This window comes from Oxalobacteraceae sp. CFBP 8761 (assembly GCA_014841595.1).
Taxonomy (GTDB): domain Bacteria; phylum Pseudomonadota; class Gammaproteobacteria; order Burkholderiales; family Burkholderiaceae_D; genus Telluria.
Map to the genome: position 1 here is coordinate 1,606,163 of JACYUE010000001.1, position 57,671 is coordinate 1,663,833.

Sequence of the window (57,671 nt, forward strand, 5' to 3'; positions counted from 1 at the left end):
GCAGGCAGCGGCACTGGCCGACCCTGGCCACCCATCGTTGCCGCGCGCGCTGGTCGGGGAGGTAAGCAATGAACTGGCACGCCTGACGGCCAGCCTGGCCACCGCCGAGAAGGATGCCGCAGCGCTGGCTGCCCGTGACGCGGCGCTCACCGCATGGTCGGCGCAGCCGCAAGAAGAATTGACGCCGGATACCCTGCGCCGCGAATGGCAGCGCCTGCCGGCCATGCCCGCCAACGGCGCCGCCACTGAAGCGCTGCAAGCGCGCTTCGACGCCTTGCTCGCGTCGTTCCCGCAAGCGATCCGCAAGCCGAAAGCGGTCCCGGTTGCAGCACAAGCAGGCGCACCAGCCGATAGCGGCGCCGCGCCCGCCAGAGACAAGGGCGCCGACCAGGCCTTCCTCGACCAGTTAGAGGCGCTCGAAGCCGCCCTGCAGCAGGGCTCGCTTGGGACCGCCGCAGAAATCGACAAATCGCTGAAGGACGCCAAGGACAAGGGCATGCGCCTGACGGGCGCCCAGCTCGAGCACCTGACCCATCTGCGTGCCGACCTGAAACGCTTGTCGGACTGGGCGCGCTGGGGCGGCAACGTGTCGCGCGAAGAATTGATCAAGACAGTGGAGACGCTGGCCACGCAGAACCTGGCGATGGGCGAACTGGCCAAGAAGGTCGGCAGCATGCGCGAGCGCTGGAAGGCGCTCGACACCTTGTCCGGCCCGGCGCCGCGCAGCCTGTGGGAGCGTTTCGACGCCGCCTGCAGCGCTGCCTACGCGCCGGCCGCCGCGCATTTCCGTCAGCTGGCTGACGAGCGTCACGCGAATGCCGCGCGCGGCCAGGCGCTGGTCGACGAAGCCCAGGCCGAGATCGCCAACCTGCAGCAGGACAATGCCGACTGGAAGCATGTGTCGGCCACCGTCCAGCGCCTGCGTACGGCCTGGAGCCATCTGGGCGCGGTCGACCGCAAGGAAAAGAAACGTCTCGACGGTTTGTTCTCCGAGGCACTGACCACGCTGCAGCGGCCGCTGGAAAACCAGCGCAAGGTCGAAGTCGCCGTGCGGGAACAACTGATCGAAGAAGTCCACAAGCTCGACCCGAACGAACGGCATGCCGTCGACTTGCTGCGCGAGTTGCAGAGCCGCTGGCAAGAGCATGCGCGCGCGCTGCCGCTCGAACGCAAGGCCGAGCAGGCGCTGTGGCAGCGTTTCCGCGCCGCCTGCGACGCGCTGTTTGCGGCCCGCAAGGAGCATGCACACGCCGCCGACAGCGAGCGCCGCACCCACGAAGCGGCCAAGGAAGCGCTGTGCGCCCGCCTCGAAGCGGCGGCGCTCGATGCCACGCCGTCCAACGTCGCCAGAATGCTGCGCGAAGCGGCCGCCGAATGGCAGGCGATCGGCCCGGTACCGCGTGCCCACGAGGCGCGTATCGAGGGGCGTTACCAGGCTGCCGTGGCCCAGGTGCAGGCGCAGGTGGCCGAGGTACGCCGCGCCGCCGACACGGTCCTGGCCGGCGTCGTGCGCGACAAGCTGCGCCTGATCCAGGCGCTCGAAACAGCAATCGCCGATCCGGACAGCAATGCCGGCACCCACACGCAGGGTGACGACTGGCGTGCCCGCTGGGCGGCACTGGCCCCGGTCGACGGTGGTTACGAGCCGATCCTGCAGAAGCGCTTCGACGCGGCGCTGGCGGCGCTCGAAGGCGACCGCGCCGCGTATGCGCGCCAGCTCCAGGAGAATCGGCCACGCCTGTTGAACGATCTGCTGCGCCTGGAGATCGCTGCTGGCATCGACAGCGGCGCCGAATTCGCCCGGGACCGCCTGCGCTTGCAGGTCGAGGTGCTGCAAAGCTCCCTCAAGTCGGGCCAGAAGCCGGGTGGCAATACGGCCGAGCTGCGCGCGCTGCTGGCGCTGCCGGCCCTGGCCGACGTGCGCACCGAAACACGCATCGAATGCCTGATGCTGCGTCAGCCGAAGGAGGCGTCATGAACAATGTCCGTGTGCAAACCGGCGACTTCGACCTCGGCCTCGAGGTCGCGCGCCTGCGCGAGGGCGACGCCCGGGTCGGCGCTGTCGTGGCATTCGTCGGCACTGTGCGCGACCTGAACGACGGCGCGCAGGTCGCTGCGATGGAACTCGAGCACTATCCCGGCATGACCGAGAAGGCGCTCGACGACATCGCCGCCCAGGCCGCGGCGCGCTGGCCGCTGTTCGCTACCCTGGTCATCCACCGCGTGGGGCCGCTGCTGCCGCTGGATCAGATTGTGCTCGTGGCCGTCACCGCCGCGCACCGGGGCGATGCGTTCGCGGCTTGCGAATTCATCATGGATTACCTGAAGACGGAAGCGCCGTTCTGGAAGAAGGAAGACACGCCGGACGGCGCGCGCTGGGTCGATGCGCGCGTGACGGACGATACAGCGCGGGCGCGGTGGCAAGCCCGCTGAATTTTCTCGCTGTCGGGCTCGGCGCCGCCATCGGCGCCTGGCTGCGCTGGGGCCTGGGCCTGTGGCTGGGCAGCCTGCACGGCTTTGTCCAGATCGGCACGCTGGCGGCCAACCTGCTCGGTGGCTTCCTGATCGGCTGCGCGCTCGCGTTCTTTGCCGATCAGCCCGGACTGGCGCCGCACTGGCGCCTGTTCATCATTACCGGCTTCCTCGGTGGCTTGACGACCTTCTCCAGTTTTAGTGGCGAATCGATGACGCTGCTGCAGCGCGGCGATATTGGCTGGGCGCTGGCCCACACGGCCTTGCACCTGATCGGCTCGCTGCTGTGCTGCATGGCCGGTTTTGCCCTGCTGCGTACCCTGCGCGGGTAAAGTCGGCGAAGCAGGGCGGGTTTGCCTGACAACGCACAATTTGCCCGGTTGAAGCATGCTAGAGTTTCCGTCCAGTAAATACATACGGGGCTCGATCATGCATACTCATTACCGGCCGACCGCGGCCTTCGTCGGCGCCTCCTGGGGCGCACTCATCATCGGCATGGCCGCCTATCTGATTGGCCTCTGGAACGCGCAGATGCAGCTGAACGAGAAAGGTTATTACCTCGTGCTGCTGCTGTACGGCCTGTTCGCCGCGATTTCCCTGCAAAAAACAGTGCGTGATCGTGCAGAAGGCTTGCCCGTCACCGGACTGTATGTGTCGCTGTGCTGGTTCTCGCTGATGGCATCGATCGGGCTGCTGGGCATCGGACTTATCAACGCCACGCTGGCGCTGAGCGAAAAAGGCTTTTATGCGATGTCGTTTGCGCTGTCATTGTTTGCCGTGGTTGCCGTGCAAAAGAACGTGCGCGAGTTGCAAGCGGCCGGGCCGGCACCCGAATCCAGGTTGTCTGACAGCTAACTGCTTTTCTCTTTGTAGGTGTTTTTCTTACGCGCGGCCAGACGGGGTGCTTGAAAAGCATCCCGTCATCCCAATCTTGTATCGCAACCAAGAACAAACTCAGGAGTCACACCATGCGACAAGATAAATTGACGACCAAGCTTCAGGAAGCGCTGGCGGATGCCCAGAGCCTGGCAGTCGGCAACGACAACCAATACATTGAAACAGTCCACCTGCTGGTGGCGCTGCTGAACCAGGACGACGGCAGTGCGCGCTCGCTGCTGCAGCGCGCCGGCGTGAACGTCGGCGCGCTGTCCAATGCGCTGAAAGCCTCGCTCGAGCGCCAGCCGAAGGTCACCGGTACCGGCGGCAACGTCCAGGTCGGGCGCGACCTGATGGGCCTGCTGAACCTGGCGGACCGTGAAGCGCAGAAGCGCGGCGACGGCTTCGTCTCGTCCGAAATGATCCTGCTGGCGCTGCTCGAAGACAAGTCCGACGCCGGCCGCCTGGCCCGTGAAAACGGCCTGGCGAAGAAGTCGCTCGAGTCGGCGATCCAGGCCGTGCGCGGTGGCGAAAGCGTCAATTCGCCCGAAGCCGAAGGCCAGCGCGAATCGCTCAAAAAATACACGCTCGACCTGACCGAGCGCGCCCGCGCCGGCAAGCTCGATCCGGTGATCGGCCGCGACGACGAAATCCGCCGCGCGATCCAGGTGCTGCAGCGTCGCAGCAAGAACAATCCCGTGCTGATCGGTGAACCGGGCGTGGGCAAGACCGCCATCGTCGAAGGCCTGGCGCAGCGCATCGTCAATGGCGAAGTGCCCGATTCGCTCAAGGGCAAGCGCGTGCTGTCGCTCGACATGGCCTCGCTCCTGGCCGGCGCGAAGTTCCGCGGTGAATTCGAAGAGCGCCTGAAAAGCGTGCTGAAAGAGCTGGCGCAGGACGAAGGCCAGACGATCGTCTTCATCGACGAGCTGCACACGATGGTTGGCGCGGGCAAGGCCGAAGGCGCGATGGACGCCGGCAATATGCTCAAGCCGGCGCTGGCGCGCGGCGAGCTGCACTGCGTGGGCGCGACGACGCTCGACGAATACCGCAAGTACGTCGAAAAGGATGCCGCACTCGAGCGCCGCTTCCAGAAGATCATTGTCGACGAGCCAAGTGTCGAGGCGACGATTGCCATCCTGCGCGGGCTGCAGGAGAAATACGAGCTGCACCACCAGGTCGACATCACCGACGCGGCAATCATCGCGGCGGCGGAGCTGTCGCACCGCTACATCACCGACCGCTTCCTGCCCGACAAGGCGATCGACCTGATCGACGAGGCGGCGGCCAAGATCAAGATCGAGATCGATTCGAAGCCCGAAGTCATGGACCGCCTTGAGCGGCGCATGATCCAGCTGAAGATCGAGCGCGAAGCCGTACGCCGCGAAACTGACGAAGCGTCGCAGCGCCGCCTCGAGCTGCTGGGCGACGAAATCACCCGTCTGGAGCGCGAGTACAACGACTTCGAAGAAATCCTGAAAGCCGAGAAGGCCGCAGTGCAGGGCACCACGCATATCAAGGAAGAAATCGAGCGCATCCGCTACCAGATGGAAGAAGCGCGCCGCCAGAGCAACTGGCAGCAGGCATCCGAGCTGCAGTATGGCCGCCTGCCTGAACTCGAAGCGCAACTGCGTGACGCTGAAGCCAGCACCGCGCGCGCCGAACTCGACGGCCAGAAGCCCAAGCTGCTGCGCACGCAGGTCGGGGCTGAAGAAATTGCCGAAGTGGTTTCGCGCGCGACCGGCATTCCTGTCACGCGCATGCTGCAGGGCGAGCGCGACAAGCTGCTGCACATCGAGGACGAGCTGCACAAACGCGTCGTGGGCCAGGACGAAGCCATCGAAGCGGTGTCGGATGCAATCCGCCGTTCGCGCGCCGGCCTGTCCGATCCGGATCGCCCATATGGTTCGTTCATGTTCCTGGGGCCGACCGGTGTCGGTAAAACCGAACTGTGCAAAGCGCTGGCCGGCTTCCTGTTCGATACGCAGGATGCAATGATCCGCATCGACATGAGCGAATTCATGGAGAAGCATTCGGTTGCCCGCCTGATCGGCGCGCCGCCCGGTTACGTCGGCTACGAAGAGGGCGGTTACCTGACCGAAGCCGTGCGGCGCAAACCGTACAGCGTGATCCTGCTCGACGAGATCGAAAAGGCGCACCCGGACGTGTTCAATGTGTTGCTGCAGGTGCTGGACGATGGCCGCATGACCGATGGCCAGGGCCGCACGGTCGACTTCAAGAACACGGTGATCGTGATGACGTCGAACCTGGGTTCGCACCGGATCCAGGCCATGGAAAGCGATGAGCCGGCAGTGGTCAAGATGGCGGTGATGGCCGAGGTGCGCGGGCACTTCCGCCCCGAGTTCATCAACCGCATCGACGAGATCGTCGTGTTCCATGCACTCGACGAGAAGAACATCGGCGCCATTGCGCGCATCCAGCTGCAGATTCTGGAAGCGCGCCTGGCAAAGATGGACATGACGCTCGATATCGACGAAGAGGCGCTGCAGAAGATTGCCGAAGCAGGATATGACCCGGTGTATGGCGCAAGGCCGCTCAAGCGCGCGATCCAGCAGCAGATCGAAAATCCGCTGTCGAAAGCGATCCTGTCGGGCCGCTTCGGACCGAAGGATGTGATTCCGGTCCGGGTGCGGGGTGGTGAGCTGACCTTTGGTGAGCAGACAGTCGAACTGGCGAAGTAAGCCGGTTCGGTTGACATGAAAAGGGCGCGGCAATTGCCGCGCCCTTTGTCGTTTCTTGACAGAAAATAAGACGCCATATTTCAGGATGCGAAATGATCATCGTGCAATGCGAAATGCGCAGCACGTCAGCGGGCGCTTTCCTTACCATCGTAAGAAATTTCATTCCGCATCATGATATATGGATTGCAAGCCATTGATATTACTGGTAATTATTTTAGTCGTATGTCTTATAGAAGACTGATGGTGCCACGCACAAACGGCTTTATGATTGTCTCAACGGATTCGCAGGCTCGATCAAACGTCTTACCACCCTTCAGGAGAACACACCATGACTACCCGTGAACAGCAAATCGCCGAACTGCAGCAAGACTGGGACACCAATCCACGCTGGAAAGGCGTCGTGCGCAATTACACCGCTGCCGACGTCGTCCGTCTGCGTGGCTCGGTGCGCATCGAGCACACGCTGGCCAAGCGCGGTGCCGAGAAGCTGTGGAACCTGGTCAATGATGAGCCGTATGTGAACGCCCTGGGTGCGCTGACCGGCAACCAGGCCATGCAGCAGGTGAAAGCGGGCCTGAAGGCGATCTACCTGTCGGGCTGGCAAGTGGCGGGCGACGCCAACGCCGCTGGCGAAATGTATCCGGACCAGTCGCTGTATCCTGCCAACTCGGTCCCGCTGGTCGTGCGCCGCATTAACAACACGTTCCAGCGTGCCGACCAGATCCAGTGGTCGGAAGGCAAGGACGATATCGATTACTTCGCGCCGATCGTGGCCGATGCCGAAGCCGGTTTCGGCGGCGTGCTCAATGCCTATGAACTGATGAAGTCGATGATCGAAGCCGGCGCATCGGGCGTGCACTTCGAGGATCAGCTGGCGTCGGTCAAGAAGTGCGGCCACATGGGCGGCAAGGTGCTGGTGCCAACCCGCGAAGCCATCGAAAAACTCAACGCGGCCCGCCTGGCAGCCGACGTGATGGGGACCACGACGCTTGTCATCGCCCGCACCGACGCCGAAGCAGCCGACCTGCTCACGTCCGACGTCGACGCCAATGACAAAGAATTCTGCACCGGCGAGCGCACGGTCGAAGGTTTCTTCCGCGTCCAGCCGGGCGTCGAGCAAGCGATTTCGCGCGGCCTGGCCTACGCACCGTTCGCCGACCTGGTCTGGTGCGAAACCGGCAAGCCCGACCTCGAGTTCGCGCGCCGCTTTGCCGAGGCGATCCACGCCAAGTTCCCGGGCAAGATGCTGGCCTATAACTGCTCGCCATCGTTCAACTGGAAAAAGAACCTGGACGACGCGACCATCGCCAAGTTCCAGCGTGAGCTGGGCGCGATGGGCTACAAGTTCCAGTTCATCACGCTGGCAGGCTTCCACTCGCTCAATTACGGCATGTTCAACCTGGCCCACGGCTATGCACGCACCGGCATGTCGGCCTTCGTCGAGCTGCAAGAAGCCGAATTCGCCGCCGCTGAAAAAGGGTTCACCGCCGTCAAGCATCAGCGCGAAGTGGGCACCGGCTACTTCGACGCCGTGACCCAGGCCATCCAGCAGGGCCAGAGCTCGACCACGGCGCTGCACGGCTCGACTGAGGACGAACAGTTCTTCGAAGAAAAGAAAGTCGCCTGATCGATCCGACGTAGCGTGGACGGCTTCGCCGTCCACGCGGTGATGGTGATCGTTGCCGTCGCCGCGCCGGATGGGCTTTCAAACAACGCCGCTTTCGTTCCGAATGATCTTTCGGATAGCGATCAGCCGACTCCGCTTGCGTCCTCAATGATCTCTCGGATAGCTATCAGCCGACTCCGCTTACCTCCTCAATGATCTCTTGGATAGCGATCACCGCGTGGACGGCGGAGCCGCCTCGCCGGCCGCGTCCACCCTACATTGCCGGAAGTCCGTACCCGCATTCGCGAAGTCCGTACCGCATCTGCGCAAGTCCGTACCCATATTCCCGCAAGTCCGTACCTGCATTCCCAAAAGTTCGTACCCGCATTCCCAGCCGCGGTCGGTTGTAGTGGATAATGGCGCCTAATATCGCCGCCAGTTTCGCGCGGCAACGTCACTTTTAGGAATTCCAGCTTATGTTGAGCTACCGCCACGCCTTCCACGCGGGTAACCACGCCGATGTCCTCAAGCACTTCATTCAGGTGCAACTGCACCAGTACATGAACCAGAAGGATGCCGCCTATACCTATATCGATACCCACTCGGGCGCCGGCGTGTACGCACTCGACAGCTTCCAGTCGACCAAGACCGCCGAATTCGATACCGGCATCGGCCCGCTGTGGGGCCTCACTGACGTTCCGGCACCGCTGAAGGAATACCTCGACCTGATCAAGGGCATGAACCCGAGCGGCAAGATGCGCTATTACCCGGGCTCGCCGTATGTTGCCGAGCAGATGGCGCGCGAGCAGGACCGCCTGCGCCTGTTCGAGCTGCACCCGGCCGATTGCAAGATCCTGGCCGATAACTTCCGCAAGCTCGACGCGCACAAGGCCGAGCAGGGCGAACGCTCGCGCGGCCGCCGCGTGATGATCGACCGGGGCGACGGCTTCGACAGCATGAAGGCCTTGCTGCCGCCACCGTCGCGCCGCGCGCTGGTGCTGATCGACCCGCCGTACGAAGTCAAGGATGACTACAAGCGTGTGAAGGAAGCACTCGACGACGCGCTGCTGCGCTTCCCGAGCGGCATCTACGCCGTCTGGTATCCGGTGCTGCAGCGCATGGAATCGCGCCAGTTTGCCGATCGCCTGAAGCGCGTGCCGGCCAAGGAATGGCTGAACGTCACGCTGACGATCCAGACCCCGACCCCTGACGGCACTGGCCTGCACAGCTCGGGCATGTTCATCCTGAACCCACCGTACACGCTCGAGCCGATCCTGCGCGAAGTGCTGCCGTATCTGGTGCGCGTGCTGGGCAAGGATGCCGGCGCACGCTTCACGATCGAAAAGGGTACCCAGGTCACGGGCACGGCCCTCGGCCGCAGCGCCAGCCGCACCGATGGAGCCGCCGGCATGCCGCGCCAGCCGATCGGCAATGCGCGCCGCGCCAGCCCGCTGTCGGGCAAGGGCAGTCTGCGCCTGCCGGGCCAGGTCATGCCGCGCGAAGGCGACGAGCCGGCAGCGCCGGTCAAGCCATCCCGCACTGGCACGGGCCGTCCGACGCAGGATGCTGGCCGGCCGGGTGCGCCGCCGCGCTCGAGTGCGCCAAAGACTGCTGCACCTCGCGCGCCCCGTGCGCCCGGCGCCTCATCGCGCGCGGCGTCGGATGCTGCCGCGCCGCGTGCACCCCGCACCGCTGGCGATCGCCCGGCAACGCCGGGTGCCCCGCGCACCGGCCGCACCCGACAGGGCGGCGGCCGCAGCTAGCATTCGATTTGATGTCGAAATGCTAAGATTGATGTTTTTGTAGTATAGTCGGTGCAGGTGGTGCGCGGGTGCGTGCTGCCAGCGCGCCGCGATCCGCTGTGACAGTTTCCAGGAGTAATATTTCAATGCATGCTGATGCAACGGCAGCGGTCTTGGTGCCGTCTGACGATTTTTTCCTCGCACGGCAACCCATTCTCGGGCGCGACCAGCAATTGCTGGCGTTCGAACTGCTGTTTCGTGCTGCCGGCGAGGACGAAGACGCCAAGCTGACCGACGGCGCCGCCGCGACGGCGGCCGTCATTTCGCATGCGTCCCAGCTCGGCATGGAGCAGGTGGTGGGCGATCAGCTCGCCTTTGTCAATGTCGACGCCGTCGTCCTGATGAGCGACTTCGTGCGCTTCCTGCAGCCGCATAAAGTCATTCTCGAAATCCTGGAAACCGTCAAGCCCACGCCGGAGTTGCTGGCGCGGGTGGACGAACTGAAAAACCTCGGCTTCAAGTTCGCCGTCGACGACGTCATCGAACATTCGCCCGAACTCGATCAGCTGATTTCGCTGATTGACATCATCAAGGTCGATATCAAGGGCGTGGCCCCGGATGCGCTGGGCGATCTGGTCGCGTCGCTGAAAAAGACCGGCAAGCGCCTGCTGGCTGAAAAGGTCGAGACGATCGAAGAATTCAAGCTGTGCATGGAACTCGGTTTCGAATACTTCCAGGGGTATTACTTTGCGCGGCCCGTGATCCTCAGCGGCCGCAAGATCGCGCCGACCGAAGTCGTGCTACTGCGCTTGCTGGAGCTCGTCAATTCCAATGCCGACAACCAGACCATCGAAACGGCCGTCAAGCGCGATGCGCTGGTCAGCCTGAACCTGCTGCGCCTGGTCAACAGCCGCGCAGTGCCGGGTCCGCGCATCGAATCGCTGTCCCAGGCGCTCGCGGTGCTGGGCCGGCGTCAGCTGGGTCGCTGGCTGCAGATCCTGCTGTACACGGCGGCGGGCGCGCAGGTCTCGCTCGACTCGCCGTTGCTGCAACTGGCCACCACGCGCGGCAAGCTGCTCGAACTGATGACGCTGCGCGTGCGCCCAGGCGACACGGCCAGCGCCGACCGCGCCTTTACGGTCGGCATCATGTCGCTGGCCGAAGCGCTGTTCTCGGTGCGGATGGCCGACATCCTCGTGCATGTCGAGGTCGCGCATGACGTACGCGATGCACTGATCGACCGCGATGGTGACTTCGGCACGATGTTGCGCATCGCCGAGCTGCTCGAAACAGCCGTCGGTGGCCGCAAGCTCAATGCCGAACTCAAGAAGATCGGGTTGACGGTGCCCGAGGTACGCGAGATCGAACTGGCAGCGTTCGACTGGGTCCGCGAGCTGACCCACGACGTGCGCTAAAGTCCGACCGATCCTTTATTGCCCCAGCAGCAGGAACACGGTCGGCTTCTTGTGGAAGTCCGGCCCCTTGTCCGCCCCCAGCGCTGCCTTCCACTTCGCCGCCGTCATGGTGCGCACCGACTCGCTCGGCAACGACAGGTCGGTTGCCACGCACACCAGCGTGCCCGGCTGGCAACCCGCCACCAGTGCTTCGAGCATCGCGCCGTTGCGGTACGGCGTTTCAATGAAGAGCTGTGTCTGGCGCTCGCCCCGTGAACGGGTTTCCAGCTCGCGGATGCGTTTCGTGCGCAGCGCCGCATCGGTCGGCAGATAGCCGTTAAAAGCGAAGCTCTGGCCGTTCAGGCCGCTGGCCATGACGGCCAGCAGCAGCGATGACGGGCCGACCAGCGGCCGCACGGCAATCCCGTGCTGATGCGCCAGGCGCACGAGGTCGGCGCCGGGATCGGCAACTGCTGGCACGCCGGCCTCTGACACCAGGCCCGCATCGCGTCCTGCCAGGAGCGGCGCCAGCAATTGCGTCAGCGCTGCGGCCGGCGTGTTCACGTTCAGTTCGGCGATCTCGATTTCCTGCAGCGGCTTGGCCAATGGATGGTCGATGGCGATCAGTTTCAGGAACGCGCGCGCCGTCTTGGCGTTTTCGGCCACAAAATAATCGAGCGAGCTGGTCAGTGCCTGCACTTGCGTCGGCAGCAGGCCATTCAGGCAGCCGGGCGCGGCGTCGAGTGGGCCGAGGGTATTGGGAATCAGGTACAGGGTGCCGGGCATGGGTTCGTTTCAGATAAGTGGTCAGGTGCCGAAGAAGCGCACGCCGGCGCGCCGCAGCATGCCGGTCAGGGCGATGAGCGGCAAGCCGGTGAGGGCGGTCGGATCAAGCGAGTGAATGTGTTCGATCAGGGCAATGCCCAGGCCTTCGTTCTTGGCGCTGCCGGCGCAGTCATACGGCTGTTCGATGCGCAGATAGGCGTCGAGTTCGGCATCTGGCAGGTCGCGAAAACGCACGCGAACCTGCACATTGTCGACCTGGACAGCGGCGGCAGGGTTGGTCACGCGCCCGTCCCACAGGCACAGGGCCGTATGGAACACGACTTCACGGCCCCGCATCAACTGCAGCTGGGCTAGCGCGCGCGCATGGTCACCCGGCTTGCCGATCTGCAGATCGTCGAGCGTGGCGACCTGGTCGGAGCCGATCACGAGCGCATCCGGATGCAGGCGCGCCACGGCCTCGGCCTTGGCACGCGCCAGGCGCAGCGCGGTTGCCGGCGGCGTTTCGCCTGGCAGCGGGGTTTCATCGAGATCGGGCGCGATGGCCTCGAATGGCAGGCCGAGCCGGCCCAGCAATTCGCGCCGGTAGGCCGAGCTCGAGGCGAGGATCAGGCGGGGCGGGGTAGAGCTTGTTATCATGCGGCCCTCGGGATAAATCGGCAGCGAAGCCACAGTTTCATGGCGCTGCGGTGAAAAGCCTGCTATTATCGCAGGTTTTCCGGGACGACTTTCTAAATGAGCGCTTTCATCATTGATGCCTTCGAGTTTTGCAAGAGCGATGGTTTTCGTGAGGGCAGCACGCCCCTGGTCGAGATGACCCGGCTGGCCGCAGAGAGTTCCGAAAAAGGCGGCGACATCCGCTGGACGATGCAAGGTGGTCAAACCCGTCACGGTTATCCGTCGCTGACTCTCGAGGTCGCCGGTCACGTGAAGCTGGAATGCCAGCGTTGTCTGCAGCCCATGGATTACGACATCGATTCGTCGACCATGCTGGTGCTGGGTAAAGATGACGAAGAAGCCGATGCCATCGAGATCGTTCTCGACGACGACAGCATCGATGTGATCGTCGGCAGTCGCACTTGCGATATTCGCCAGTTGCTCGAAGACGAAGCCCTGCTGGCATTGCCGCAGTCGCCAAAGCACGATGTCTGCCCAGAAACCAAGCTGCTGGACAGCCTGAAGAACGAGAAGCCGTCGCCATTTGCCGGCCTCAAGAATCTCAAGACAGAATGAATTAGCACCAACAAAGAGCAGGATCGGTTTCGCAGTACGGTGGCGGCAGCGTAGAAAGAATGTCGCCCAAAATTTGCAAAGAATGTGTCAGACGCGTGCAGCGCTCGAGTATGGCATTGGTAGTAGAAGTAGACGGAAACGTGTCGGCAATCCCGGGGGACATCCTTGAAGATTGCTGCTGGGATACTCGATGCGCAAATCGTTGCACGTCGAATGTGTTAAAATTTTAGAACTTAGTATTAGGAGTTATCATGGCTGTTCAGCAGAATAAAAAATCCCCATCGAAGCGCGGTATGCACCGTTCGCACGACTTCCTGGTTGCACCAAACCTGGCAGTCGAGCCAACCACCGGCGAAACGCACCTGCGTCACCACATCAGCCCTAACGGTTTCTACCGTGGTCGCAAAGTTCTGAAGACCAAAAACGACGAGTAATCGACGTCCTGGCTTTTAGAACCATGAAAGCGGCGCAACGTATGTTATCTGCGTGGCGCCGCTTTTTCTTTGGCATCTGCTCAGGCATTGTTGGCATCACGGGCATGTGTTTCGCCCCGTCATGTTGAGCAGCGCGGATCTTGTGCGCCTCCTGGCGACGAATCGATCCCATCTGGCCGCCAGTCCTGTGTGAGCCGCGGCATTCCCAATACATGACCATAAAAATTTCCATTGACTGCATGGGTGGCGATCACGGCCCGTCAGTAACTATTCCGGCAGCAATCTCGTTCCTCAAGAAGCAGGATGACGCCGAGCTTGTGCTCGTGGGCGTCGAAGAGGTGCTGCGCGCAGAACTCAAGAAACACCACGGCGACAAATTGCCCCGTCTGACGATCAAGAACGCGACCGAAGTCGTCGCGATGGACGATCCGATCGAGGTGGCCCTGCGCCGCAAGAAGGATTCGTCGATGCGTGTGGCGATCGAGCTGGTGAAAGACGGCAGCGCCAATGCCTGCGTCTCTGCCGGCAATACCGGCGCCCTGATGGCCGTCTCGCGCTACGTGCTCAAGACGATGCCCGGCGTCGACCGTCCGGCGATCTGCTCGATCATGCCGAACCAGAAGAACGGCCCGACCTATATCCTCGACCTGGGCGCGAACGTCGATTGCGAACCGCATCACCTGCACCAGTTCGCGATCATGGGCTCGGTGCTGTGCTCGGCGATCGAAGGCATCCCCCGCCCGACCATTGGCCTGCTCAATGTGGGCACCGAAGACATCAAGGGCAACGAGGTGGTCAAGGCCACCGGCGTGCTGCTGCGCGACGATGCTGCCCGCGGCAAGCTCAATTTCTACGGCAACGTCGAAGGCAATGACATCTTCAAGGGTACCGTCGACGTCGTCGTCTGCGACGGTTTCGTCGGCAACGTGATGCTCAAGGCGATTGAAGGCCTGTCGCGCTTCATGAAATCGACCTTCAAGTCCGACATCATGTCGATGGTCGGCGCCGTGTTCGCACGCAAGGCGATGAAGAAACTCAATCCCGAGCGCTACAATGGCGCCGGTCTGCTGGGCCTGAAGGGCCTGGTGTTCAAGAGCCACGGCGGCGCCAACGCCTATTCGTTCGAATGGGCGATCAAGCGTGCCTACGAGGCCGCGCACAATAATGTGCAAGAACAGTTGTCGGCACTAATTACCGAGCTGATGCCGAATTCAACGGGCGCTGCCGAAGCGCCCATGCCGGTGCTCGAGCCCGTGTCCACGATCGAGCGCCAGGCGCAATAACCGAGCGGATGGTGAAGCAATGACCCTGTACAGCAAAATCACTGGCACCGGCAGCTACCTGCCGGCCAACCGTGTCACCAATGAAGCGCTGGCCACGCGGCTGGCCGCGCAAGGTGTCGAAACGTCGCACGAATGGATTGTTACCCGCAGCGGCATCGAGGCGCGCCACTTCGCCGCCGCCGATGAGCTTTCATCCGATCTGGCCGTGCACGCCGCGCGCCGGGCGCTCGAGATGGCCGGCCGCGAAGCGGGCGACATCGACCTCGTCATCGTCGCCAGTTCCACTCCCGACTTTCACGGCAGCTTCCCGAGCACGGCCTGCATCGTCCAGCAAAAGCTGGGGATGGCCAATGGCAGCGCTGCCTTCGACGTGCAGGCGGTCTGCAGCGGCTTCGTCTACGCCTTGTCGACGGCCGATGCGTTCATCCGTGCCGGCAACCACAAGCGCGTACTCGTGATCGGTTCCGAGATTTTCTCGCGCATCGTCGACTTCAATGACCGCGGCACATGCGTGCTGTTCGGCGATGGCGCCGGCGCCGTGCTGCTGGAAGTGTCGAACGAGCCGGGCATCCTGGCCACCAAGCTGCACGCCGACGGCAGTCACGCCGACATCCTGTCGATCCCGGGCAACCTGGCGGGCGGCGCCGTTGCCGGCAGCGGTTTCCTGCACATGGATGGCCCGGCCGTGTTCAAGCTGGCCGTGTCGGTGCTCGAGAAGGTGGCGCACGAAGTGCTCGATACCGCTGGCGTTACGCCGGACCAGATCGACTGGCTGGTGCCGCATCAGGCCAATATCCGCATCATGAACGGCACCGCCAAAAAACTTGGCCTGCCGCTGGAAAAAATGGTTGTCACCGTCAATGAGCACGGCAATACGTCGGCCGCCTCGATTCCGCTGGCGCTCGACCAGGCGATGCGCGATGGCCGCATCAAGCCGGGCCAGAACGTGCTGATGGAAGGCGTGGGCGGCGGCTTTACCTGGGGCGCCGTGCTGGCGCGCATGTAACGAGTCGCACACCGCTTCGCAATCATAGCGCGGCACTCCCAAGAACCAATTACTACGGATACATCACGATGAGCAACTTCGCATTCCTGTTTACCGGACAAGGCGCCCAGGCAGTGGGCATGCTGAACGGTTTCGCCGGCAACCCGGTTGTCGACCGGACCGTGCAAGAAGCCTCCGACGCGCTTGGCTTCGATCTGCAGCGCCTGATCGCCGACGGCCCGAAAGAAGACCTCGATCTGACCACCAACACGCAGCCGGTCATGCTGACCGCCGCCGTGGCCGTGTACCGTGCCTGGATCGCGGCCGGCGGCCCGATTCCGTCCGTTGTCGCCGGCCACAGCCTGGGTGAATACTCGGCGCTGGTCGCCGCTGGCGTGATTCCGTTTGCCGACGCCGTGCCGCTGGTGCGCTTTCGCGCGCAGTCGATGCAGGACGCGGTGCCGGTCGGGCAGGGCGGCATGGCCGTCATCCTCGGCCTGCAGGCCGACGACGTGCGCGCCGTGTGTGCAGAAGCCGCCCAGGGCGAGGTCGTCGAAGCAGTCAACTTCAACGAGCCGACCCAGATCGTGATCGCCGGCCACACGGCTGCGGTCGAGCGCGCCTGCGAGATCGCCAAGGCCAAGGGCGCGAAGCGCGCCATGAAGCTGTCGGTCTCGGCGCCGTTCCACTCGTCGCTGCTGAAACCCGCATCGGATCGTCTGCGCGAGTACATGCGCACGCTGACCTTTGCCGTGCCACAGATCCCCGTCATCAACAACGTCGATGTCGTCGTATTGAATGATCCGGAGCAGATCAAGGATGCGCTGGTGCGCCAGGCCGCCGGTCCGGTGCGCTGGGTCGAGACGATGCAGAAGATGGCGCAGGACGGCGTCACGCAGGTCATCGAGTGCGCACCGAGCAAGACGCTCGTGGGCATGGCCAAGCGTATCGATCCGGCGCTGGTCGGCGACGCACTGGTCGACCAGGCTGCGCTCGAGCGCGTGCTGGCCACGTTCAACGCGTAACGCCGGCGCAGCACCAACAACCCCAACAAGAGGACCACCATGAATCTGGAAAACCAAGTCGCCCTGATCAGCGGCGCATCGCGCGGCATCGGCAAGGCCATCGCTCTCGAACTGGCACGCCAGGGCGCGAAAGTCGTCGGCACCGCCACCAGCGACGCCGGCGCGCAGGCGATCTCGGACTACCTGGCGCCGTTCGGCGGCAAGGGCGTCGTCCTGAATGTGCTCGACAGCGAACGCTGCGCGGCCGTCGTGGCGGATGTGCAGAAGGACTTCGGCAGCCTGTCGATCCTTGTCAACAATGCTGGCATCACCCAGGACAACCTGGCCATGCGCATGAAGGACGATGAGTGGGACGGCGTGATCGCCACCAACCTGACCGCCGTCGGCCGCCTGTCGCGACTGGTGCTGCGCGGGATGATGAAGGCCAAGGCGGGCCGCATCATCAACATCACGTCGGTGGTGGGCGCCTCGGGCAACCCGGGCCAGATGAACTATGCAGCGGCCAAGGCGGGCGTGGCCGGCATGACCCGCGCGCTGGCGCGCGAGATCGGCAGCCGCAATATCACTGTCAATTGCGTCGCGCCGGGCTTCATCGATACCGACATGACCAAGTCGCTGGGCGACGACCAGCACGCTGCACTGCTGACCCAGATTCCGCTGGGCCGCCTTGGCCAGCCGGAAGACATCGCGCATGCAGTGGCGTTCCTGGCCGGTCCGCAAGCGGCCTATATCACAGGCACCGAGCTGCATGTGAACGGCGGCATGTACATGAATTAAGTATATTAAGCATCAAGCACGAAATCAGAAGCAATAGAGCGAAGGATTGCACGATAATTGGCCCCGTTTGAACAGGACGATATCGGTGCAATCCCGACTTTTAGCAGGACTTTCCGGCGAGTTAGGCGCAGTCGCCGAAAATAGTTTTTCAGGTCGCAAACCTGATAAAATGCGCGCACTTTCCGCAACACATACCTTAATGGAGCTACAACATGTCGGATATCGAACAACGCGTTAAAAAAATCGTCGCTGAGCAACTGGGTGTTGCTGAAGCCGACATCAAAATCGAATCCTCGTTCGTTGACGACCTCGGTGCTGACTCGCTGGACACCGTCGAGCTGGTGATGGCTCTGGAAGATGAGTTCGAAATGGAAATCCCTGACGAACAGGCTGAGAAGATCACCACCGTCAAGCAAGCCATCGACTACGCTACCGCGCACGTCAAAGCCTGAGTCGGGGTCTAGTAGTCGCTTTACAGTTTTTGGGAGAATCGCTTGAGTCGTTCACGCAACCGCCGTGTCGTCGTCACTGGCCTGGGCTGCATTTCACCAATCGGTAACACCGTTACCGAAGCGTGGGATGCAGCGCTGGCTGGCAAGTCGGGTATTGCCGCCATCACCAAGTTTGATGCGTCGCAATTCACGACCCACTTCGCTGGTGAAGTAAAGAACTTCGTCGTCGAGGATTACCTGCCGGGCAAAGAAGGCCGCCATATGGATAGCTTTATCCATTACGGCATGGCAGCCGGTATCCAGGCCCTGCAGGATTCGGGCCTGGTTGTTACCGAAGAAAATGCGGACCGCATTGGCGTGGTGATCGGTTCGGGCATCGGCGGCTTGCCGCTGATCGAAGCCACCAAAGAGGAATACATGAACCGCGGCGCACGCCGTATTTCGCCATTCTTCGTGCCAGCCTCGATCATCAACATGATCTCGGGCGATCTCTCGATCAAGTTCGGCCTGCGTGGCCCGAACCTGGCCATCGTCACCGCTTGCACCACCGGCCTGCACAGCATCGGCGCGGCAGCGCGCCTGATCGAATACGGCGACGCTGACGTGATGATCGCAGGCGGCGCCGAGTCGACCGTGTCGCCACTGGGCCTGGGCGGCTTCGCCTCGGCACGCGCACTGTCGACCCGCAACGATGATCCGGCCACAGCCTCGCGTCCGTGGGACCGCGACCGCGACGGCTTCGTGCTGGGTGAGGGCGCCGGTGTCATGGTCGTCGAAGAGTATGAGCACGCTGTCGCGCGCGGCGCCCGCATCTACGCTGAAGTCATCGGCTTTGGCATGAGTGCAGACGCCAACCACATCACCTCGCCGGTCGAGGATGGCAGTGGCGCGGCACGTTGCATGGTCAATGCCCTCAACAACGCCGGCATCAATGCCGACCAGGTGCAGTACGTGAATGCGCACGGCACCTCGACGCCATTGGGCGATGCTGCAGAAGTGCGTGGCATCAAGCGCGTGTTTGGCGACCATGCCAAGAAGATTGTCGTGAATTCGACCAAGTCGATGACCGGTCACCTGCTTGGTGGCGCCGGCGGCCTGGAATCGGTGTTCACGGTACTGGCGATCCATAACCAGATCTCGCCGCCGACGATCAACATCTTCAACCAGGATCCCGAGTGCGACCTGGACTTCTGCGCCAACACGGCGCGTGAGATGAAGATCGATTACGCGGTGAAGAACTCGTTCGGTTTCGGCGGTACCAACGGTACGCTCGTTTTCGCGAAAATCTGAACTTGACCAGCCCCATCCCGGTCGAACGGGATGGGCGTTTTCTGTAGCCCGGTGCATTGCCCGCTTGTTGTTCTACAGCGGTGATGCTCCGGTGCTGGCGGCAACCGTCCGCAGCTTGCCCGCCGGGCCAGCCGATTCCTGTTATTCCTGTTTCCCTCGTTGTATGAACTGTGCGGTGTCTGTCATCGTCCGGCCGTCGCGTTGCCTGTATTGGCTGTGCGCCGCGCTCGGTGGCGCCCTCATTGCGACCGCATTGGTCATCGGCCTTGGCACGCCTGAACGCTTCGCGTTGGGCGGGCTGGTCGCCCTTGTGCCGCTGGCCGGCGCTGCGGCGCTGGGGTGGCCGTTGGTCCGCGCACGCCATCGTCTGCAGGCTTGCTTACAGGCTGATTCCCATGCACTTTTGCCCAAATTTGGAACGGCACACCGCCTTGATATTTCTGGACTTGGGCAGCTACGCCTGACGGTACAACAAGAGATGCGCGCGGCCGGCGCACTGCACGTAGCGGGTTCATCCGGCCCCACGTCCGAAGGCGTTGCGGTGACGCTGCTGCCGGGTGCCACGGTCTGGCCGGGCTGCATTCTGCTGCGTCTGCGCACGGCGGCCGGCAAGACGGTAGCGCTCGTCGTACTGCGCGACAGCCTGTCGCCAGGCGACTTTCGTGCGCTGTCCGTGGCCGTACGGTCGTTGGCGCAGGGTGCGCGCGACGAAGCGACAAAAATACTTTGAACTTATTGCAGGGGATCAACTCTCAGGAGAGGGTCGCCAATGGGGCATGGTCCGTGACGACAGAACGCGAGAGTGATCAGTTGCTGGTGGAGCGCGTGCAGGCAGGGGAACATAAGGCGTTCGATCTGCTCGTCTCCAAGTACCAGCGCCGCTTGATGCGCCTGGTGTCGCGTCTTGTTCACGATCCGGCCGAGGCCGAAGACGTCGTGCAGGAAACGTTCATCAAGGCGTACCGGGCACTGCGCCATTTTCGCGGCGATTCCGCGTTTTATACCTGGCTGTATCGGATAGGCATTAACACGGCCAAGAATTACCTGGTGACCCAAGGCAGGCGCGCGCCGACCTCGACTGAAACAGATGCTGAAGGGGCTGAAGGCTTTGACGATGCGGACAGCCTGCGTGACATTAATACGCCGGAGTCAATGCTGGCCAGTAAGCAGATCGCCCACACGGTGAATGCGGCCATGGAAGCGCTGCCCCTGGAATTACGCACGGCAATTGTCTTGCGCGAAATAGAAGGACTCAGCTACGAAGAAATATTTGAAGTAATGGCCTGTCCCATCGGTACGGTACGCAGCCGTATTTTTCGGGCGCGCGAAGTCATTGCCGAAAAATTGCGGCCTTTGCTTGAATTTCCGGTTGACAAACGACGGTAGGTAGCGGGATCGTACGAACACAGCATTAAGATTGAACTTACCGTGAACACACCGACGTCGACGGACACTCCGATGGACACCAACGAGACACTACGCGCGCATATCTCCGCACTGGTCGACGGCGAATTGCCGCAGGCCGATGTGGAGTTGGCGTTTGCCGCACTTCAGGAAAAGGATGGCAAAGCGGCGTGGGACCGGTATCACCTGATCAGGGACACGCTGCGCGCTACGCCCGCGCCAGCGCTGTCGCCCGGCTTTGCCGAACGGCTGGCGGCGCGCCTGGCGGCTGAGTCGGTGGCATTGGCACCCGAAGGTGGCGATGGTGCCCGCAGCGCCACCGAGTCGACGGGTCAGGCAGCTATCCTCGCCAATCCTGGCGCTTCCTGAGCCGCGCTTCCTCCTCAGATCAGGCTGTCACGCTGTGCGGCCCGGGCCGTCCTGCACGCGACGCCTCGCGACGCGACAAAGCGCCGTTTTTGGCTTACCATTTGGTCAATCTTAGCCATTCAACAGCGAATCCATGACCAGTAAAACTGCCAGCCTGCTCTTGTCGGCACTGCTCGTGTCCGGCACCTCTGCATTCACCCTGTCGCCTGCGTATGCCGCTGGCGCCGCACCTGTGTCGGCGCCCACCGTCACGGGCTTGCCCGACTTCACCGATGTGATCGACAAGGTCGGCCCGGCTGTCGTGAATATCCGCACCACCGAACGTGTCAGCACGCGGGGCGGGGCACCCGGCGAAGAAGAAATGCAGGAATTCTTGCGCCGCTTCTTCGGTGGCCAGATGCCGCCGCGCGGCGGCCGGCGCGGCCCGCCGCAAGCCGAAGAAGAGCGCGAAGTCCAGCGCGGCGTCGGCTCCGGCTTCATCATTTCGGGCGATGGTTACGTGCTGACCAATGCCCACGTCGTCGAAGGCGCCGACGAAGTCACGGTCACGCTGACCGACCGGCGCGAATTCAAGGCCAAGGTGCTGGGCGCCGACCGCCGCTCGGACGTCGCACTGCTCAAGCTGACCGCCACCAACCTCCCGTACCTGCGCACGGGCGACTCGAGCAAGATCCGCGTCGGCGAATGGGTGCTGGCGATCGGCTCGCCATTCGGCCTCGAAAACACGGTCACGGCCGGCATCATTTCGGCCAAGTCGCGCGACACGGGCGAGTACCTGCCGCTGATCCAGAGCGACGTGGCCGTCAACCCGGGTAACTCGGGCGGTCCGCTGATCAATATGCGCGGCGAAGTCATCGGCATCAATTCGCAGATCGCCACCTTGTCCGGCGCGTACAACGGCATCTCGTTCGCGGTGCCGATCGATGAAGTCACGCGCGTGTCCGAGCAACTCAAGGCCACCGGCAAGGTCACGCGGGGCCGCATCGGCGTGCAGATCAGCGAGGTCACGCGCGACGTGGCCGAATCGCTGGGCCTGGGCAAGGCGCGCGGCGCCGAAGTGTCGATGGTCGAGGCGGGCGGGCCGGCCGAGAAGGGCGGCATCAAGGTCGGCGACATCATCCTGGCCTTCAACAAGCAGCCGGTCGAGACCACGCGCGACCTGCCGCGCCTGGTGGGCGCCGCCAAGGTCGGCAGCCGCGCCAGCGTCACCGTCTGGCGCCGCGGCGCGCAGGTCGAGGTACCGGTCACGATCGTCGAGCTGCAGGACGAGAAATCGACGCTTGGCAAGCCTGCGGCGAAAAAGCCGGCACAGGGCGCGACGGCCAATGCGTTTGGCTTGACCTTGTCGGCTATCCCGCAGGCCGACCGCCGCCAGTTGGGCGTGGAGGGCGGCGTGCTGGTCGAGAACGCGACCGGCGCCGCAGCCAGCGCCGGCATCGAGCCGGGCGACGTGCTCCTGCAGTGGAACAACACGCCGCTAACGAGCGTCGAACAGTTCGCGGGTCTGCTCGCCAAGCATGACAAGGCGAAGCCGGTGGCGCTGCTGGTGCAACGCGACGGCGCCACGCAATACCTGACCATCAAGCCGCGTCCCTGATGCGCGCAGTGCCCGCCGCGCCACCAGTATCGTTCACGCTGTATGCGCGCGGGTATTGCCATCTGTGCGACGACATGCTGGCCGCGCTGCGGGCCCTGGAAACCTCGGCGCAGCCGTTCGCCATCACTGTGCTGGACGTCGATGCCGATCCCGCACTGGTGGCGCGCTTCGACGAGCTGGTGCCGGTGCTGTATGGCGCACTCGACCAGCCCGAGCTGTGCCATTACTTCCTCGACCGCACCGCCGTGCTGGCCTACCTTGATGGGCAGGCCGGAAATCCCGTTGGGCGTCCCGAAATCCGGTAAAATGCCGGGTTGGCGTGTTTCAAGACGGCCCTCCCCAGAATTGTTTGCTTTGCCATGGCGCTCGCCTGGGGACCGGCACGGCCCCGGCGCGGCGCTTTTTCTGTTTGCCGCGCGCGGCACGTGCACCCTGATTCAGTCGTATCCGCCGCATTCGCGGTCTATTTGGTTTTGAGCTCTGTTAATGAACAACATACGTAACTTCTCCATCATCGCCCACATCGACCACGGTAAATCGACCCTGGCTGACCGCATCATTCAGCTGTGCGGCGGCTTGTCGGACCGTGAAATGGATGCCCAGGTGCTCGATTCGATGGACCTGGAACGCGAGCGCGGCATCACCATCAAGGCCCAGACCGCGGCCCTGCATTACAAGGCGCGCGATGGCCAGGTCTATAACCTGAACCTGATCGACACCCCGGGTCACGTCGACTTCTCCTACGAAGTAAGCCGCTCGCTGTCCGCCTGCGAAGGCGCGCTGCTGGTGGTCGACGCGTCGCAGGGCGTGGAAGCGCAGACGGTCGCCAACTGCTACACCGCACTCGACCTGGGCGTCGAAGTGGTGCCGATCCTGAACAAGATCGACTTGCCGCACGCCGACCCGGACAACGCACGCAAGGAAATCGAAGACGTCATCGGCATTGATGCCAGCGACGCGACGATGTGCTCGGCCAAGACGGGCCTGGGCATCGAAGACGTGCTGGAAACGCTGATCGCCCGCGTGCCGCCGCCGAAAGGCGACGCCGATGCGCCGCTGCAGGCGCTGATCGTCGACTCGTGGTACGACCCCTACGTCGGCGTCGTGATGCTGGTGCGCGTGATCAACGGCACGCTGCGTCCGAAAGACAAGATTCTGCTGATGGCGACCGGTTCGGTGAACCTGGTCGAAAGCATCGGCGTGTTCACGCCGCGCTCGGTCTCGCTGCCGTCGCTGTCGGCTGGCCAGGTGGGCTTCATCATCGCCGGCATCAAGGAACTGACCGCCGCGAAGGTGGGCGATACAGTGACCCTGGCCAACAAGCCGGCTACTGAACCGCTGCCGGGCTTCAAGGAAGTGCAGCCGCAAGTGTTTGCCGGCCTGTTCCCGGTCGAAGCCAACCAGTACGATGCGCTGCGCGATTCCCTCGAAAAGCTCAAGCTGAACGATGCCGCCCTGATGTACGAGCCGGAAGTCTCGCAGGCGCTGGGCTTCGGCTTCCGCTGCGGCTTCCTGGGCCTGTTGCACATGGAAATCGTGCAGGAGCGCCTCGAGCGCGAATTTGACATGGACCTGATCACGACGGCCCCGACCGTGGTGTACGAAGTCGAAATGCGCGACGGCACCATGATCCGCGTCGACAATCCATCGAAGATGCCGGAACCATCGAAGATCAACGAAGTGCGCGAGCCGATCGTCGACGTCAACCTGTACATGCCGCAAGAATACGTGGGCGCCGTGATGACGCTGTGTAATGGCAAGCGCGGCATCCAGATGGACATGGCCTACCACGGTCGCCAGGTGAAGCTGCACTACGAAATCCCGATGGCCGAGATCGTGCTGGACTTCTTCGATCGCCTGAAGTCCACGTCGCGCGGTTACGCGTCGATGGATTACGAGTTCAAGGAAAACCGCGCTGCCGACGTCGTCAAGGTCGATATGCTGATCAACAGCGAGAAGGTCGATGCGCTGGCGATCATCGTGCACCGTGCCAACGCACCGTACCGTGGCCGCCAGGTGGCGGCGAAGATGCGCGAACTGATCCCGCGCCAGATGTTCGACGTCGCGATCCAGGCCGCCATTGGCGCAACGATCATTTCGCGTGAAAACGTGAAGGCACTGCGCAAGAACGTGCTGGCCAAGTGCTACGGCGGCGATATTTCCCGTAAAAAGAAACTGCTCGAGAAGCAAAAGGCAGGCAAGAAACGCATGAAGCAGGTCGGTTCGGTGGAGATTCCACAAGAGGCGTTCCTGGCGATCCTCCAGGTGGAAGACAAATAATGAACCTGCAACCCGTGTTGAGCAATTTTGCCCTGATCCTGTTCGTGCTGATGGTCATCACGGGCATCATCTGGTGCCTGGACCGGTTTGTGTTGGCAAAGCAGCGCCGGCGCGCCGCCGATGCCGCGCTGCGCGAGTACGATGCGCGCAACGCCAAGCTGGTGGCCGAGGGCATCAAGGTCGACCACAACGGCAACCGCGCTGCGATCGAAGCGGCGCACGTGCGCCAGCCGACCTGGGTCGAGTATTCGGGCAGCTTCTTCCCGGTGATTGCGATGGTGTTCATCCTGCGCTCGTTCCTGTGGGAGCCGTTCAAGATCCCGTCGTCGTCGATGGTGCCGACGTTGCTGGTGGGCGACTTCATCCTGGTGAACAAGTACACCTACGGTATTCGCCTGCCAATCATCAACAAGAAAATTATCCAGATCAATGACCCGCAGCGGGGCGACGTGATGGTGTTTAAATATCCAAAGGACATGAGCCAGGATTACATCAAGCGCGTCGTTGGCGTGCCTGGTGATACCATCACCTACGAAGACAAACGCCTGACCGTCAATGGCAAGGCCGTCGAGTACACGCCGCTGGACGATTACCTGGACGACCAGCATCCGGTCTACCACAAGCAGCTCGAAGAAAAACTGCCGAGCCCGGGCGGTTTCACGCAACATCGCATCCTGAACACGGCCGATCGCCGCAACTTTGACTTCCCCAGCGTCGAGCAGTTCCCGCTGCGCGAAGCCTGCGACTATACGGAAGACAAGTTCACCTGCGTCGTGCCGGCCGGCCAGTATTTCATGATGGGCGACAACCGCGACAACAGCGCCGACAGCCGCTACTGGGGCTTCGTGCCAGACCGTAATATCGTGGGCAAGGCATTCGTCGTCTGGATGAACTTTGGCAACTTCAAACGCGTTGGCGGCATTCACTAAAGGGGTGCGTATGGTCCGGAGCAAACAGCAGGGCGTCACCTTGACCGGCCTGATCGTGGCCCTCGCCGTGATCGGCCTCGTGCTGGTCTTTGCGATGCGCATGATTCCGGCCTATATCGAGTACAACGCGATCAAGACCGCGATCGTCAAGACCAAGGCCGAAGGCGGCACGGTGCGGGCGATGCAGGCAGCGTTCGACCGCAACACCAGCATCAACGACGTCGAAGCCATCCGCGGCACCGACCTGGTCTTCACACGCGACAATGGCGACCTCGAGATCAGCTTCGCCTACGAAAAACGCCTGCCCCTGGCCGGCAACGTCAGCATCCTCATCGATTTTTCCGGCACCACGGACCCGAGCGGCATCGTTGCCGAGGCCAGTACCGCCGCACCGTAACCGTACTTTCACGCCATATGGACTTCGTGGCAGGGCGCCTGGCGCCGGCCACGCACACGACACCGACAATGAATCATCAGTTATTGCAGACGCGCTTGGGCTACACATTCCGGGATGCCGGGCTGCTTCAGCAAGCCCTGACCCACCGTAGCCATAGCGCGCTGCATAACGAGCGCCTCGAATTTCTGGGCGACTCGATCCTGAACTGCGTCGTCGCCTCGATCCTGTACGAGCGCTATCGTGGCCTGGATGAAGGCGACCTGTCGCGCCTGCGCGCCAATCTCGTCAAGCAGCAGGCGCTGTTTGAAATCGCCCAGAAGCTCGACCTGTCGCAGTTCCTGCGCCTGGGCGAGGGCGAACTGAAATCGGGGGGCTTTCGCCGTCCGTCGATCCTGGCCGATACGCTCGAAGCCCTGCTGGGCGCGATCTTCCTCGATGCCGGATTCGACAGTGCGCGCGACGTCATCCGCGCCTTCTATATTCCGCTGCTCGATACGGTCGACCCGGGCACGCTGGGCAAGGACGCCAAGACGCTGCTGCAGGAATTCCTGCAGGCCAAGCGGATCGCGCTGCCGACGTATAATGTGGTGGCCACGCACGGCGCCGCACACAGCCAGGAATTCGAAGTCGAATGCCTGGTGCCCAAATTGAGTGTGCAAGTGTTCGGGCGCGGTGGCAGCCGCCGCGCTGCCGAGCAGGCCGCGGCCAGCCTGGCCCTGGGCGCCGCCCAGAAGGCGCTGGCCAAGTCGCCTGTGAGCCGCAAGGCCAAGCCGCGCACGGCCCAGCTCAAGCTGGCCGGCATCGCCACCAATCAGGGCGGCGCCCCAGACCAATCCTTGGCGCCGGCTGCGGCAAAGCCAGAACAACCAGGAAGCAAAAAAGCATGAACGCCATCCCCGACAATTTCCGCTGCGGCTATATCGCCATCGTTGGCCGTCCGAACGTCGGCAAGTCGACGCTGATGAACGTCCTGATCGGCGCCAAGGTGTCGATCACGTCGCGCAAGGCGCAGACCACCCGCCACCGCATCACCGGCATCCAGACCCGCGACGACGCCCAGTTCATCTACGTCGACACGCCGGGCTTCCAGACCCGGCATGCCAACGCGCTGAACAAGACGCTCAACAAAACCGTCTCGAACACGCTGATCTCGGCCGACGTCGTCCTGTATCTGCTCGAAGCCGGCACCTTCGGCCCGGCCGACCAGCAAGTACTGGAACTGTTGCCTAAGAACGTGCCGGTGATCCTGGTGCTGAACAAGTCCGACCACGTCAAGGACAAGGCCGTCTTGATGCCGTTCGCGCAAAAGATCGCCGCGATGCGCGAATTCGCCGCTGTCGTGCCGGTCTCTGCCAAGCTGCGCTTCCAGATCGATGCGCTGGAAAACGAGATCAAGAACCACCTGCCGCAGAATGCGCCCGTGTTTGGCCCCGACGACATCACCGACCGCAGCGAAAAGTTCCTCGCGGCCGAGATCGTCCGTGAAAAAGTATTCCGCCTGTCGGGCGACGAATTGCCGTACACCAGCACCGTGCTGATCGAGCAGTTCCTGCAAGAGGGCAATCTGCGCCGCGTGTTTGCCGCCATCCTGGTCGAGCGCGACACCCATAAATCGATGATCATCGGTAACAAGGGTGCGCGCCTGAAAGAAATTTCGACGCAATCGCGCCTCGATATGGAAAAACTGTTCGGCGGTCCCGTGTACCTGGAAATCTGGGTCAAGGTCAAATCGGGCTGGGCCGACAATGAAATGGGCCTGCGCGCCTACGGTTACGAGTAAGTTCCCGGAGCGCGCCCACACAGCATGCCGAGCCACGATGACCTGATCGACGACGCGCCCGAGCAGGCGGCGCCAACGCCCGCCAAGCGGACCCGCGCGTCGGCCAGCGCACCGGCCAGGACCTCTTCGCGTGACGGCCGCGTGCTGGGCCAGCCCGGCTTCGTGCTGCACAGCTATCCCTACAAAGAAACCAGCCTGATCATCGACATGTTCACGCGCGACCACGGTCGCGTGGGTGTCGTGGCCAAGGGCGCCAAGCGCCCGTTTTCCAAGCTGCGTGGCGTGCTGCAAACCTTCCAGCCGCTGTCCGTGTCGTGGAGCGGCAAGTCCGAGCTGCGCACGCTGATCGACGCCGAATGGGTCGGCGGCATGCTCCCGCTTGAGCGCACGGCGCTGTTGTGCGGCTTCTACCTCAACGAACTCCTCGTCAAGCTGCTGGCGCGCGACGATCGCCATCCAGCCCTGTTCGACCACTATGTCTCGACCTTGAACCAGTTGGCGCACGGCGAACCTGCGCAAATTGTCTTGCGAAAATTCGAACGGGCCTTACTTAAGGAGACAGGGGTCGCTGCCGATCTGAGCCGCTGTACGACCACGCGCAGTCGGGTGGAGTCGGGCGGTGACTATGTAGTGGACCCCGAACGCGGCGCGCGCGAAGCCGGTGCCGGCGAAGTCTGGCCGGTGGTACTGGGCAAGACGCTGCTGGACATGGAGCGCGAAGACTATACTGACCCGGCCACGCAGGCGCAAAGCAAGCAATTGATGCGCTTCCTGCTGGCGCACCACCTGGGCGGCCAGCCGCTCAACACGCGCCAGATCCTGATCGACTTGATGCAACTGTAAAACAAGACCAAACACCATGAGCTTCCTGCAACCCGTTGGCCAGGTGATCGACCTGGGCGTGAACATCGACCACATCGCCACCGTGCGCAATGCGCGCGGCACGACTTATCCCGATCCTCTACGCGGCGCGCTGCTGGCCGAGCAGGCTGGCGCCGACCTGATCACGCTGCATCTGCGTGAAGATCGCCGCCACATCCGCGACGCCGACGTGATCGCATTGCGCCCGCTGCTGGCCACCCGCATGAACCTGGAAGCGGCCGTCACGCGCGAGATGATCGATTTCGCCTGCCGCGTCAAGCCACAGGACGTGTGCCTGGTGCCCGAGCGGCGCGAAGAAGTCACGACCGAAGGCGGCCTCGACGTCGTGCGTTACTACAACGAGGTCGAGGCGGCCGTGAAGCAGCTGAAGGACGAGGGCATCCGCGTCTCGCTGTTCATCGATGCCGACGCGCGCCAGATCGAGGCGGCCGCCGCCGTCGGCGCAACCGTCATCGAGCTGCACACGGGCCGCTATGCGGAAGCCACGCCGGACGAAGTAGCGCACGAGCTCGAACGCATCCGCTTCGGCGCGCGTGAAGGCGTCCAGCGCGGCCTGCGCGTGAATGCCGGCCACGGCCTGCACTACACCAACGTCCAGCCGATCGCGGCTATCAAGGATCTGCACGAGCTGAACATCGGCCACGCCATTGTCGGCCACGCCTTGTTTGTGGGCTTTGAAAACGCCGTGCGCGAGATGAAGGCGATCATGGTCGCGGCGCGCCTGGGCACGGCCTATACGAGCGGGACCGAGCCGGCATGATCTACGGCATCGGCACCGACATCGTCCAGATTTCGCGCGTGGAGGCAGCGCTGGCGCGCAGCGGCCCGCGCTTTGCCGAAAAAGTCCTCGGCCCGCAAGAGCTGGCCAAGTACCACGCCCGCAGCGCCAAGAATGCGGTGCGCGGGCTGCGTTTTTTGGCTACGAGGTTTTCGGCCAAGGAAGCGTTCTCGAAAGCCATCGGCACCGGGATCCGCATGCCGATGACCTGGCGATCGATGCAGATGCTCAATGCCCCGAGCGGCAAACCGGTGATCGTCTGCAGCGGCGCGCTCGAAGAATTCATGCAGCAGAACCGGCTCAGCGCCCAGGTGTCGATCAGCGACGAGGCCGATTACGGCGTCGCGTTCGTCATCGTCACCCAGGCCCCTGCGCCAACAGCCTGACCCCTTTTCAAGAGATTCATGTCCGAAGCAAAGCCCGTCGTACCCACCACGCCCACCGACAGCGGTGTCGAACTCACGCCCGAACTGACGGCGCGCCTGGGGCGCGAACGCCTTGCAGAAGCGCGTGATCAGTCGCGCGCCGAGGCCAACCGCGAACTGAGCCCGAAGGTCGAACCCGACGTGCGCGCGCAGGTGCTCGCGACCGTCAATCGCCTGCCTGGTTTGCCTGGCGTCTACCGCTACTTCGACGCGGCCGAGAATGTTTTATACGTCGGCAAGGCGCGCAATCTGAAGAACCGCGTCTCGAGCTATTTCCAGAAGAACCTGTCCAGTCCGCGCATCGCGATGATGGTGTCGCAGATCGCGCGCCTGGAAACGACGATCGTCAGCAGCGAGGCCGAAGCGCTGATCCTTGAAAACAACCTGATCAAGTCGCTCAAGCCGCGCTACAACATCCTGTTTCGCGACGATAAATCGTACCCGTACATCAAGATCACGGGCGGCGAAGCGCCGCGCATGGCGTATTACCGCGGCGCGCTCGACAAGCGCAACCAGTACTTCGGCCCATTCCCGAGTGCGTGGGCAGCCAAGGAATCGATCCAGCTGCTGCAGCGCGTGTTCATGCTGCGCACCTGTGAAGACAGCGTGTACGCCAACCGCACGCGGCCGTGCCTGCTGCACCAGATCGGCCGCTGCAGCGCGCCGTGCGTCAAGCTGATCGAGCCGGAGCAATACAAGCTCGACGTCGAGAACGCCGCGCGCTTCCTGCGCGGGCGCCAGAGCGAAGTCATGGCCGATCTGCAGAACAAGATGCAGACCTACGCGATGGACCTGAAGTTCGAGCAGGCCGCCGGTGTACGCAACCAGATCCAGGCGCTGTCGAAAGTGCTGCACGCGCAAAGCATGGAAACCGTGGGCGACGCCGATGTCGACGTCATTGCCGTCGTGCTGCAGGGCGGGCGCGCCTGCGTCAACCTGGCGATGGTCCGCGGCGGACGACACCTGGGCGACCGCGCGTACTTCCCGAGCCATGTCGGCGAGTCGCTGGGCGAATGCCCGCTCGAGGTCGAAGTGCTGTGCGCGTTCCTGGCGCAGCACTATGCGGGCCAGTTCATCCCGGGCACGCTGATCCTGAACGTCGAGTTCGACCAGCCTGAGCTGATCCTGGCGCTCAGCGAGCAATGCGGCCACCGCATCAACCTCGTGCTGCAGCCGGGCGGCCAGCGCCGCCAGTGGCTTGAGATGGCGCAGAAGGGCGGCGAGATCGCGCTGGCGCGCCTGCTGTCCGAGCAAGGCTCGCAGCAACTGCGCACGCGCGCGCTGGCCGACACGCTGGGGCTGGAGACCGACGATCTCGATGCACTGCGCATCGAGTGCTTCGATATCAGCCACACGGCAGGCGAGGCGACGCAGGCGTCGTGCGTCGTGTTCCACCACCACGCGATGCAGAACGGCGAGTATCGCCGCTTCAACATCAACGGCATCACGCCGGGCGACGATTACGCAGCGATGCGGCAGGTGCTGATGCGCCGCTACGAGAAAGTGGCGGCCGAGGTGCTGGCCGGCGCCGGCGTGATGCCCGACATCGTGCTGGTCGACGGCGGCAAGGGCCAGGTCGAGATGGCGCGCCAGGTATTCACAGAGCTGGGGCTGGACCTGTCGATGATCGTCGGCGTGGCCAAGGGGGAAGGGCGCCGCGTCGGCCTGGAAACCCTGATCTTCGCCGATGGCCGCCCGGCGCAGGAACTGGGCAAGGAATCGGCGGCGCTGATGCTGGTGGCCCTGATCCGCGACGAGGCGCACCGCTTCGCCATCACCGGGATGCGCGCCAAGCGCGCCAAGACGCGCCAGGCGTCGCGTCTGGAAGAGATCGAGGGTATCGGCGCCAAGCGCCGCCAGCGCCTTCTGGCGCGCTTTGGTGGCCTGCGCGGGGTCATCGACGCCAGTGTCGAAGACCTGATGACGGTCGAGGGTATTTCGAGCGCATTGGCCGAAGAAATTTACCGGCAATTACACTGAAGGTTGGCAGAGAGACGCGGCGCTCTGCGGCGCCGCCAATCTCTGCAGCCGGTGTCAACCGGCACCGTGCCACAGCCGTTGAGCTTGCACGCACCGCAGCGTCCGCTGTTCGTCGACATTACCGACGAGTCAACTGGCCCAAACCCCCTTAGCCATGTAGACTTACGGCCAAGCATTTTCCACGGTAATCAGCTCCCCCATGCCTTTAAATATCCCGATTCTCCTGACCTGGTTACGTGTCGCCCTGATTCCGCTGGTGGTCGGCTTGTTCTATCTTCCCTCCGACTGGATGAGCCTGCAGGACCGCAACTTGGCCGCCACGTCCGTCTTCATCGTGGCCGCGATCACCGACTGGTTCGACGGTTTCCTGGCCCGCCGCTGGAACGAAACCTCGGCCTTCGGCGCCTTCCTCGACCCGGTCGCCGACAAGCTGATGGTGGCCGTGGCGCTGCTCGTGCTGGTCCAGCTCGACCGCGTCGACGCGATCATTGCCGGCATCATCATCGGGCGCGAAATCACGATCTCGGCGCTGCGCGAATGGATGGCGCAGATCGGCGCGACGCGCTCGGTCGCGGTCAGCTCGATCGGCAAGATCAAGACGGCGGCCCAGATGACGGCGATCCCGATGCTGCTGTTCCACGACCGCCTGTTCGGCATCGATATCCACTTCTGGGGCGAGTACCTGCTGTGGATCGCGGGCGTGCTGACCGTGTGGTCGATGTTCTACTATCTGCGCCGCGCCTGGCCCCTGATCAAGGAAAAAGCGGGCCCGATTTAATTAGTTTCCGGGCATCCTTGACGTACGGAATAGAATCTCTATAATGCCTGCCTGTTGCGACAACAACGCGACAGATTGAAAGACGAAGCGGGAGTAGCTCAGTTGGTAGAGCGCAACCTTGCCAAGGTTGAGGTCGAGAGTTCGAGCCTCTTCTCCCGCTCCAAAGATTGCAAAGTTGGCACGCGATCTTGGAAAAACGTCTGAAACCTGTCATAATCGTTGTTCTGTACGCGGGAGTAGCTCAGTTGGTAGAGCGCAACCTTGCCAAGGTTGAGGTCGAGAGTTCGAGCCTCTTCTCCCGCTCCAGTTTCGGCTGGTTGTTGCAGAACGTAGCATTGGCGTAGTAAAGCAGTAGATGTAATCAGTAATTGCATGGCTCTAAGCGGGAGTAGCTCAGTTGGTAGAGCGCAACCTTGCCAAGGTTGAGGTCGAGAGTTCGAGCCTCTTCTCCCGCTCCAGTGTCTTGCAAATGGCGTAGTAACGTAGTACTCCCCAGCGGGAGTAGCTCAGTTGGTAGAGCGCAACCTTGCCAAGGTTGAGGTCGAGAGTTCGAGCCTCTTCTCCCGCTCCAGAATTCCAGGAAGATCCATTCTTCCCTTGTCGATGCGGTGCATAACCGCCCGCATCGCGAGTGCATCAAATCCTCTGGCGAGGTAGCAAAGCGGTTATGCAGCGGCCTGCAAAGCCGTCTAGGTCGGTTCGACTCCGATCCTCGCCTCCAGAACGCATCGCACGGGCCCTTTCAGGGCCCGTTTTGCGTTTGCGCAGACGATACTGTCGACATCCCCGCGACCCAGCACCTCAGCCACAGAGCGGCGGCTGATACCCACGCAACTGCACGGCGGCCAGCGGCCGGATCCTGACGCCGCACCGGTGCGACGAGATGATGGCCGCCAGTGCCGACAACACCTCACGTCCGATGCCGTGGTCGCCGTCATCGACGCGCGGCGACACGTGATGCAACGCGCTGAGAATGCAGGCATTCTCGGCCCGGTGCTCTGCCAGTCCGGCATACCGTACCTCCTCCATCACGCGCTCTTCATCCCGGAAGGCCGTTTCGGTCCCTGCCACCAGGTCCGTCCAGCCGGCGGCGAAGGACGCTTCAGGCTGCGCTGCCAGCGCGTCGATCTGGCGGCACAATTGCGTGTGTGTGTGCCGAAGGGCAGTACCGAGGGCGTGCGCCGCTTCATCCGCAGAGAGGGTGTGCATAAAGGCTCCTTGGCCGGGTGGAAACACGAAGAATGTCTGCGGGTGCAAACAGTCGCCGGCAAACAGCGCGACGCCGGTGCTGCGTCGGAGACCGTGTGTGACTAGTGGCTTGTCAGCACGGGCACGACCGTACCGGCCAGCACGGTTTCGGTGACGCCGCCCAGCACCAGTTCACGAAAGCGCGAATGGCCGAAGTTGCCCATGACGATCAGGTCGTGTGCCCCTGTGGCGGCCAGCCCGAGCAGCGCCTCGCCGATGTTGCCGGTTGGTGCCGGCGCTGGCGTCAGAATCTCGACGTCGATGCCGTGACTGGCCAGGTAGGTGGCAAGCTGGGTGCCCGCCTGGACTTGCGTGCCACTATATTTTTGCGGGTGAAAGCATGCCGCCGTCACGCTGGCCGCGTGGCGCAGCAGCGGCAGGGCGGCGCGCACGGCCCGGCTCGCCTCCATGCTGCCGTCCCAGGCGATCAGGGGCCGGACGGGCACCCTGGTGACAGTGGTCGTGGACGGCACCACCATCACCGGGCACGGCGCATGGATGAGGATAGTGCGTGCCAGCGAGTAATCGTCGGCCAAGATCGCATCGGGGTGGGTGACCTGGCCGATCAGCAGCAGATCGCAATAGCGCGCCTCCAGCGGCAAGGCGCGGATGGCCGATTCATCGCTGAGTTTACTTTCCAGCGGCACGACGCCTGCGGCGCGCACCGCGTGCTCGAAGTCCGTCAACGTGCGTTTCGCGTTGTCGGTCAGGAAATTGTAGTCGTCCGGTCCGATGGGCGCGACGCCAGCGGCGGCGCTGCAACGGACGATGAATTCGATCGCGCCCGAGAGGGCAATGCCGGTCAGGCGCGTCCCTTCGGCCAGCGCGATCGCCGCTGCCAGCCGGTAGCGTGCTTGCGCCAGTTCCGGCTGGCAGGCGTGGACGAGAATCGATTGGTAGGACATGACTTTCCCCTGGGTTGGTGACGTGGCGAACATGGACGGGCGGGCGGCCGTCAGGGCGTGATCGCCACCTTCAGCACGCCGTCCCGCTGATTCGCAAACAGGTCGTACGCTTCTTCGATCTGTTCGAGCCGGAAGCGGTGCGTGATCATCGGTTGCAGGTCGAGCCGGCCGGAGGCAACGATGGCCATCAGACGGCGCATGCGCTCCTTGCCGCCGGGGCACAGCGTGGTAACCAGCGACTGGTCGGCCAGCCCGGCCGCAAAGGCGTCGATCGGCAGCGACAGCTTGCCGGAATACACGCCCAGGCTCGACAGGGTGCCGCCCGGCTTGAGGGCGCGCAGGCAATTCTCGAACGTCTGCTGGGTGCCGAGCGCCTCAATCGCAACATCGACGCCCTGGCCACCGGTCAGCCGCAGGATTTCCCCGACCGGGTCGGTTTCGCGGTAATCGATGGTGTGATCGGCCCCCAGTTGCCGGGCCATCTTCAGGCGCTCGGGGACGGCGTCGACAGCGATGATGCAACTGGCGCCGCGCAGCCGGGCGCCGGCGGTGGCGCACAGGCCGATGGGGCCCTGCGCAAAAATGGCGACCGTATCGCCGAGCCGGATGCCGCCGTGTTCGGCGCCGCCAAACCCGGTGCTCATGATATCGGGGCACATCAGTACCTGCTCATCGGTCAGGCCGTCGGGAATCGGCGCCAGGTTGGCCATCGCAAACGGCACCTTCAGGTACTCGGCCTGACAGCCGTCGATCGTGTTGCCGAAGCGCCAGCCGCCGATGGCGTGGCCGCCGCACTGCGAATGGCGTCCGTCCAGGCAGGTATGGCACTGGCCACACGGCGTAATGGCGCCCACGACCACGCGCTGGCCAATCTGGTACCCGGTCACGCCGGGGCCCAGCTCGTGGATCGTGCCAACCGGCTCGTGTCCGATCGTCAGGCCCGGCTTGACGGGATACTCGCCCTTCAGGATATGGACGTCGGTGCCGCAGATCGTCGTCAGCGTGATCTTGATGACGGCTTCGCCGGGCCCGGCGACCGGAATCGGCTTGCGGTCCAGGATGATGCGGCCGGGGCCGGTGAAGACTGCTGCGTTCATCATGCTCATGAAAACCTCCGGTGTCTTCGTGCTTGCCGTCGCGCTGCCGGCGACGACAGGCCGACTGTCGTGTCATTCACGAGGATGACGGGGAGGGGCCGCAAAATCCATGACGTGCATCAAAACCGCCAGTGTGCCCTGGCGGCACGGCCAGTCACACCATCGGGCTGCAGGGCGAGAAGCCGCTTGCCATCTCGGCAATCCGTTGCGGATCGGTCAGCACCACGGCGCGCTTGTCGACTGTGATCAGCCCCAGCTTGGTAAAGCGGCCCAGCAGGCGGCTGATGCTTTCGATGGTCAGGCCAAGATAGCTGCCGATGTCTTCACGCGACATGCGCAACTGAAATTGCGCGGGAGAATAGCCGCGCGCCGCATAGGCCGCTCCCATGTCGGCCAGGAATGTCGCCATCCGCTGCTCCGCCCGCATATGGCCGAGCAACAGCATCAGATGCTGTTCCCGGTTGATTTCGCCGCTCATCAACCGGTAGAAACGACGATGCAGGCCGGGAATGTCCTCGAACAGGCGTTCAAGCCCCGCGAACGGCAGTTCGCACACGATGCTGTCCTCGAGCGCGATGGCGTCGGACTGGTGAATGCCCGTGCCCACGGCCTCCAGCCCCATCAGTTCGCCGGCCATCGGGAAGCCGGTGATCTGGTCCCCCGCAGGACCGCGCCGGCGGGTCTTGAAGAAACCGCAGCGCAGCGCGTACAGGCTGCGCAGTGGCTGGCCGGTGCGGTACAGCGTGTCGCCGGCCGCGACGCGGCGATGCTGGCCAACCAGGCGGTCGAAGCGCATCTTGCTGCCCGAGTCCAGGCCGGTGGACAGGCACAGGCCACCGGTGTTGCAGTCACCGCACTGGCCCTTCATAACTGTTAGCAAACCGGGTGGGGCCGGACCGGGGGATATGCGTAACGGTGCATTCATGGTGGTAGTACCTCATGGTGGTATTGCTTTCCGCCTACCGTGGTGGCGGCGGAAACATGGATGGGGCTTGCGCTGCCGCGTGCTGCACGCTTGGCGGCATACATCGCGGCGTCGGCATGGGCAATCAGTTGCGCCGGCGTGGTGCCATCACGTGGATACACGGCGACGCCGATACTGGCTGACAGGCAGATTGCCTTGCCATCGATGACGATCGGCGCGCGGGCGGCAACGGCCACGCGGGCGAGCAGGGCGGCCAGCAGCGCGTCGTCGTGCATGCCGGGCAGTGCGGCGACGAACTCGTCGCCGCCAAAGCGCGCCAGTGTGTCGGACCCGCGCAGTGCAGCGCGCAGGTTCTGGGCGATGCTGGCCAGCAGGCGGTCGCCGGCCGGATGGCCCATGCTGTCATTGACCTGCTTGAAACCATCCAGGTCGATGAAGGCGAGCGCCACGCTGGACGAGGCTTCACGCGCGCATGCCAGCAGCTGCTCCAGCCGCTCACCGAGCAGGACGCGGTTGGGCAGGCCGGTCAGCGCGTCGTAGTTGGCGCGTTCTTCGAGACGGCGGCGCTGCAGGCTGGCGCTGGTGACATCGGCGAACATGGCGATGTAGTGGTGCGGCGTGCCGTCGGCGCCCGGGACCGCAACGATTGTCAGGCGCTCGGCAAACAGGGTGCCATCCTTGCGCCGGTTCCAGGCTTCGCCCTGCCAGTAGCCCTGACTGGTGATCGCTTGCCACATGCGGGCATAGAATGCCTGGTCTTGCACGCCCGACTTGAGGATGCGCGGATTCTTGCCGCACACGTCGTCTTCGGTATACCCGGTGATGGTGCAAAATGCGCGGTTGACGGCGAGGATCGTGCCATCCAGGGCCGTGATCATGATGGCGTCGCGGCTGTGATGGAACACGGATGCCGCCAATTCCCCGGCAGTGCTGGCGCAAGCTGGCTGGATGGCTGGCGTGGATGTCATGACGTTCCGGCTTGGTGTGCTGAATGTATTGACAATAGGCCCATCGCCGGGCCGCGTCGAGATCAAGGTGTTGAAGAGGTTACATATTTTATTGATTTTTGATTTGCATCAAAAAAATACCGACTGGTTGTTGACATAAATCTTCACGTGCAGCGAACTGGCCAGTATTCATGTCGCCGCATCAGCAGCGCCGGCAGCAGCGCGCCTGCGAAACCAATGACGGCCGCGCCGGCGACCAGTAACGGCGCCAGCGCCGCAAACTGGAATACCGCCGCCAGCCACGGCACGTACAGCGCAAGGGCCAGCAGGCCCAGGGCTGCCGCCACGACCAGCCAGAGAATCCGGTTGGGCTGGCGCAGTGAACCAAACAGGGTCGCGCCAGCCGCGCGGTTGACCAGGATCAGCGACAGGTTGGCAAATACCAGCGTGGTAAAGCCAAAAGCGCGTGCCTGCGCCGGCGCCAGTGCGCCCAGTGCCCAGCCATACGCCAGGGCCACCCCCAGCAGCGGACCGAGGCCCATCGCCAGCGTGCGGGCCAGGGCGGCAGGTGTGAACAGCGGCGCCTGCGCATCGCGGGGCGGGCGCAGCATCGCACCGGGCGCCGCCGGCTCGTTTTCGAACACCAGCGTGCAGGCGGGATCGATGATCAATTCCATGAACACGATGTGCATTGGAAACAGCAACGGCGGCCAGCCGGCGAGGATCGGCAGGATGGCCATGCCGGCGATCGGTGCGTGCATCGAAATGACATAGCGGATCGACTTGCGCAGGTTGTCGTGGATCCGGCGGCCGGCGCCGATGGCATCGACGATCGACGCGAAGCGGTCGTCCAGCAGCACCAGCGCCGCTGCCTCGCGCGCCACGTCGGTACCGCGCCCGCCCATGGCGATGCCCACGTGGGCGGCCTTGAGTGCCGGTGCGTCATTGACCCCGTCCCCCGTCATGCCGACCGTGGCGCCGTTCCGTGCGAACGCCTGGACCAGGCGCAGTTTCTGCGTCGGAGCAATGCGCGCGCAAATACTGAGAGCGCCGATGCGCGCATCCAGCGCAGCATCGCCCAGCGCATCGAGCGCCGCGCCGGTGAGGACCGGCGTGTCGGCCAGCCTAGCCTGCCGCGCGATGGCGCGCGCCGTGTCCGGATGGTCGCCCGTGATCATCACCACGCGGATGCCGGCCCCGGCGCAGCGGGCGACGCAAGCGGGGATCTCGGTCCGCAGCGGGTCGGCCAGGGCCAGCAGGCCGGTTGGCGTGAATGGGATATCGGCAGCGCGGGCGGGCCAGCTGGCGCCGGGCAGGGTGGCCTGCGCCACCGCCAGCATGCGCAGGCCATCCTGCGCCATGGACGACGCCGCAGCCAGCAGCCCGGCGCTGGCCCCGGTATCGGCATCGGCATCAGGATTGCACCACCCCAGCACGGTTTCGGGCGCGCCCTTGGCTGCAGCGATCAGGACCCCATCGGGGCGCCGCCACACCTGCACCAGTGCCCGTTGCTGCGCACTCACACCGTATTCGTGCACCAGCGACCAGTCCGGGTGCTGCTGCGCCGGCGGCAGGTTCGCCGCGCCAAGTCGCTGGACGGCCCGGTCGATCGGGTCGGGGCCCGTCGCAGTGCTGGCCAGCACGGCTGTTTCAAGCAGCGGCGCCAGCGCGGCCGGCAGGGATTCCTCCAGCACCGGATGGCGCGCGCCGTGCGCATACAGCGCCACCACGTCCATCCGGTTGGCCGTCAGCGTGCCGGTCTTGTCGACGCACAGGACCGAGATGGCGCCCAGCGTTTCGATCGCGGGCAGGCGCCGCACCAGCACCTGCTGCCGCGACAGGCGCCAGGCGCCAATCGCGGGGAACACGGTCATCACGATCGCGAGTTCTTCGGGCAGCATCGACATGGCCAGCGCGATGCCTGCCAGTACGGCCTGCAGCCAGTCGCCGCGCATGAGGCCATAAACCAGCACCAGAACGACGCTGAACGCCATGCCCAGCACGGCAAAGGTGCGCGCCAGCGCGGCGCTCTGGCGCTGCAGCGGGGACGGCGCGGGCCGCAGCGACTGCAGTGATGCGGCAATCCGGCCCAGCTGGCTGCGCCCGCCGGTGGCGGCCACGCGGGCGATCGCGTGGCCCTGCAGCACCAGGGACCCGGCATACAGCATGGCCGTTGCGTCCTTATCGACCGGCATGGATTCGCCCGTCAGCAGCGATTCGTCAGCCTGCAGTCCGGTGCTGCTGAGCACGTGGGCATCGGCCGGCACGCGGTCGCCTTCGTGGACGGCGACGAGATCGCCGGCCACGATCCCGGCGCTGTCGATGACGTGCCAGCACCCATCGCGCAGGACGTGTGCGCGCGGACTGGCCAGGTCGCGCAGTGCGGCCAGGGCGCGCTCGGTCTTGCCTTCCTGGTACAGGCCCAGGCCGAGGCTGACGGCGACCATCAGGCACAGCAGCAGCCCTTCGTCGAGCTGGCCCAGTGCCAGGTACAGCAGAGCCGCGCCCACGAGCAGCAGGAACATCGGCTCGCGGGCGCTGTCGGCGACGATGCGGCGCCAGGTGCGGCGCTCGGTCTCGGCCAGCGTGTTCGGCCCGTCCATGGCGATGCGGTGCGCGGCCTCGGCGGCGCTCAAGCCATCGACCGTCGGTTCGGCGGCCATCAGTGCGCCATCAGCACCGGCACCGTCATGCGGTCCAGCAGCGTTTCCGTGACGCCGCCCAGCACCAGTTCGCGCAGGCGCGGCCGGCCGTAGGCGCCCATCACGATCAGGTCGGCATCGAGGCAATCCGTGCAGGCCAGCAAGGCGGCGCCGTCGTCGATTGGCGACGGTTCGACGTGCACCTCGCAGCGCACGCCCTGGCGTGCCAGATACAGCGCGAGATCGGTGCCCGGCTCGCGGCCGGTCGCCTCGAACGGCTGGAACAGGATGATCGCTACCAGGCCGGCATCGCGCAGCAGCGGCATGGCGCCGGCGACGGCGCGCGTTGCCTGCAGGCTGCCATCCCATGCCAGCATGATGCGCCCGCCGATCGTCTCGTGCCGGCGTACATGGGGAAGCACCAGCACCGGGCGCGCGCTGCCCTGGACCACCTGCGCCGGCACCGGGCCGGCCAGGTGCGCTGCCGCTGGATCGTCGAGGTCGGTCTGGCTGACGACGACGAGGTCGGCGTAACGGCCTTGCAGCGCCAGTCCGCCCGCCGGGTCGTCGTCGGCATAGCGCCGCTCGTGACTGGCCACGCCCGCGGCAGCGGCGATGGCGTCGAAGCGTGCCAGTGCGGTGTCGTGATCGCCCCGGCGTTCGTGTTGCTGCGCCAGTAGCATGGTACTGCCGGCCTCGGCATAGCGCGAGATGCCGGAAAAGGCGCTGCCGACGAGGTGCGCGCCGCAGCGGGCAGCCAGTTGCGCCGCGTACCGTATGCGCGCCTCCGCATGCAGAGAGTGGTCGACGTGAACGACGATGGTCTTGTAGCACATGATGCACCTCCGGATGGCCGTGACAGCCAGCGTACGGCGCGTCGTGGCGGTCAGTCCAGCGCGACGTTTGCGCTTGGTGCAACCGGTTTCACCGAATTTGACCTGCATCAAACTTGCCGGGCGAGACACGGCGAAGAACGTTCGTCAGGCTTCGCGTCGCCGCGATTTTTGATGCATGTCATATCGGTGTTTGCGCCAGCACGACTAGGATCAATTCGATGCCCGACTACCCGTTGACGGCAGGCGCAGAGACCATCTTCCGGAGAATGACCATGTCCCATTCCATGACCCGTTTCGATCCCGTCGCACGCATGCTGCGTGCCGATCCGTTCCGCACCTTCGATGACTTCTTTGCCGACCTGGCGCCGCGCATGCGCATCGACGTCACCGAAAATGGCGACGGCTACCGCGTCAAGGCCGACCTGCCGGGGGTGAAGAAAGAAGACATCAAGGTCAATATCGACGGCAATCAGGTGTCGATCAGTGCCGACACGTCATCGCAGAGCGCGCACGAAGGCGCCACCACCATCTGCGCCGAACGTGCCTGGGGCCAGTTCTACCGCAGCTTCACACTGCCGCAAGCGGTCGATGATGCTGCGGCCCGGGCCGAATTCAAGGATGGCGTCCTGCAGCTGGAACTGCCCAAGAAGGCAGGCGGCAGCGGCACGCCGCTGGCGATCGCGTGACCCCGGACGCCCTGCACGTGCCGGCCTTGCCTGCGCAAGCGGCGCCTGAACACCAGCCCATGTTCCGGCGCATCCTGTTGCCGGTCGATGGCTCATTGTCGATGACGCCCCTGGCGCGCACCTGCCTGGCGTATGCCGCCGGCACTGGTGCGGCTGTGGTCGCCGTGCATGTCGTGACGGACGCCGATGCTGCTGGCGCCGGCCGCATCCACGCCAGCCGCATCTTGCAGAACGTGGCCGAGACGGCGCACACGCTGGGCGTGCCGTGCGAGTGCCAGGTCTTGACCGGCGCCGAACCGTGGCGTGAAATCGTGCGCGCCGCGCTTGACCATCACGCTGACCTGATCTGCATGAGCTCGCATGGCCGCCACGGCGCCAGCGAGCACATTCTGGCAAGCCAGACGGCGCGGGTCATCGAGCACGCGCATCTGCCTGTTCTACTGTTTCGCTGAGAGGAGGGTATGCTCATTTCGGATCTCCCATCCCAGTCTGCTACCGGAGCCGCGGCCCCTGGCGAGACGCCGGTGCGCGAGCTCGACCGTGCACTGTATGCGCAGCTGGCCTGGTGGACACAGGGCCTGTCCCCGGCCTCGCTGGCGGCGGCGGCCACGGACTGGCTGGTGCACCTGGCCGGCTCCCCTGACAAGCAGCGTGAACTGGTGATCAAGGCGCAGCGCAAACTGCTGCGTCTGGCTACAAGCGCCGCTGCGAGAGCCGATCAGAATGGCGCGCCCTGCATCGCCCCGCTGCCGCAGGACCGCCGCTTCGCCGCGCCCGAATGGCAGGCGTGGCCGTTCAACCTGATCCACCAGGCGTTCCTGTTCGAGCAGCAGTGGTGGTACAACGCCACCACCGGCGTGCCCAGGGTGACGCGGCATCACGAGCAGGTATGGACCTTTGCCGTGCGCCAGGCGCTGGACATGTTTTCGCCATCCAATTTCCTGCTGACGAATCCGGTCGTGCTCAAAGAAACCTGGCGTTCCGGTGGCATGAATCTGGTCATGGGTTGGCACAATGCGATCGAGGATGCGAGCGGTGCTGCAGCGACGGCGCCAACGGGGTTCGAGCCCGGCCGGGGCGTAGCCCTGACACCGGGCAAGGTGGTGTACCGCAACCGCCTTATCGAGTTGATCCAGTATGAGCCGGCGACCGCCACCGTGTGCGCCGAGCCGGTCCTGATGGTGCCGCCATGGATCATGAAATACTACATTCTCGACCTGTCCCCGGCCAATTCCCTGGTGCGCTACCTGGTCGGCCAGGGCCACACCGTCTTCATGATTTCCTGGAAAAACCCGGACGCGGCCGATCGCGATCTGGGGATGGACGATTATCTGAACCTGGGGGTGATGGCGGCCATTGACCAGGTCGCCGCGCGGCGCCCCGGGTACGCCATCCAGGCGCTCGGCTACTGCTTGGGCGGCACGCTGCTGGCGATTGCCGCAGCCGCGATGGCGCGCGACGGCGACGAGCGCCTGGCCAGCCTGACGCTGCTGGCGGCGCAGGTCGACTTCACCGAGCCGGGCGAACTGGGCCTGTTCATCGACGAAAGCCAGCTGAACTTCCTCGACAACGTCATGGCCGGCAAAGGCTATCTCGATGGCACGCAGATGGAAGGCGCGTTTGCGCTGCTCAATTCGAAGGACATGGTCTGGTCGCGCATGGTGCAGAATTACCTGCTGGGGAAGGGCCGGCGCGTCACAAGCGACCTGGCGGCCTGGAATGCCGATGCCACCCGGATGCCGTACCGCCAGCAAAGCGAATACCTGCGCAGCCTGTATCTCGACAACGATCTGGCGCAGGGTCGCTACCGCGTGGGCGACAGGCCGGTCGCGCTGTCCGACCTGCACTTGCCCATGTTCGTGCTCGGCACCCGGCGCGACACGGTCGCGCCGTGGCTGTCGGTCTACAAGCTGCACCTGCTGGCCGATGCTGAACTCACGTTCTGCCTGACGGGCGGCGGGCACAATGCCGGCGTCGTCAACCCGCCGCTGGCAAGCGGCGGGCACGGCTACCAGATCGCCACGCGCGCTCGCGATGGCCGCTATCTCGATCCCGACGCCTGGTGCGCCGCGGCGCCGCAGCAATCCGGCTCGTGGTGGCCGGCCTGGGAACACTGGCTGCGCAGTCATGCCACTGCGCAGATCGCCTCTAATTCTGTTGTGCCGGCCGATCCTGCCGGACCGGACACGGTGTTCGACGCTGCACCAGGCAGTTACGTGCTGGTGCGATAAACGCGCAGCCGGTGCATCCCATCGACGGAGCACGGTGACGGCAGTATTTGACGTGCATCATTCAAATTCGTCATCGCTCTCTCCACACTGGATCTTGCGCCCGGTACCTATCCTGGCGTCCATTCATCCATCAGGGAGTCCCCATGAATACCAAGCAAAAGCGCCGCATGAACACGATCTTCTATGCATTGCTGGCGCATGCCGTCGTCGTCCATGGCGCCGCAGCACAGACGCCGGTGGACACCACGTCGTCGTCCGCAAAACAGGAAGCGATCGCCAGCGAACACGTGCGCGACGCGGTTGCCGTGGTGCGCAAGCTTGACGCCGTCGAGCGCATGCAGGGCGTCTTGACAAGCGCCAAGGGCATCTTCATCGTGCCAAATTACCGGCGTGCGGCCGTGGGCGTGGGCGCGGCCGGCGGCACCGGCATCCTGCTGGTGCGGCGTGCCAGTGGCGGCTGGAGCGACCCCGTCTTTTACAACACGGGCGGGCTCAGTGTGGGCCTCCAGGCGGGCGTCGAGGGCGGTAACCTGGTGCTGGTGCTGAACAACGACAAGGCGGTCAATGCCTTCCTCAAGAAAAACAATTTCTCGGTCAATGCGAAAGCCGGCCTGACGGTGGTCAGGTGGAACAAGATGGTGCAGGGCACCGCTGGCGCTGGCGACGTCGTGGCCTGGAGCGATACCCAGGGCTTGTTCGGCGATGTCGCGACGGTGCAAGTCAATGACATCCGCTTCAACCAGAACGTGACGAACGCGTATTACGAGCGCACGCTGTCGGCGACCGATGTCATCAAGGGGACGACCAACAATCCACAGGCCGCGCCACTGGTCGATGCCCTCGTTGCGGCCGCGGAGCCTGCCAAGTGACGGTAGCGTCCCAGCGGCCCGTTCATTCCAGCTGCAGCGCCGCGATCAGGGCGGCGTCGCGCCCGTAAATGTCGGGTGCAAACAAGGCCCGGCCCTGGCGATCGACCAGAGCCGTTGCATAGAACAGCACGACGGGCACCGGCGCGGCCAGCTTGACGAAGCGGTTCTTGCCCGCGCCCATGGCGGCAGTTACCTGCGTACCGCTCCACTGCTGCGGATCGGCCAGCACGAATTGCGCGAGCTCGGCCGGTTGTTCGACGCGGATACAGCCATGGCTCAGGTCACGGTGCGTGCGCTGGAACAGTTCCCTGGCCGACGTCGAATGCAGGTAGATATTCATCGGGTTGGGCAGCGCGAACTTGACGTCGCCCAGCACATTGCGTGAGCCAGGGCGCTGCCTGACCCTGGCGCCGCCGGCCCGCAGGCGGCTTGCCGCATCGCCGGCGCCAACCTGCAGCACACGCCCGTCCGATCCCACCAGTTCCATGTCATTCTGCTGCAGATAGGCAGGATTGCGTGCCAGCTTCGGAAGGATTTCATTCTTCTGGATACTGGCAGGTACATTCCAGTATGGCGCGAATTCCAGGTAGCGCATTTCTCCGATGAACAGCGGCGTGGGCGTGTGGCCGCGCGCGCCCACGATCACGCGCATTTCCAGCGCGGGCGCCGCAAAGATGTCCCTGGCATCGAAGGCCCACAAGCGGTAGGTGGGCACGTTGACGACGACGACGCGCCCATGCGCCGGAGGCGGTGGCAGCCAGCGCAGGCGTTCCAGCGTCAGCGCCAGCTGGGCGACGCGATGCGCGGGCGGCACCGACAGGGCCGTGACCGTCCCAGTGCCCAGTACGCCGTCTTCATCCAGCCCGTGCCGCGCCTGGAAACGCCGCACGGCGCCCGCCAGTGCCGGGGTATAGATGCCGTCGCTGCCCATGGGCGCCTGCGCGTCCAGATCACCCAGCAACTGCAGCCGCGCCTGCAGCAGGGCCGCGCCCGCATAGGGCTCGCCGGCGTGGATGGCGGCCCGTGCGACTGGCGGCAGCGCGGGCCAGTCCGGTGTCGCACGAGACAGTTCGCGGTACTGTGCCAGCGCTGCCTTGACCCTGCCAAACAGCGGAATGGCGGGCGCGGCGGCGTCGATGGCCTGTGCCAGCCCTTGCGCGTCGCGCACGGTGGCCAGGCGCTGGCGCGGGTCGAAGCCGGTGTCGGGCGCAGCGGAAACCCGGCTGGCCCAGGCCGCGCGACCCCCGTGCAGATCGCACAGGTACTGCATCATCGCGCGGTCGAGGTCGCGCACGAATGCCGCCGATGTGCCCTCCGGGCCGGCCAGCCGCCGGGTCAGCTCGTCCACCTGATAGCGGCGGATGTCGAGGCCGTGCTCGGGCGCTGCGCGCAGCAGTTGCAGTGCGAGCGGCGCCAGTCCCTGCGCGCCGGACAGCCAGGATGCATCGGTTGCGGCGATCGGTGCACAAGGATTGACCACGGGCGCCGCGACCTCAACGCCCGCGACGGCATCACGGGCAAATGCGGCGGAACCCGTGGCAGCCTGAAGCAGCAACAGCAGAAGAAGATGCGCAGCGCCGCCATGTGCTTTGGCGGGCCAGGTCAGACGGGGAACTACCATGAGGTGTGGTGCATGCGCTGTGATGGAGGGGTCATGTGACAGGCGTCAAAATTACACCCTCCAGCGCCTGGCAGTCGTTGATCTGCATCAATCCAACGGATCGCCCGGTGCAACGACCGCGTTACGATGGACGCGGTTTCTCCCGATCAGAAGTAATAACGCAGCGACGCCCCGGCCGTGGCCTGCGGCACGGTCGTCACCAGCAAGCCACCGGCCGTGCCATACGCGATATCGCTGGCGAACTCGTGCGGCTGCAGCGTGGCGAACAGCGCACCCTGGAACTTGCCCAGATCGTAGGTCGCCTTGATGCCGTAGCGCACATAGGTCGGCATGTCACGTTCGTACAGCGGCGTGCCCATGTAATAAGGATTGCCGGCCGTGACGTACACGTCACCACTGAGCGACAGCCGGCCCGGACCCATCGCGGTGCGGTACTGGACGCCGGCTTTCCACGTGTGCTCCGGCACCGACAGGCGCGGGCCGGCGCCAGGCGCCGGGTTGTCGAGCTGCGCGCGCAGGATGCGACCGTAGCTCAGGTACGTGTTGAGTGCGCTGCTGAGCTGGTAGTGCAGGTCGAGTTCGAGACCCCGGCGCGTGGTCTGGCCGGATGCCACGAACACGTCCGGCGCCGTGTTGATGATCTCGTCGTCATTCTGGATAGCGTAGAACGCGCCGGACACGCTCAGGCCGTCCAGTGGCGCCGCCTTGAACCCGAGGTCGTGCGAGCGCACCCGGCTCGGATCGATGCCGGGATTGCTGCGCCCGCCAAGCGCGCCCAGCGGACCCAGGCTGCCGCTGGTGCTGATCTGCTCGGCCGCCGGCGAGCGGAAGCCCTGGGCGATGTTCGCGTACAGCTCGACGGCCGGCAGAACGTTCCAGATCGCGCCGTATTTTGGCGTGACCACCGAGGCGTCGTAGCCGGTCGATGCGGCGGGCAGCTTGCGGTTGACGAGGTCGTAGTCGAAGCGGTCGTAGCGCGCGCCGCCGTGCAGCTTGAGCGTGGGCAGGATGCGGTACTGGCCCTGGATGAACGCACCGTAGGTCAGCAGGTCGAGTGCCTGGTTGTTGACGTAGCTGGCGGTCGGTTGCCGGTTGCGGTATTGCTGCCGAAACGCATCGCCCTTGTCCTGGCGTGCTTCAAGGCCGATTGTCAGCACGCTGGCAGTGCCGAAGGCCCAGGTATTGCCGCCGCGCGCGCCAAAAATGTCGCGCTCATCATAGCCATAGGTGTGCAGCGTGGTGCTGGTCTGGATCGCGCGGCTGCGGGCGAAGTCCTCCGCATAGGCGGTGGCGAACCAGCCCGCGTCGCCCGATGCCGGACTGCGGTTGACCACGAGCGTCTTGCGGTGCGCATCGCCAAAGCCCGGCAGGTTGAACATGGTGTCGTGCGGATCGACCAGCCCGGCTTCCATGGCCGGCAGCGACAGGTAGCCGGCGCCGGCATAGTCCGACTTGTAATAGGTGGCGCGCAGGCTGTAGACACCGTCACCGATAGTGGTCGAGAGCTTCCAGAACAGGTTGTTGCGGTCGAGGCTGGCGCCGTGGCGGAAACCGTCGAGGCTGTAGCGGTCGGCCACCACCAGTGAGCGGATTTGCCCGAAGTCATTCGACAGCACGAGCGAGCCGCGCCGCCCGCCATAGCTTTCCACGGTCACCGTGGCGCTCGACGGCGTGGCCGCGCCGCCTTCGCGGGTGCGGATCGCCACTGCGCCAGCGCGGTTCTGGTCGCCGTACAGGGCCGAGACCGGGCCCTTGATGACGTCGAAGGTGTCGATCATGTCGCCGGTCATCCATTCGAGGAACGCCGGACCGTGGCCCGCGCCGCCCTGGCTCGATGGAATGTTCTGGGGCACGCCGTCGATATGGATGGCGGTGTCGGCGCCGTGCGTGCCCTGGGTAGCGAAGCCGCGCATCCGAAAGCCATTGCCAGTGTCGCCCTGGTCGATATTGTTGGCGACCACGCCCGGCACGCGGCGAAACACGTTCGAGATGTCGCGGCCGATGTCGAGCGTGGCGAGGTCTTCGGCCGTCACGGTGGTCACGCTGCCCGGCAGCGAGGCGGCGCCCAGACCAGGCGCCAGCCGTTCGTCGTCGCCGCGCTGGCCCCGGACTTCGACGACCTGCGCCGACGGTGCAGCCGCTGGGGCGAGGTCAGGTGTCTCGTCAGCCGCGACGGCGGCGCCGCCAAACAGGCAGGTAAGCATGACGGCGTGGGAAATCGCACGCAGGCGGGTAGAACGGGTAGCGGATTGCAAGGTCGACACTCCAGAGTGGAAGGCAGGTGAGAACAGAATTTGTCAGGTCGGATGGCAGCGGCGTGCAGGTTGCCGGGCTAACGGATCGATCACGACCTTATTGATAATGATATCTCATTACTGAGAGGGGGAATGAGGTTTCTTGTCAGAATAAGACCCGACCTCGCAGCCAGCGACTGATCCGACAGCATCATGCTGGTATCAATTTTTTCTATTTCTACTTGCCGGCTATTGCTCTCTATGATGGTCAGACTGCGCCAGCGGCGCCGCAGCGTGCCGACCACCGATATGAATAATCCAGGAGACCACATGGCTGATCACCAGCACCCTAGCCAGCTGCTTGCCAGCTTCGCTGCCAACCTGCACTACGAGCAGATTCCCGATGCCGTGCGCATGCGCACCGAAGACCTGTTCCTCGACTGGATCGGTTCCGCGCTGGCCGGCCGCACGTCGCGCGCCGTGCAAACCATCGACCGCTACGCACAGGCGATGGGGCCGGGCGGCGGCCCCTGCGACGTGCTGATCTCGCGCCGCACGACGACGCCGCTGTTCGCGGCAATGGTCAATGCCGCTGCCTCGCACGTCGCCGAGCAGGACGACGTGCACAACGGCTCGGTATTCCATCCGGGCGCGGTCGTGTTTCCGGCGGCGCTGGCCGTTGCCCAGTCGATCGGCGCCAGCGGGCGTGACCTGCTGACGGCGGCCGTGGCCGGCTACGAGGTCGGCATTCGCGTCGGCGAATTTCTTGGCCGCTCGCACTACCGCATCTTCCACACGACGGGCACCGCCGGGACGCTGGCGGCTGCAGCAGCAGCGGGGCACCTGCTCAAGCTCACGCCCGACCAGATGCTGCATGCCTTCGGCTCGGCCGGCACGCAGGCGGCGGGCCTATGGGAATTCCTGCGCGACGCTGCCGACTCGAAGCAATTGCACACGGCCGCTGCGGCCGCGAACGGCTTGACGTCGGCCTACCTGGCGCAGGACGGCTTTACCGGTGCGCGCCGCATCCTTGAGGGCGCGCAGGGCATGGCGGCGGGCATGTCGAGCGACGCCGATCCGGCCAGGCTGACCGACCGCCTCGGCGAGCGCTGGGCGCTGGCCGAGACGTCCTTCAAATTCCACGCGTCGTGCCGGCACACGCATCCGGCCGCCGACGCCTTGCAGCAGGTGATGCGAACCCACGGCCTGCAACCGGAGCAGATCGTGCGCGTCGTCGCGCACGTGCACCAGGGCGCGATCGACGTGCTGGGCGCGGTCGTCGATCCGCAAACGGTGCACCAGGCCAAATTCTCGATGGGGACGGTGCTGGGGCTGATCGCGCATTACGATGTAGCCGGCTTGACGCAGTTCGAGGACAGCTTCAATGCGGCGCCGATTGCGGCGTTTCGTGGCAAGGTGGGCATGGAATTCGACGACGAAGTCGACACCGCGTATCCGGCGCGCTGGATCGGCAAGGTGACGGTCGAGACGACCGATGGCCGGCGCCTCACCGGCCGGGTGGACGAACCGAAGGGCGACCCCGGCAACACCCTGTCGCGCCCTGAACTCGAACAGAAAGCGCTGCGGCTGGCGCTGTTCGGCGAGGCGGCGAGCGAGGCCGAGATGCATGCGCTCGCCAAACGCGTCTGGAACCTGGCGGACGCGCCCAGGGTGGGAAACCTGTTTGCCTGAGAAGACCTGATACAGTCGTGACACTCTCGTCTCCCGCTGTATCAGCTTTTCCGATGGCACTGAACAATATCCTCAGAAGGCTGGACCTCACCAGCCTGCAGCTTTTCCTGGCAATCCACGAAGAAGGTTCACTCACCCGTGCAGCCGAACGCGAAGCCATTGCTGTCTCGGCCGCCAGCAAGCGACTGGCCGACATGGAGGGGGCGCTGGGCGTGGCGCTGACGGTGCGCACGGCGCGCGGCATGACCCTGACCCCGGCCGGTGAATCGCTGCTGACGCATGCGCGCCGCATCCTGCTCAGCGTCGACAAGATCGGCCAGGAACTGGCCGAGCACGCCCAGGGCTTGCGCGGCTACGTGCGCATGGTGGCGAACCTGTCGGCCATCGTGGAATTTCTGCCGGAAGACCTGCGCGCGTTCCTGAACCTGCACGAACAGATCCGGCTCGACCTCGAAGAGCGTCCCAGCGGCGACGTCGTCAAGGGCGTCGAAGACGGCTTCGCCGAGATCGGCATCTGCTCGGGCGACACCGATACCCGCGAGCTGCACAGCCACCTGTACCGGCGCGACCGCATCGTGCTCGTCATGCGCCACGACCACGCGCTGGCCGGGCGTGGCCGCGTGCCGTTCGCCGACACGCTCGACTTCGATCACGTGGGCCTGCACGCGGACAGCTCGATCAACAAGCGTACGCACCTGGCCTCACGCGCCTCTGGCCGGCCATTGAAAACCCGTATCCACGTGCCCGGCTTTGACGCCGTCTGCCGCATGGCGCAGGTGGGCATGGGCCTGGGCGTGATTCCGCACGAAGTGTTTATTGCCATCGGCCAGCCGCTGGGCCTGGTGGCGGTCGAGATCGACGAGCCGTGGGCCGAGCGCGAACTGCGCATCGTCGTGCGGGAAGAAAAGGGCTTGTCGCCGGTGACGCGGGCGCTGCTCGCGCATCTGGGATCCGCCGAAGAGCGTTCGCGGTTGACGAAGGCTCGTTGAAAAGAAACGGTTGGACGGGCAGGGCCCGTTGTCTCTATGCTGGGTCGACAAGCTACAACCATCGACGAGACCAGCATGAACCTCAACAACAGCATTCCCGACGGCGCGTTGCGCGGCGTGCGCGTGATCGAAATGGGCCAACTGATCGCCGGCCCGTTCGCCGGCAAGACAATGGGCGAATTCGGCGCCGACGTCATCAAGATCGAGGCGCCCGGCAGCGGCGACCCGCTGCGCAACTGGCGCATGATCAAGGAAGGCACATCGGTCTGGTGGCAGGTGCAGTCGCGTAACAAGCGCTCGATCGCCCTTGACCTGCGCAGTGCCGAAGGCCAGGACATCGCCCGCAAGCTGATCGCCGAAGCCGATGTATTGATCGAGAACTTCCGCCCCGGCACCCTGGAAGGCTGGGGCATGGGTTGGGAGGCGCTGTCGGCCATCAATCCCGGCCTTGTCATGCTGCGCATCTCGGGCTATGGCCAGACCGGGCCGTACCGCGACTTGCCGGGCTTTGGCGCCATCGGCGAAGCGATGGGCGGCCTGCGCCACCTGACGGGCGAACCGGACCGCGTGCCGGTGCGCTGCGGCGTGTCCATTGGCGACACGCTGGCCGCGCTGCACGGCACGATCGGCGTGCTCACCGCGCTGTACCACCGCAAGGTCAATGGCGGCAAGGGCCAGGTGATCGACGTCGCCCTGCACGAGGCCGTGTTCAACGTCATGGAAAGCCTGCTGCCCGAATATAGCGCGTTTGGCGCCGTGCGCGAGGCCGCCGGCAGCGCGCTGCCCGGGATCGCACCGTCGAACGCCTACCGCTGCAACGACGGCTACGTGCTCATCGCCGGTAACGGCGACAGCATCTTCAAGCGCCTGATGGCCGTGATCGGGCGCGACGACCTGGCCCACGACCCGGCGCTGGCCGGCAATGCCGGCCGCGTCGTGCGCGTGGCCGAGATCGACGCCGCCATCAGCGTCTGGACGGCAACGCGCCCGATCACCGAGGTCCTCGACTTGCTGGGCAGTGCCCGCGTCCCGGCCGGCAAGGTCTATACCGCCAAAGACATCGCGGAGGATCCCCATTACCGGGCGCGCGACATGATCCTGGCCCAGACCACGCGCGACGGTTATGAGCTCGAGGTGCCGGGCGTTGTCCCCAAATTGCTTGGCACGCCAGGCAGCGTGCGCACCTCCGCCCCAGGTCTCGGCGACGATACCGATGGCGTGCTGCGCGAACTGGGATTGAGTGAGCCGGACATCGCCGCCTTGCGCACCAAGGGAGTGATCGCATGAACCGGTGGAACGGCGCTGGCCGCCGCATCCACATGCAGGAAGTCGGCACGCGCGATGGCTTGCAGGCCGAGTCGGTGTTCGTGCCGACCGCCGACAAGATTGCCCTGGTCAACAGCCTGTCGCAGGCCGGCATGGCCAAGATCGAAGTGACCGCGTTTGTTTCTCCCAAAGCGATCCCGGCGCTGGCCGATGCCCAGCAGGTCATGCTCGGCATCGAGCGCGTGCCGGGCGTGATCTACAGCGCCTTGGTACCGAACGTGCGCGGCGCCGAACGCGCAATCGAGAGCCGCACCGACGAACTGAACCTGGTGATGTCGGCCAGCGAAACGCACAACCTGGCCAATCTGCGCATGACGCAGGCGCAATCGTTCCAGGGCTTGTGCGAGGTGGCGGCGCTGGCGCGACAGGCGGCGCTGGCCGTCAATATCTCGTTGTCGTGCTCGTTCGGCTGCCCGATGGAAGGCGACGTGCCCGAAGACACGGTGCTGGCCTGGTGTGCGCGCTTCATCGACGAGGCGGGCGCCGGCGGCATCACCCTGTGCGACACGACCGGCATGGCGTACCCAAGCCAGGTGGCATCGCTGACGGCGCGTTTTCGCGCAGCCTGGCCAGAAACCGAACTGAGCCTGCACTTTCACAATACCCGCGGCATGGGCCTGGCCAATGTGCTGGCCGGGATCGATGCAGGCGCCGACCGCTTCGACGCGTCGCTTGGCGGGATCGGCGGCTGCCCGTATGCACCCGGCGCCTCAGGCAATGTCTGCACCGAAGAGGTGGTGCACGCGCTGCAGTTGATGGGTTACGACACGGGCGTCGATCTTGGCCGCTTGCTGGACGCATCGGCACGACTGCCGGCATTGATCGGGCACGAGACGCCGAGTCAGATCGTCAAGGCAGGCCGGCGGCTCGATCTGCACCGGCCACCCAGGGATTTTGAAGCGATCAGGGAGCGCGCAGAAGCGCGTCCGGCTTGAAACCATGCCATCGCCTGCACAAACAAAACTATTTTAATAATTCAGGAGACACCATGAAATCGATTCACTCGCTGCGCATTCGCGCGGGCCTGCTTGCCGTCGGCGCAGCATTTGCCAGCATCGGCGCGCACGCGCAGGACAACTATCCCGCACGCGCCATCACGCTGATGGTCTCGGCCGCGCCGGGCGGCACCACCGACCTGGCCGCGCGCATGATTTCCGATCCGCTATCCAAGGCACTTGGCAAACCGGTGGTCGTCGAGAACCGGCCGGGCGGGGCGGGCGCGATCGCTGCTTCAGCCGTCAAGCGGGCCAAGCCGGACGGCTATACCCTGCTGGTGCAGTACTCGGGCTTTCACGTCATCACGCCGCACGTGGTCAAGGCCGGTTTTGACCCGATCAAGGATTTCACCCCGGTTGCGAACCTTATCGTGGCGCCGCAAGTGTTCGTCGTGCGGCCCGATCTGCCGATCAAGACCTTGCCTGAGCTGGTCAGCTACGCCAAGGCACACCCCGGCAAACTCAATTACGCGTCGTCCGGCAATGGCTCACTGCAGCACGTGACGGGTGAAATGCTCAACCAGATGAGCGGCACGAACATCGCCCACGTGCCCTACAAAGGGACCGGCCCGGCGATTACCGATCTGCTGGGTGGCAACGTCGAAATGACCTTCACGACGGCGCCGCCGCTGCTGGCCCACATCCGGTCCGGCAAGCTGCGCGCGATTGCCGTCACCGGCGACGTGGCGCTGCCGAGCCTGCCCAATGTGCCGACCACCGCGACGATCAAAGGGTACGAGAAGCTCGACGTGAGCTCATGGTTCGCCGTGTACGCGCCCGCCAACACGCCCAAGCCGATCGTCGACAGGCTGACGGGTGAAATCAAGAAAATCATGGCCACCGACGCCTTCAAGCGCAAGGCGCAGGAGCAGGGTGCGTACGCGGTCTACATGACGCCGCAGGAACTGGCGGCGCATACGAGCAAGGAATATCAGACGTGGGGCACGTTTGTGAAGAATGCGAAGATCACGGGGGAATGATGGCGTAGCGCACCTGCTGTTGCAGTCACGGCAGGTGTGCTTCACCCGGGCGAGATTCCCCGGGATGCACTTCAGGAATTGAGCACGTTCACAAAGCCGCCCAACGGCATCGGCCGGTGGAACAAAAAGCCCTGCATCGTCGAACACCCATGCGCGCGCAGATAGCGCGCCTGCACTTCCGTTTCCACGCCTTCGGCCACCAGATCGAGATTCAGGCCGCGTGAAATCGAGATGATCGCCAGCACGACCGGATAATGCCCGTCCTCGTCGCTGATCTGCTGCACGAAGGACTGGTCGATCTTGATGGTCTGGATCGGAAACCGGTGCAGATACGCGAGCGACGAATATCCGGTGCCGAAATCGTCAATGGCCACCGACACGCCCAGTTGCCCGAGCTTCTTCAGCTGCTCGATCGCGTATTGCGGATTGCGGATGCAGATGTTTTCGGTGATCTCGACGGCGATTCGCCCTGGCCCGATGTCGTAGCGCTGCAGGGCATTGCGCATCGTTTCGAAGAATTTGCTGTGGTCGAGATAATGCGGCGACAGATTCAGCGACAGCGTCAACTGGTCCGCACCGTCCGAGCCCCACTGCGCCATGTCGCGGCACAGCGTATCGATCATCCACTCCGAGATCGGCACGATCAGGCCGCTCTCTTCGGCGAATGGCAGGAACTCGGCGGGCATGATCAGGCCGCGCACCGGATGGTTCCAGCGCATCAGCGCCTCGGCGCCGATGATGCGGCCACTGGCGGCGTCGATCTGAGGCTGGTAGTACATCTCGAGTTCGTTGCGCTCGAGCGCGCGGCGCAGATGCTGTTCCAGGGCGACGTTCTGGTGCAGCGCGTCGTGCATCGATGGATCGTAGAAGGCATGACCGTTCTTGCCGAGGTCCTTCACGCGGTACATCGCAATGTCGGCATTGCGCAGCAGCTCGTCGATCGATTCGCCGTGCTCGGGGTAGAGCGCCACGCCGATCGACGCCGAAATGTGCACCTCGGTGCCGCCCAGATCGAACGGCTGGTGCAGCCGCTCGATGAACTTGTCGGCGACCACGCGCGCATCGTCGCGCGAGCGCAGGTCGGGCAGCACGATCGTGAATTCGTCGCCACCCTGGCGCGCCAGCGTGTCGCCCTTGCGCAGGCATTCCTTCAGGCGCAGCGCCACCTGCTGCAGCAACTTGTCGCCATGGCCGTGGCCGAGCGTGTCGTTGACGAGCTTGAAGCGGTCCAGGTCGATGAACATCACCGCCAGCTCGGTGTGCTTGCGCCGGGCCTGCAGCATCGCCAGGCCGAGCCGGTCCTTGAACAGCACGCGGTTGGGCAGGTCCGTCAGGATGTCGTGGTAGGCCTGGTGATGGATGACCGCTTCGGCACGCTTGCGCGCGCTGACGTCGCGCGCGATGCCGTAGGTGCCGACATAGGTTGGCGTGTGCGGGTCGCGTTTTTCACGGTGCATGCCGATCGCGTTGAGCGAGATCGTCATCACGGACGTGTCGGCGGCGTCGTGCGTGTGCTGCTGGCCCGCGCGGCATGTCACGCGCAGCTCGACGTCGCGCGAGGCCCGCTCGCCGACACGCCGTTCGTTGAACACGTAGAGTGCGCGCTCGTGGTCTTCGGCATGCAGCAGCGCCGTGTAGTGCTGGCCCAGCAGTTCTTCCCGTTCGTAACCCAGCATCTGGCAGGCGCGATCGTTGACGTAGGTGAAGCGGCCTTCATGACCGAGCATGTAGATCATGTCGGGGGACGCGTCGACCAGGTAGCGGTATTTTTTTTCGGACAGCGCGAGCGCCGCCACCATGCGACGGTTGATTTGCTGCAGGTCGCGCTGCCTGAGCGCGTTGTCCACCGTGCGCAGCAATTCTTCGCGGCTGAATGGCTTGCGCAGGTAATCGTGGGCGCCGCGCTTCAAGGCCCCGATGGCCGACTCGATGCCGACAGTGCCACTGACAACGATGACGTCGGCCTTCATGTCGTGCTGGTTGATGAAGTCCATGACCTCGTGGCCATCGACGTCCATCATGAGCAGGTCGAGCAGCACCAGGTCGAAGCACTGCTCGGCCAGGCACGCCAGCGCTTCGTTGCCGCTGGCAGCCGTACTGATGGCATAACCACAACCTTTGAGCATTTCCTGCAGCGAGGCCAGCACACGTGGCTCGTCATCGACCAGCAGCAGGCGGGGACGGTGGGGAGGTGGGGTGGTGGATACGTCAAGATGAGTGGGCAGCGTGCCCCGGATGCTGGCCGGGAGTCCGGTAGTTCGAAATCGATTCATCGTCATTCTGTCAAAGCCGTGCGATTTTCTGTGCCTGCTGCCCGTGAGCACTGCAGACGTTCATGTCTTATCTTCCACATCATGCCAGCTTATCCGTTGCATTTGATGCATGACAATGCAATCGTGTGCAGAAATGCGTCATGTCAGATGGGTTTCGTGCCTGTATGACGACAAAACGCCGCAGCACGCACTGCATTTTCTTGATGGCGATCTGTCAAGATTGCTGTTTTGTCCTGGTCCCGTCGTTGCCAGCCAGGCGATCGTGTTCAGGGTAGCGTTGCTCTTCTGATAAACTTGGACGCATGCTGCAAGGCACGTTCATCGGTCGATTGGTCGATCGGCTGTCGGCTTGATTGCAGCGCGCCATTTCTGAAGGAGTCGATCCGGGAGGTCAACGTGGGTGATTTGAACAAGCTAATCTTTGCACTGCTGTTGATGTCAGCAAGCCATGGGCAGGCGGCTCAGTTGAGCACCCAGTCAGATTCACCGGCGGCCACGTCGATGTCTGTTTGTCCGGCTCAG

53 protein-coding genes and 5 tRNA genes (2 of these 58 running past the window's edge) are annotated in these 57,671 nt (G+C 64.3%); 46 read left to right on the forward strand and 12 right to left on the reverse strand.

What is annotated here, in order from left to right; translation table 11 throughout:
• The 8 genes from IFU00_07145 to IFU00_07180 form a co-directional block, all read left to right on the forward strand.
• A protein-coding gene (locus IFU00_07145) for a DUF349 domain-containing protein (GenBank protein MBD8542053.1) crosses the window boundary here: on the forward strand, positions 1-1,978 show its 3' portion. Its footprint begins 752 nt before the window's first position; the window shows 1,978 of its 2,730 coding nt (coding positions 753-2,730); its start codon lies beyond the left edge, outside the window; the stop codon is at positions 1,976-1,978.
• Positions 1,975-2,433: a molybdopterin synthase catalytic subunit MoaE gene (gene moaE, locus IFU00_07150; GenBank protein ID MBD8542054.1), complete on the forward strand. Its 459-nt coding sequence runs from the start codon at positions 1,975-1,977 to the stop codon at positions 2,431-2,433. The genes IFU00_07145 and moaE overlap by 4 nt, the downstream gene beginning before the upstream one ends.
• Positions 2,430-2,804, forward strand: coding sequence for a fluoride efflux transporter CrcB (gene crcB / locus IFU00_07155; GenBank protein MBD8542055.1), 375 nt, complete (start codon positions 2,430-2,432; stop codon positions 2,802-2,804). The genes moaE and crcB overlap by 4 nt, the downstream gene beginning before the upstream one ends.
• A 97-nt stretch (positions 2,805-2,901) precedes the next feature.
• Positions 2,902-3,327, forward strand: a complete 426-nt coding sequence (locus IFU00_07160) for a hypothetical protein (GenBank protein MBD8542056.1) — start codon at positions 2,902-2,904, stop codon at positions 3,325-3,327.
• 113 nt (positions 3,328-3,440) lie between these two features.
• A complete protein-coding gene (clpB, locus tag IFU00_07165) occupies positions 3,441-6,050 on the forward strand; it encodes an ATP-dependent chaperone ClpB (GenBank protein ID MBD8542057.1) in 2,610 nt (869 codons plus the stop codon).
• A 328-nt stretch (positions 6,051-6,378) separates the two neighbouring features.
• Positions 6,379-7,677 carry an isocitrate lyase gene (aceA, locus tag IFU00_07170; protein MBD8542058.1) on the forward strand — a complete coding sequence of 433 codons (1,299 nt, stop codon included), beginning with the start codon at positions 6,379-6,381 and terminating at the stop codon, positions 7,675-7,677.
• A gap of 455 nt (positions 7,678-8,132) precedes the next feature.
• Positions 8,133-9,419, forward strand: coding sequence for a 23S rRNA (adenine(2030)-N(6))-methyltransferase RlmJ (gene rlmJ, locus IFU00_07175; GenBank protein ID MBD8542059.1), 1,287 nt, complete (start codon positions 8,133-8,135; stop codon positions 9,417-9,419).
• A gap of 125 nt (positions 9,420-9,544) precedes the next feature.
• A complete protein-coding gene (locus IFU00_07180; GenBank protein ID MBD8542060.1) occupies positions 9,545-10,813 on the forward strand; it encodes an EAL domain-containing protein in 1,269 nt (422 codons plus the stop codon).
• 15 nt (positions 10,814-10,828) lie between these two features.
• Here IFU00_07180 and IFU00_07185 read toward each other — a convergent pair whose 3' ends face one another.
• Positions 10,829-11,578 carry an SAM-dependent methyltransferase gene (locus IFU00_07185; protein ID MBD8542061.1) on the reverse strand — a complete coding sequence of 250 codons (750 nt, stop codon included), beginning with the start codon at positions 11,576-11,578 and terminating at the stop codon, positions 10,829-10,831.
• Positions 11,579-11,599: 21 nt separating this feature from the next.
• The gene (maf, locus tag IFU00_07190) at positions 11,600-12,214 is read right to left on the reverse strand and encodes a septum formation protein Maf (GenBank protein ID MBD8542062.1); all 615 of its coding nucleotides are present in this window, start codon (positions 12,212-12,214) and stop codon (positions 11,600-11,602) included.
• Positions 12,215-12,310: 96 nt separating this feature from the next.
• On the opposite strand from maf, the gene IFU00_07195 reads away from it, so the two are divergent.
• The 28 genes from IFU00_07195 (at position 12,311) to IFU00_07330 (ending at position 33,374) form a co-directional block, all read left to right on the forward strand.
• Positions 12,311-12,808 (forward strand): DUF177 domain-containing protein, encoded by a 498-nt coding sequence (locus tag IFU00_07195; protein MBD8542063.1) that lies wholly within the window; start codon positions 12,311-12,313, stop codon positions 12,806-12,808.
• 251 nt (positions 12,809-13,059) lie between these two features.
• Positions 13,060-13,242, forward strand: a complete 183-nt coding sequence (gene rpmF, locus IFU00_07200; GenBank protein ID MBD8542064.1) for a 50S ribosomal protein L32 — start codon at positions 13,060-13,062, stop codon at positions 13,240-13,242.
• A 212-nt stretch (positions 13,243-13,454) separates the two neighbouring features.
• Positions 13,455-14,525, forward strand: a complete 1,071-nt coding sequence (plsX, locus tag IFU00_07205; GenBank protein MBD8542065.1) for a phosphate acyltransferase PlsX — start codon at positions 13,455-13,457, stop codon at positions 14,523-14,525.
• Positions 14,526-14,550: 25 nt separating this feature from the next.
• Positions 14,551-15,531, forward strand: coding sequence for a ketoacyl-ACP synthase III (locus IFU00_07210; GenBank protein MBD8542066.1), 981 nt, complete (start codon positions 14,551-14,553; stop codon positions 15,529-15,531).
• A 68-nt stretch (positions 15,532-15,599) separates the two neighbouring features.
• Complete coding sequence (fabD, locus tag IFU00_07215) at positions 15,600-16,535, forward strand: ACP S-malonyltransferase (GenBank protein MBD8542067.1); 936 nt, start codon at positions 15,600-15,602, stop codon at positions 16,533-16,535.
• 39 nt (positions 16,536-16,574) lie between these two features.
• Positions 16,575-17,312: a 3-oxoacyl-ACP reductase FabG gene (gene fabG / locus IFU00_07220; GenBank protein ID MBD8542068.1), complete on the forward strand. Its 738-nt coding sequence runs from the start codon at positions 16,575-16,577 to the stop codon at positions 17,310-17,312.
• A gap of 212 nt (positions 17,313-17,524) precedes the next feature.
• Positions 17,525-17,764 carry an acyl carrier protein gene (gene acpP, locus IFU00_07225; GenBank protein ID MBD8542069.1) on the forward strand — a complete coding sequence of 80 codons (240 nt, stop codon included), beginning with the start codon at positions 17,525-17,527 and terminating at the stop codon, positions 17,762-17,764.
• A gap of 42 nt (positions 17,765-17,806) precedes the next feature.
• Positions 17,807-19,054: a beta-ketoacyl-ACP synthase II gene (fabF, locus tag IFU00_07230; protein MBD8542070.1), complete on the forward strand. Its 1,248-nt coding sequence runs from the start codon at positions 17,807-17,809 to the stop codon at positions 19,052-19,054.
• 175 nt (positions 19,055-19,229) lie between these two features.
• On the forward strand, positions 19,230-19,784 hold the full coding sequence (locus IFU00_07235; protein MBD8542071.1) for a hypothetical protein: 555 nt from the start codon (positions 19,230-19,232) through the stop codon (positions 19,782-19,784).
• Positions 19,785-19,837: 53 nt separating this feature from the next.
• Positions 19,838-20,440, forward strand: a complete 603-nt coding sequence (rpoE, locus tag IFU00_07240; protein ID MBD8542072.1) for an RNA polymerase sigma factor RpoE — start codon at positions 19,838-19,840, stop codon at positions 20,438-20,440.
• 72 nt (positions 20,441-20,512) lie between these two features.
• On the forward strand, positions 20,513-20,827 hold the full coding sequence (locus IFU00_07245) for a sigma-E factor negative regulatory protein (GenBank protein MBD8542073.1): 315 nt from the start codon (positions 20,513-20,515) through the stop codon (positions 20,825-20,827).
• 133 nt (positions 20,828-20,960) lie between these two features.
• Positions 20,961-22,424 (forward strand): DegQ family serine endoprotease, encoded by a 1,464-nt coding sequence (locus IFU00_07250; GenBank protein ID MBD8542074.1) that lies wholly within the window; start codon positions 20,961-20,963, stop codon positions 22,422-22,424.
• Positions 22,424-22,729: a glutaredoxin family protein gene (locus tag IFU00_07255; GenBank protein ID MBD8542075.1), complete on the forward strand. Its 306-nt coding sequence runs from the start codon at positions 22,424-22,426 to the stop codon at positions 22,727-22,729. The genes IFU00_07250 and IFU00_07255 overlap by 1 nt, the downstream gene beginning before the upstream one ends.
• 181 nt (positions 22,730-22,910) lie before the next feature.
• On the forward strand, positions 22,911-24,704 hold the full coding sequence (gene lepA, locus IFU00_07260; protein ID MBD8542076.1) for an elongation factor 4: 1,794 nt from the start codon (positions 22,911-22,913) through the stop codon (positions 24,702-24,704).
• Positions 24,704-25,633, forward strand: coding sequence for a signal peptidase I (lepB, locus tag IFU00_07265; GenBank protein ID MBD8542077.1), 930 nt, complete (start codon positions 24,704-24,706; stop codon positions 25,631-25,633). The genes lepA and lepB overlap by 1 nt, the downstream gene beginning before the upstream one ends.
• A gap of 10 nt (positions 25,634-25,643) precedes the next feature.
• Positions 25,644-26,030 (forward strand): DUF4845 domain-containing protein, encoded by a 387-nt coding sequence (locus IFU00_07270; GenBank protein MBD8542078.1) that lies wholly within the window; start codon positions 25,644-25,646, stop codon positions 26,028-26,030.
• A gap of 68 nt (positions 26,031-26,098) precedes the next feature.
• Positions 26,099-26,917: a ribonuclease III gene (gene rnc, locus IFU00_07275; protein ID MBD8542079.1), complete on the forward strand. Its 819-nt coding sequence runs from the start codon at positions 26,099-26,101 to the stop codon at positions 26,915-26,917.
• The gene (era, locus tag IFU00_07280) at positions 26,914-27,810 is read left to right on the forward strand and encodes a GTPase Era (GenBank protein MBD8542080.1); all 897 of its coding nucleotides are present in this window, start codon (positions 26,914-26,916) and stop codon (positions 27,808-27,810) included. Before rnc ends, era begins: the two co-directional genes overlap by 4 nt.
• Before the next feature lie 24 nt (positions 27,811-27,834).
• Positions 27,835-28,653 (forward strand): DNA repair protein RecO, encoded by an 819-nt coding sequence (gene recO, locus IFU00_07285; GenBank protein MBD8542081.1) that lies wholly within the window; start codon positions 27,835-27,837, stop codon positions 28,651-28,653.
• Positions 28,654-28,669: 16 nt separating this feature from the next.
• Positions 28,670-29,452: a pyridoxine 5'-phosphate synthase gene (pdxJ, locus tag IFU00_07290; GenBank protein MBD8542082.1), complete on the forward strand. Its 783-nt coding sequence runs from the start codon at positions 28,670-28,672 to the stop codon at positions 29,450-29,452.
• Positions 29,449-29,856, forward strand: coding sequence for a holo-ACP synthase (locus IFU00_07295; GenBank protein MBD8542083.1), 408 nt, complete (start codon positions 29,449-29,451; stop codon positions 29,854-29,856). The genes pdxJ and IFU00_07295 overlap by 4 nt, the downstream gene beginning before the upstream one ends.
• A 156-nt stretch (positions 29,857-30,012) precedes the next feature.
• The gene (gene uvrC / locus IFU00_07300) at positions 30,013-31,875 is read left to right on the forward strand and encodes an excinuclease ABC subunit UvrC (GenBank protein ID MBD8542084.1); all 1,863 of its coding nucleotides are present in this window, start codon (positions 30,013-30,015) and stop codon (positions 31,873-31,875) included.
• 199 nt (positions 31,876-32,074) lie between these two features.
• A complete protein-coding gene (gene pgsA / locus IFU00_07305; protein MBD8542085.1) occupies positions 32,075-32,653 on the forward strand; it encodes a CDP-diacylglycerol--glycerol-3-phosphate 3-phosphatidyltransferase in 579 nt (192 codons plus the stop codon).
• An 87-nt stretch (positions 32,654-32,740) separates the two neighbouring features.
• Positions 32,741-32,816: transfer RNA gene (locus IFU00_07310), tRNA-Gly, on the forward strand.
• A 67-nt stretch (positions 32,817-32,883) separates the two neighbouring features.
• A tRNA-Gly gene (locus tag IFU00_07315) sits at positions 32,884-32,959 on the forward strand.
• Positions 32,960-33,035: 76 nt separating this feature from the next.
• A tRNA-Gly gene (locus IFU00_07320) sits at positions 33,036-33,111 on the forward strand.
• A 37-nt stretch (positions 33,112-33,148) separates the two neighbouring features.
• Positions 33,149-33,224 (forward strand) — tRNA-Gly (locus IFU00_07325).
• 76 nt (positions 33,225-33,300) lie between these two features.
• A tRNA-Cys gene (locus IFU00_07330) sits at positions 33,301-33,374 on the forward strand.
• Positions 33,375-33,454: 80 nt separating this feature from the next.
• Here IFU00_07330 and IFU00_07335 read toward each other — a convergent pair.
• The 7 genes from IFU00_07335 to IFU00_07365 all read right to left on the reverse strand — a co-directional run bounded on the left by IFU00_07335 (position 33,455) and on the right by IFU00_07365 (position 41,253).
• Positions 33,455-33,862, reverse strand: coding sequence for a hypothetical protein (locus IFU00_07335; GenBank protein MBD8542086.1), 408 nt, complete (start codon positions 33,860-33,862; stop codon positions 33,455-33,457).
• A gap of 101 nt (positions 33,863-33,963) precedes the next feature.
• Positions 33,964-34,806, reverse strand: coding sequence for a universal stress protein (locus IFU00_07340; protein MBD8542087.1), 843 nt, complete (start codon positions 34,804-34,806; stop codon positions 33,964-33,966).
• A gap of 50 nt (positions 34,807-34,856) precedes the next feature.
• Positions 34,857-35,912, reverse strand: a complete 1,056-nt coding sequence (locus tag IFU00_07345) for an NAD(P)-dependent alcohol dehydrogenase (GenBank protein ID MBD8542088.1) — start codon at positions 35,910-35,912, stop codon at positions 34,857-34,859.
• A 145-nt stretch (positions 35,913-36,057) separates the two neighbouring features.
• On the reverse strand, positions 36,058-36,828 hold the full coding sequence (locus IFU00_07350; protein MBD8542089.1) for a helix-turn-helix domain-containing protein: 771 nt from the start codon (positions 36,826-36,828) through the stop codon (positions 36,058-36,060).
• Positions 36,825-37,796, reverse strand: coding sequence for a diguanylate cyclase (locus IFU00_07355; GenBank protein ID MBD8542090.1), 972 nt, complete (start codon positions 37,794-37,796; stop codon positions 36,825-36,827). The genes IFU00_07350 and IFU00_07355 overlap by 4 nt, the downstream gene beginning before the upstream one ends.
• 143 nt (positions 37,797-37,939) lie before the next feature.
• Entirely contained in the window at positions 37,940-40,438 is a 2,499-nt protein-coding gene (locus IFU00_07360) for a cation-translocating P-type ATPase (GenBank protein ID MBD8542091.1), read from the reverse strand.
• Positions 40,438-41,253 (reverse strand): universal stress protein, encoded by an 816-nt coding sequence (locus IFU00_07365; protein MBD8542092.1) that lies wholly within the window; start codon positions 41,251-41,253, stop codon positions 40,438-40,440. The genes IFU00_07360 and IFU00_07365 overlap by 1 nt, the downstream gene beginning before the upstream one ends.
• A gap of 272 nt (positions 41,254-41,525) precedes the next feature.
• On the opposite strand from IFU00_07365, the gene IFU00_07370 reads away from it, so the two are divergent.
• The 4 genes from IFU00_07370 to IFU00_07385 all read left to right on the forward strand — a co-directional run bounded on the left by IFU00_07370 (position 41,526) and on the right by IFU00_07385 (position 45,039).
• Positions 41,526-41,939, forward strand: a complete 414-nt coding sequence (locus IFU00_07370) for an Hsp20/alpha crystallin family protein (GenBank protein MBD8542093.1) — start codon at positions 41,526-41,528, stop codon at positions 41,937-41,939.
• Positions 41,936-42,391 (forward strand): universal stress protein, encoded by a 456-nt coding sequence (locus IFU00_07375; GenBank protein MBD8542094.1) that lies wholly within the window; start codon positions 41,936-41,938, stop codon positions 42,389-42,391. The genes IFU00_07370 and IFU00_07375 overlap by 4 nt, the downstream gene beginning before the upstream one ends.
• A gap of 9 nt (positions 42,392-42,400) precedes the next feature.
• Positions 42,401-44,170, forward strand: a complete 1,770-nt coding sequence (locus tag IFU00_07380) for a poly-beta-hydroxybutyrate polymerase N-terminal domain-containing protein (protein MBD8542095.1) — start codon at positions 42,401-42,403, stop codon at positions 44,168-44,170.
• Positions 44,171-44,313: 143 nt separating this feature from the next.
• Positions 44,314-45,039: a lipid-binding SYLF domain-containing protein gene (locus tag IFU00_07385; GenBank protein ID MBD8542096.1), complete on the forward strand. Its 726-nt coding sequence runs from the start codon at positions 44,314-44,316 to the stop codon at positions 45,037-45,039.
• Between the two features lie 22 nt (positions 45,040-45,061).
• Here IFU00_07385 and IFU00_07390 read toward each other — a convergent pair whose 3' ends face one another.
• Together IFU00_07390 and IFU00_07395 are read right to left on the reverse strand one after the other, a co-directional pair.
• Positions 45,062-46,660 (reverse strand): L,D-transpeptidase family protein, encoded by a 1,599-nt coding sequence (locus tag IFU00_07390; GenBank protein ID MBD8542097.1) that lies wholly within the window; start codon positions 46,658-46,660, stop codon positions 45,062-45,064.
• A gap of 146 nt (positions 46,661-46,806) precedes the next feature.
• Positions 46,807-48,864 (reverse strand): TonB-dependent receptor, encoded by a 2,058-nt coding sequence (locus IFU00_07395; protein MBD8542098.1) that lies wholly within the window; start codon positions 48,862-48,864, stop codon positions 46,807-46,809.
• Positions 48,865-49,224: 360 nt separating this feature from the next.
• Here IFU00_07395 and IFU00_07400 point away from each other — a divergent pair, with 360 nt between their 5' ends.
• From IFU00_07400 to IFU00_07420, 5 genes are all read left to right on the forward strand, one after another.
• On the forward strand, positions 49,225-50,586 hold the full coding sequence (locus IFU00_07400; GenBank protein ID MBD8542099.1) for an MmgE/PrpD family protein: 1,362 nt from the start codon (positions 49,225-49,227) through the stop codon (positions 50,584-50,586).
• Between the two features lie 53 nt (positions 50,587-50,639).
• Positions 50,640-51,575 (forward strand): LysR family transcriptional regulator, encoded by a 936-nt coding sequence (locus IFU00_07405; protein MBD8542100.1) that lies wholly within the window; start codon positions 50,640-50,642, stop codon positions 51,573-51,575.
• Positions 51,576-51,650: 75 nt separating this feature from the next.
• Positions 51,651-52,862, forward strand: a complete 1,212-nt coding sequence (locus IFU00_07410; protein MBD8542101.1) for a CoA transferase — start codon at positions 51,651-51,653, stop codon at positions 52,860-52,862.
• Positions 52,859-53,836, forward strand: a complete 978-nt coding sequence (locus IFU00_07415; GenBank protein MBD8542102.1) for a hydroxymethylglutaryl-CoA lyase — start codon at positions 52,859-52,861, stop codon at positions 53,834-53,836. The genes IFU00_07410 and IFU00_07415 overlap by 4 nt, the downstream gene beginning before the upstream one ends.
• Positions 53,837-53,889: 53 nt before the next feature.
• Positions 53,890-54,876 carry a tripartite tricarboxylate transporter substrate binding protein gene (locus IFU00_07420; GenBank protein ID MBD8542103.1) on the forward strand — a complete coding sequence of 329 codons (987 nt, stop codon included), beginning with the start codon at positions 53,890-53,892 and terminating at the stop codon, positions 54,874-54,876.
• A gap of 71 nt (positions 54,877-54,947) precedes the next feature.
• Here the strand turns inward: IFU00_07420 and IFU00_07425 are convergent, their stop codons facing one another.
• Positions 54,948-57,149 (reverse strand): EAL domain-containing protein, encoded by a 2,202-nt coding sequence (locus IFU00_07425; GenBank protein MBD8542104.1) that lies wholly within the window; start codon positions 57,147-57,149, stop codon positions 54,948-54,950.
• Between the two features lie 396 nt (positions 57,150-57,545).
• Between IFU00_07425 and IFU00_07430 the strand changes: the two genes are divergently transcribed.
• Positions 57,546-57,671 carry the 5' end (the start) of a hypothetical protein gene (locus tag IFU00_07430; GenBank protein MBD8542105.1) on the forward strand. 261 nt of this gene lie beyond the right edge of the window, so only the first 126 of its 387 coding nucleotides appear in the window; the start codon lies at positions 57,546-57,548; its stop codon lies beyond the right edge, outside the window.

Coding starts and splice junctions, on each gene's coding strand:
- moaE (MBD8542054.1), top strand. CDS start 1,975: ATGAACAATGTCCGTGTGCAAACCGGCGACTTCGACCTCGGCCTCGAG.
- IFU00_07160 (MBD8542056.1), top strand. CDS start 2,902: ATGCATACTCATTACCGGCCGACCGCGGCCTTCGTCGGCGCCTCCTGG.
- clpB (MBD8542057.1), top strand. CDS start 3,441: ATGCGACAAGATAAATTGACGACCAAGCTTCAGGAAGCGCTGGCGGAT.
- aceA (MBD8542058.1), top strand. CDS start 6,379: ATGACTACCCGTGAACAGCAAATCGCCGAACTGCAGCAAGACTGGGAC.
- rlmJ (MBD8542059.1), top strand. CDS start 8,133: ATGTTGAGCTACCGCCACGCCTTCCACGCGGGTAACCACGCCGATGTC.
- IFU00_07180 (MBD8542060.1), top strand. CDS start 9,545: ATGCATGCTGATGCAACGGCAGCGGTCTTGGTGCCGTCTGACGATTTT.
- IFU00_07185 (MBD8542061.1), bottom strand. CDS start 11,578: ATGCCCGGCACCCTGTACCTGATTCCCAATACCCTCGGCCCACTCGAC.
- maf (MBD8542062.1), bottom strand. CDS start 12,214: ATGATAACAAGCTCTACCCCGCCCCGCCTGATCCTCGCCTCGAGCTCG.
- IFU00_07195 (MBD8542063.1), top strand. CDS start 12,311: ATGAGCGCTTTCATCATTGATGCCTTCGAGTTTTGCAAGAGCGATGGT.
- rpmF (MBD8542064.1), top strand. CDS start 13,060: ATGGCTGTTCAGCAGAATAAAAAATCCCCATCGAAGCGCGGTATGCAC.
- plsX (MBD8542065.1), top strand. CDS start 13,455: ATGACCATAAAAATTTCCATTGACTGCATGGGTGGCGATCACGGCCCG.
- fabD (MBD8542067.1), top strand. CDS start 15,600: ATGAGCAACTTCGCATTCCTGTTTACCGGACAAGGCGCCCAGGCAGTG.
- fabG (MBD8542068.1), top strand. CDS start 16,575: ATGAATCTGGAAAACCAAGTCGCCCTGATCAGCGGCGCATCGCGCGGC.
- acpP (MBD8542069.1), top strand. CDS start 17,525: ATGTCGGATATCGAACAACGCGTTAAAAAAATCGTCGCTGAGCAACTG.
- IFU00_07245 (MBD8542073.1), top strand. CDS start 20,513: ATGGACACCAACGAGACACTACGCGCGCATATCTCCGCACTGGTCGAC.
- IFU00_07250 (MBD8542074.1), top strand. CDS start 20,961: ATGACCAGTAAAACTGCCAGCCTGCTCTTGTCGGCACTGCTCGTGTCC.
- IFU00_07255 (MBD8542075.1), top strand. CDS start 22,424: ATGCGCGCAGTGCCCGCCGCGCCACCAGTATCGTTCACGCTGTATGCG.
- lepA (MBD8542076.1), top strand. CDS start 22,911: ATGAACAACATACGTAACTTCTCCATCATCGCCCACATCGACCACGGT.
- lepB (MBD8542077.1), top strand. CDS start 24,704: ATGAACCTGCAACCCGTGTTGAGCAATTTTGCCCTGATCCTGTTCGTG.
- IFU00_07270 (MBD8542078.1), top strand. CDS start 25,644: ATGGTCCGGAGCAAACAGCAGGGCGTCACCTTGACCGGCCTGATCGTG.
- rnc (MBD8542079.1), top strand. CDS start 26,099: ATGAATCATCAGTTATTGCAGACGCGCTTGGGCTACACATTCCGGGAT.
- era (MBD8542080.1), top strand. CDS start 26,914: ATGAACGCCATCCCCGACAATTTCCGCTGCGGCTATATCGCCATCGTT.
- recO (MBD8542081.1), top strand. CDS start 27,835: ATGCCGAGCCACGATGACCTGATCGACGACGCGCCCGAGCAGGCGGCG.
- pdxJ (MBD8542082.1), top strand. CDS start 28,670: ATGAGCTTCCTGCAACCCGTTGGCCAGGTGATCGACCTGGGCGTGAAC.
- IFU00_07295 (MBD8542083.1), top strand. CDS start 29,449: ATGATCTACGGCATCGGCACCGACATCGTCCAGATTTCGCGCGTGGAG.
- pgsA (MBD8542085.1), top strand. CDS start 32,075: ATGCCTTTAAATATCCCGATTCTCCTGACCTGGTTACGTGTCGCCCTG.
- IFU00_07335 (MBD8542086.1), bottom strand. CDS start 33,862: ATGCACACCCTCTCTGCGGATGAAGCGGCGCACGCCCTCGGTACTGCC.
- IFU00_07340 (MBD8542087.1), bottom strand. CDS start 34,806: ATGTCCTACCAATCGATTCTCGTCCACGCCTGCCAGCCGGAACTGGCG.
- IFU00_07345 (MBD8542088.1), bottom strand. CDS start 35,912: ATGAGCATGATGAACGCAGCAGTCTTCACCGGCCCCGGCCGCATCATC.
- IFU00_07350 (MBD8542089.1), bottom strand. CDS start 36,828: ATGAATGCACCGTTACGCATATCCCCCGGTCCGGCCCCACCCGGTTTG.
- IFU00_07355 (MBD8542090.1), bottom strand. CDS start 37,796: ATGACATCCACGCCAGCCATCCAGCCAGCTTGCGCCAGCACTGCCGGG.
- IFU00_07360 (MBD8542091.1), bottom strand. CDS start 40,438: ATGGCCGCCGAACCGACGGTCGATGGCTTGAGCGCCGCCGAGGCCGCG.
- IFU00_07365 (MBD8542092.1), bottom strand. CDS start 41,253: ATGTGCTACAAGACCATCGTCGTTCACGTCGACCACTCTCTGCATGCG.
- IFU00_07370 (MBD8542093.1), top strand. CDS start 41,526: ATGTCCCATTCCATGACCCGTTTCGATCCCGTCGCACGCATGCTGCGT.
- IFU00_07380 (MBD8542095.1), top strand. CDS start 42,401: ATGCTCATTTCGGATCTCCCATCCCAGTCTGCTACCGGAGCCGCGGCC.
- IFU00_07385 (MBD8542096.1), top strand. CDS start 44,314: ATGAATACCAAGCAAAAGCGCCGCATGAACACGATCTTCTATGCATTG.
- IFU00_07390 (MBD8542097.1), bottom strand. CDS start 46,660: ATGGTAGTTCCCCGTCTGACCTGGCCCGCCAAAGCACATGGCGGCGCT.
- IFU00_07395 (MBD8542098.1), bottom strand. CDS start 48,864: ATGCTTACCTGCCTGTTTGGCGGCGCCGCCGTCGCGGCTGACGAGACA.
- IFU00_07400 (MBD8542099.1), top strand. CDS start 49,225: ATGGCTGATCACCAGCACCCTAGCCAGCTGCTTGCCAGCTTCGCTGCC.
- IFU00_07405 (MBD8542100.1), top strand. CDS start 50,640: ATGGCACTGAACAATATCCTCAGAAGGCTGGACCTCACCAGCCTGCAG.
- IFU00_07410 (MBD8542101.1), top strand. CDS start 51,651: ATGAACCTCAACAACAGCATTCCCGACGGCGCGTTGCGCGGCGTGCGC.
- IFU00_07415 (MBD8542102.1), top strand. CDS start 52,859: ATGAACCGGTGGAACGGCGCTGGCCGCCGCATCCACATGCAGGAAGTC.
- IFU00_07420 (MBD8542103.1), top strand. CDS start 53,890: ATGAAATCGATTCACTCGCTGCGCATTCGCGCGGGCCTGCTTGCCGTC.
- IFU00_07425 (MBD8542104.1), bottom strand. CDS start 57,149: ATGAATCGATTTCGAACTACCGGACTCCCGGCCAGCATCCGGGGCACG.